The sequence below is a fragment of the Enterobacter sp. 01-M-03-SI-ECC genome (genome assembly GCF_047530215.1).
GTDB lineage: Bacteria > Pseudomonadota > Gammaproteobacteria > Enterobacterales > Enterobacteriaceae > Enterobacter > Enterobacter chengduensis.
In genome coordinates, this window is sequence record NZ_JBLKDA010000004.1 from 1 (window position 1) to 57671 (window position 57671).

Annotated in this window: 51 protein-coding genes and 1 pseudogene (1 of these 52 running past the window's edge); 25 read left to right on the plus strand and 27 right to left on the minus strand. The window is 58.3% G+C overall.

Annotation, left to right across the window (positions count from 1 at the left end; translation table 11 throughout):
• The first annotated feature begins 378 nt into the window (after positions 1 to 378).
• The 5 genes from ACMWKK_RS05095 (at position 379) to pheP (ending at position 6699) form a co-directional block, all read left to right on the plus strand.
• A complete protein-coding gene (locus ACMWKK_RS05095; protein WP_112781712.1) occupies positions 379 to 1209 on the plus strand; it encodes a CPBP family intramembrane glutamic endopeptidase in 831 nt (276 codons plus the stop codon).
• Between the two features lie 357 nt (positions 1210 to 1566).
• Entirely contained in the window at positions 1567 to 2583 is a 1017-nt protein-coding gene (locus tag ACMWKK_RS05100; RefSeq protein ID WP_045325548.1) for an iron ABC transporter substrate-binding protein, read from the plus strand.
• A 24-nt stretch (positions 2584 to 2607) separates the two neighbouring features.
• Positions 2608 to 4182, plus strand: a complete 1575-nt coding sequence (locus ACMWKK_RS05105) for an ABC transporter permease (RefSeq protein WP_181663683.1) — start codon at positions 2608 to 2610, stop codon at positions 4180 to 4182.
• Position 4183: 1 nt separating this feature from the next.
• A complete protein-coding gene (locus ACMWKK_RS05110) occupies positions 4184 to 5206 on the plus strand; it encodes an ABC transporter ATP-binding protein (RefSeq protein ID WP_112781714.1) in 1023 nt (340 codons plus the stop codon).
• A gap of 104 nt (positions 5207 to 5310) precedes the next feature.
• Positions 5311 to 6699, plus strand: coding sequence for a phenylalanine transporter (gene pheP, locus ACMWKK_RS05115; protein ID WP_112781715.1), 1389 nt, complete (start codon positions 5311 to 5313; stop codon positions 6697 to 6699).
• 123 nt (positions 6700 to 6822) lie between these two features.
• On the opposite strand, the gene ACMWKK_RS05120 is transcribed toward pheP, so the two are convergent.
• Together ACMWKK_RS05120 and ACMWKK_RS05125 are read right to left on the minus strand one after the other, a co-directional pair.
• On the minus strand, positions 6823 to 8064 hold the full coding sequence (locus ACMWKK_RS05120) for a mechanosensitive ion channel family protein (RefSeq protein ID WP_045325556.1): 1242 nt from the start codon (positions 8062 to 8064) through the stop codon (positions 6823 to 6825).
• 65 nt (positions 8065 to 8129) lie between these two features.
• Positions 8130 to 9566 carry an MFS transporter gene (locus ACMWKK_RS05125; protein ID WP_406542758.1) on the minus strand — a complete coding sequence of 479 codons (1437 nt, stop codon included), beginning with the start codon at positions 9564 to 9566 and terminating at the stop codon, positions 8130 to 8132.
• Positions 9567 to 9673: 107 nt separating this feature from the next.
• Here ACMWKK_RS05125 and ACMWKK_RS05130 point away from each other — a divergent pair, with 107 nt between their 5' ends.
• Together ACMWKK_RS05130 and ACMWKK_RS05135 are read left to right on the plus strand one after the other, a co-directional pair.
• Complete coding sequence (locus tag ACMWKK_RS05130) at positions 9674 to 10543, plus strand: helix-turn-helix transcriptional regulator (protein WP_112781717.1); 870 nt, start codon at positions 9674 to 9676, stop codon at positions 10541 to 10543.
• A gap of 139 nt (positions 10544 to 10682) precedes the next feature.
• On the plus strand, positions 10683 to 10970 hold the full coding sequence (locus ACMWKK_RS05135; protein WP_112781718.1) for a helix-turn-helix domain-containing protein: 288 nt from the start codon (positions 10683 to 10685) through the stop codon (positions 10968 to 10970).
• 36 nt (positions 10971 to 11006) lie between these two features.
• Here ACMWKK_RS05135 and nfsB read toward each other — a convergent pair whose 3' ends face one another.
• From nfsB to ACMWKK_RS05150, 3 genes are all read right to left on the minus strand, one after another.
• On the minus strand, positions 11007 to 11660 hold the full coding sequence (gene nfsB, locus ACMWKK_RS05140) for an oxygen-insensitive NAD(P)H nitroreductase (RefSeq protein ID WP_161656315.1): 654 nt from the start codon (positions 11658 to 11660) through the stop codon (positions 11007 to 11009).
• A gap of 120 nt (positions 11661 to 11780) precedes the next feature.
• Positions 11781 to 12149: an MmcQ/YjbR family DNA-binding protein gene (locus ACMWKK_RS05145; protein WP_112781720.1), complete on the minus strand. Its 369-nt coding sequence runs from the start codon at positions 12147 to 12149 to the stop codon at positions 11781 to 11783.
• On the minus strand, positions 12139 to 12729 hold the full coding sequence (locus ACMWKK_RS05150) for a TetR/AcrR family transcriptional regulator (protein ID WP_112781721.1): 591 nt from the start codon (positions 12727 to 12729) through the stop codon (positions 12139 to 12141). The genes ACMWKK_RS05145 and ACMWKK_RS05150 overlap by 11 nt, the downstream gene beginning before the upstream one ends.
• A 190-nt stretch (positions 12730 to 12919) precedes the next feature.
• On the opposite strand from ACMWKK_RS05150, the gene ACMWKK_RS05155 reads away from it, so the two are divergent.
• Positions 12920 to 14023, plus strand: coding sequence for an MBL fold metallo-hydrolase (locus ACMWKK_RS05155; RefSeq protein WP_112781722.1), 1104 nt, complete (start codon positions 12920 to 12922; stop codon positions 14021 to 14023).
• A gap of 32 nt (positions 14024 to 14055) precedes the next feature.
• A complete protein-coding gene (locus tag ACMWKK_RS05160; RefSeq protein WP_010428317.1) occupies positions 14056 to 14397 on the plus strand; it encodes a RamA family antibiotic efflux transcriptional regulator in 342 nt (113 codons plus the stop codon).
• Positions 14398 to 14451: 54 nt separating this feature from the next.
• Here ACMWKK_RS05160 and ACMWKK_RS05165 read toward each other — a convergent pair whose 3' ends face one another.
• Positions 14452 to 14700, minus strand: coding sequence for a DUF1158 domain-containing protein (locus tag ACMWKK_RS05165; RefSeq protein ID WP_013097677.1), 249 nt, complete (start codon positions 14698 to 14700; stop codon positions 14452 to 14454).
• Positions 14701 to 15178: 478 nt separating this feature from the next.
• Here ACMWKK_RS05165 and ACMWKK_RS05170 point away from each other — a divergent pair, with 478 nt between their 5' ends.
• The 3 genes from ACMWKK_RS05170 to ACMWKK_RS05180 all read left to right on the plus strand — a co-directional run bounded on the left by ACMWKK_RS05170 (position 15179) and on the right by ACMWKK_RS05180 (position 22231).
• Positions 15179 to 17887, plus strand: a complete 2709-nt coding sequence (locus ACMWKK_RS05170) for a cation-transporting P-type ATPase (RefSeq protein ID WP_112781723.1) — start codon at positions 15179 to 15181, stop codon at positions 17885 to 17887.
• A gap of 135 nt (positions 17888 to 18022) precedes the next feature.
• Entirely contained in the window at positions 18023 to 19087 is a 1065-nt protein-coding gene (locus tag ACMWKK_RS05175) for an efflux RND transporter periplasmic adaptor subunit (RefSeq protein ID WP_112781724.1), read from the plus strand.
• A 9-nt stretch (positions 19088 to 19096) separates the two neighbouring features.
• Complete coding sequence (locus ACMWKK_RS05180) at positions 19097 to 22231, plus strand: efflux RND transporter permease subunit (protein WP_112781725.1); 3135 nt, start codon at positions 19097 to 19099, stop codon at positions 22229 to 22231.
• On the opposite strand, the gene ACMWKK_RS05185 is transcribed toward ACMWKK_RS05180, so the two are convergent.
• On the minus strand, positions 22182 to 23303 hold the full coding sequence (locus ACMWKK_RS05185) for a YbdK family carboxylate-amine ligase (protein WP_112781726.1): 1122 nt from the start codon (positions 23301 to 23303) through the stop codon (positions 22182 to 22184). The two genes, ACMWKK_RS05180 and ACMWKK_RS05185, sit on opposite strands and share 50 nt — an antisense overlap.
• Before the next feature lie 106 nt (positions 23304 to 23409).
• Between ACMWKK_RS05185 and ACMWKK_RS05190 the strand changes: the two genes are divergently transcribed.
• Positions 23410 to 24300 (plus strand): oxidoreductase, encoded by an 891-nt coding sequence (locus tag ACMWKK_RS05190; protein ID WP_112781727.1) that lies wholly within the window; start codon positions 23410 to 23412, stop codon positions 24298 to 24300.
• Between the two features lie 76 nt (positions 24301 to 24376).
• On the opposite strand, the gene ACMWKK_RS05195 is transcribed toward ACMWKK_RS05190, so the two are convergent.
• From ACMWKK_RS05195 to ACMWKK_RS05215, 5 genes are all read right to left on the minus strand, one after another.
• Positions 24377 to 24802 carry a VOC family protein gene (locus ACMWKK_RS05195; protein ID WP_112781728.1) on the minus strand — a complete coding sequence of 142 codons (426 nt, stop codon included), beginning with the start codon at positions 24800 to 24802 and terminating at the stop codon, positions 24377 to 24379.
• Positions 24803 to 24805: 3 nt separating this feature from the next.
• Entirely contained in the window at positions 24806 to 25396 is a 591-nt protein-coding gene (locus ACMWKK_RS05200) for a hypothetical protein (RefSeq protein ID WP_112781729.1), read from the minus strand.
• Between the two features lie 191 nt (positions 25397 to 25587).
• Positions 25588 to 26208: a LysE family translocator gene (locus ACMWKK_RS05205; RefSeq protein WP_112781730.1), complete on the minus strand. Its 621-nt coding sequence runs from the start codon at positions 26206 to 26208 to the stop codon at positions 25588 to 25590.
• 170 nt (positions 26209 to 26378) lie between these two features.
• Positions 26379 to 26834 carry a hypothetical protein gene (locus tag ACMWKK_RS05210; RefSeq protein ID WP_112781731.1) on the minus strand — a complete coding sequence of 152 codons (456 nt, stop codon included), beginning with the start codon at positions 26832 to 26834 and terminating at the stop codon, positions 26379 to 26381.
• Positions 26835 to 27116: 282 nt separating this feature from the next.
• Positions 27117 to 27998, minus strand: a complete 882-nt coding sequence (locus ACMWKK_RS05215; protein WP_045325597.1) for a LysR family transcriptional regulator — start codon at positions 27996 to 27998, stop codon at positions 27117 to 27119.
• A 105-nt stretch (positions 27999 to 28103) separates the two neighbouring features.
• Here ACMWKK_RS05215 and budA point away from each other — a divergent pair, with 105 nt between their 5' ends.
• The 4 genes from budA (at position 28104) to ACMWKK_RS05235 (ending at position 31972) form a co-directional block, all read left to right on the plus strand.
• Entirely contained in the window at positions 28104 to 28883 is a 780-nt protein-coding gene (gene budA / locus ACMWKK_RS05220; RefSeq protein WP_112781732.1) for an acetolactate decarboxylase, read from the plus strand.
• Positions 28855 to 30576, plus strand: a complete 1722-nt coding sequence (gene alsS, locus ACMWKK_RS05225) for an acetolactate synthase AlsS (protein WP_201746445.1) — start codon at positions 28855 to 28857, stop codon at positions 30574 to 30576. Before budA ends, alsS begins: the two co-directional genes overlap by 29 nt.
• 20 nt (positions 30577 to 30596) lie before the next feature.
• Positions 30597 to 31367: a (S)-acetoin forming diacetyl reductase gene (locus ACMWKK_RS05230; RefSeq protein WP_045325603.1), complete on the plus strand. Its 771-nt coding sequence runs from the start codon at positions 30597 to 30599 to the stop codon at positions 31365 to 31367.
• A gap of 131 nt (positions 31368 to 31498) precedes the next feature.
• On the plus strand, positions 31499 to 31972 hold the full coding sequence (locus tag ACMWKK_RS05235) for a cold-shock protein (protein ID WP_045325604.1): 474 nt from the start codon (positions 31499 to 31501) through the stop codon (positions 31970 to 31972).
• Between the two features lie 52 nt (positions 31973 to 32024).
• Here ACMWKK_RS05235 and ACMWKK_RS05240 read toward each other — a convergent pair whose 3' ends face one another.
• From ACMWKK_RS05240 to betI, 13 genes are all read right to left on the minus strand, one after another.
• Positions 32025 to 32729 (minus strand): ABC transporter ATP-binding protein, encoded by a 705-nt coding sequence (locus ACMWKK_RS05240; protein ID WP_112781733.1) that lies wholly within the window; start codon positions 32727 to 32729, stop codon positions 32025 to 32027.
• Positions 32716 to 33552 carry an ABC transporter ATP-binding protein gene (locus tag ACMWKK_RS05245; protein ID WP_112781734.1) on the minus strand — a complete coding sequence of 279 codons (837 nt, stop codon included), beginning with the start codon at positions 33550 to 33552 and terminating at the stop codon, positions 32716 to 32718. The genes ACMWKK_RS05240 and ACMWKK_RS05245 overlap by 14 nt, the downstream gene beginning before the upstream one ends.
• Complete coding sequence (locus ACMWKK_RS05250) at positions 33545 to 34378, minus strand: ABC transporter permease (RefSeq protein WP_112781735.1); 834 nt, start codon at positions 34376 to 34378, stop codon at positions 33545 to 33547. The genes ACMWKK_RS05245 and ACMWKK_RS05250 overlap by 8 nt, the downstream gene beginning before the upstream one ends.
• A complete protein-coding gene (locus ACMWKK_RS05255) occupies positions 34378 to 35391 on the minus strand; it encodes an ABC transporter permease (RefSeq protein WP_045325611.1) in 1014 nt (337 codons plus the stop codon). The genes ACMWKK_RS05250 and ACMWKK_RS05255 overlap by 1 nt, the downstream gene beginning before the upstream one ends.
• A gap of 97 nt (positions 35392 to 35488) precedes the next feature.
• Positions 35489 to 37057, minus strand: coding sequence for an ABC transporter substrate-binding protein (locus tag ACMWKK_RS05260; protein WP_112781736.1), 1569 nt, complete (start codon positions 37055 to 37057; stop codon positions 35489 to 35491).
• Positions 37058 to 37331: 274 nt separating this feature from the next.
• Entirely contained in the window at positions 37332 to 39026 is a 1695-nt protein-coding gene (locus ACMWKK_RS05265) for a thiamine pyrophosphate-binding protein (RefSeq protein ID WP_045325614.1), read from the minus strand.
• Positions 39027 to 39059: 33 nt separating this feature from the next.
• Entirely contained in the window at positions 39060 to 39800 is a 741-nt protein-coding gene (locus ACMWKK_RS05270; protein WP_112781737.1) for an SDR family oxidoreductase, read from the minus strand.
• 275 nt (positions 39801 to 40075) lie between these two features.
• A complete protein-coding gene (locus ACMWKK_RS05275) occupies positions 40076 to 40723 on the minus strand; it encodes an anti-sigma factor domain-containing protein (protein ID WP_112781738.1) in 648 nt (215 codons plus the stop codon).
• Positions 40720 to 41274 (minus strand): RNA polymerase sigma factor, encoded by a 555-nt coding sequence (locus ACMWKK_RS05280; RefSeq protein WP_112781739.1) that lies wholly within the window; start codon positions 41272 to 41274, stop codon positions 40720 to 40722. The genes ACMWKK_RS05275 and ACMWKK_RS05280 overlap by 4 nt, the downstream gene beginning before the upstream one ends.
• 43 nt (positions 41275 to 41317) lie before the next feature.
• Entirely contained in the window at positions 41318 to 41881 is a 564-nt protein-coding gene (locus ACMWKK_RS05285; protein ID WP_045325624.1) for a fasciclin domain-containing protein, read from the minus strand.
• A gap of 150 nt (positions 41882 to 42031) precedes the next feature.
• Positions 42032 to 43696, minus strand: coding sequence for a choline dehydrogenase (betA, locus tag ACMWKK_RS05290; protein ID WP_045325626.1), 1665 nt, complete (start codon positions 43694 to 43696; stop codon positions 42032 to 42034).
• Between the two features lie 13 nt (positions 43697 to 43709).
• On the minus strand, positions 43710 to 45182 hold the full coding sequence (gene betB / locus ACMWKK_RS05295; protein WP_112781740.1) for a betaine-aldehyde dehydrogenase: 1473 nt from the start codon (positions 45180 to 45182) through the stop codon (positions 43710 to 43712).
• A 13-nt stretch (positions 45183 to 45195) separates the two neighbouring features.
• Entirely contained in the window at positions 45196 to 45783 is a 588-nt protein-coding gene (gene betI / locus ACMWKK_RS05300) for a transcriptional regulator BetI (RefSeq protein WP_406542759.1), read from the minus strand.
• A gap of 128 nt (positions 45784 to 45911) precedes the next feature.
• On the opposite strand from betI, the gene betT reads away from it, so the two are divergent.
• The 8 genes and pseudogenes from betT to ACMWKK_RS05340 form a co-directional block, all read left to right on the plus strand.
• Entirely contained in the window at positions 45912 to 47945 is a 2034-nt protein-coding gene (gene betT / locus ACMWKK_RS05305; protein ID WP_112781741.1) for a choline BCCT transporter BetT, read from the plus strand.
• A 678-nt stretch (positions 47946 to 48623) separates the two neighbouring features.
• Complete coding sequence (locus ACMWKK_RS05310; protein WP_045325634.1) at positions 48624 to 49004, plus strand: hypothetical protein; 381 nt, start codon at positions 48624 to 48626, stop codon at positions 49002 to 49004.
• A 31-nt stretch (positions 49005 to 49035) separates the two neighbouring features.
• Positions 49036 to 49632 (plus strand): hypothetical protein, encoded by a 597-nt coding sequence (locus ACMWKK_RS05315; protein WP_223239956.1) that lies wholly within the window; start codon positions 49036 to 49038, stop codon positions 49630 to 49632.
• 103 nt (positions 49633 to 49735) lie between these two features.
• Entirely contained in the window at positions 49736 to 50290 is a 555-nt protein-coding gene (locus tag ACMWKK_RS05320) for a fimbrial protein (RefSeq protein ID WP_045325636.1), read from the plus strand.
• Between the two features lie 57 nt (positions 50291 to 50347).
• A complete protein-coding gene (locus tag ACMWKK_RS05325; RefSeq protein ID WP_227658508.1) occupies positions 50348 to 51028 on the plus strand; it encodes a molecular chaperone in 681 nt (226 codons plus the stop codon).
• 171 nt (positions 51029 to 51199) lie between these two features.
• Positions 51200 to 53563 (plus strand): fimbria/pilus outer membrane usher protein, encoded by a 2364-nt coding sequence (locus tag ACMWKK_RS05330; protein WP_112781742.1) that lies wholly within the window; start codon positions 51200 to 51202, stop codon positions 53561 to 53563.
• 16 nt (positions 53564 to 53579) lie between these two features.
• Positions 53580 to 54620: a fimbrial protein gene (locus ACMWKK_RS05335; RefSeq protein ID WP_258526889.1), complete on the plus strand. Its 1041-nt coding sequence runs from the start codon at positions 53580 to 53582 to the stop codon at positions 54618 to 54620.
• Positions 54621 to 54644: 24 nt separating this feature from the next.
• Positions 54645 to 54743 (plus strand): annotated as a pseudogene (locus tag ACMWKK_RS05340) (metal ABC transporter permease); the annotation flags it as partial.
• A 21-nt stretch (positions 54744 to 54764) separates the two neighbouring features.
• On the opposite strand, the gene entD reads toward ACMWKK_RS05340, so the two are convergent.
• Positions 54765 to 55430 (minus strand): enterobactin synthase subunit EntD, encoded by a 666-nt coding sequence (gene entD / locus ACMWKK_RS05345; RefSeq protein ID WP_112781744.1) that lies wholly within the window; start codon positions 55428 to 55430, stop codon positions 54765 to 54767.
• A gap of 79 nt (positions 55431 to 55509) precedes the next feature.
• A protein-coding gene (locus tag ACMWKK_RS05350; RefSeq protein ID WP_048994842.1) for a TonB-dependent siderophore receptor crosses the window boundary here: on the minus strand, positions 55510 to 57671 show its 3' portion. The gene runs 88 nt beyond the window's last position; the window shows 2162 of its 2250 coding nt (coding positions 89-2250); the start codon falls outside the window, past its right edge; it ends in the stop codon at positions 55510 to 55512.

The following is a 57671-nucleotide window of genomic DNA, read 5'->3' on the forward strand; positions in this document are numbered from 1 at the left end:
GAAGTGGCAATGGCGTTCGCCAGCATTTAAATGGAGAGCCGGATGCGCTGAAAGGTGCACGTCCGGTTCGGGGAGGAGAGGCAGGGAAATAGTCCGACTACGCCCTGCCTCTTACTCTACTGGATGAGTCGTAACGAAATGCAGAAGCATATAACGACACGTAATGACACAAGTCCGGTGCGAGCGCGGAAAAACTAATGACTTTACAGTGTGTTAAATGATACTCTACGTTCTTCTAAGCCGTAGGTCGTAGGTTCGAATCCTACAGGGCGTGCCATTTCATTTCATTGAGTTACGCCTCCTTCACATCCTGTGGGTTCCGTTGTGGGACATATTTGGGACATCGACCCTAAAATTTCTCGGTCATGAAGGACATTTATGTGGTATCTACTCGCAACTTCGCTTGCCGCGCTTTCCCTTAATAAAAGCCTGGCTTATCTGATGCTTGGATTAACGGCATTTCTCGGCTGGAAACAGAGTATTCTCGACGCCCCGGCGCTGCTGGTGATTGCAACAATCGTTGTTGGCTGGTCTGTCGTTGAATGGCTGCGTCATAAAAATAATAACGCTATTTATCTGGTTGAAGGCCTGTGCGTGGCCATCGCCGTTGCCCTGGTTCTGCATGCGATCCCCGGCTTCCATAACCCGAAAGTGCTGGATGGGGTCGTCGTTGGGCCGCAAAGCAAACCGTTCAGTATGTACTTTAATATGGACAAGGCACTGGTGCCGTTCTTTTTAATTACGTGCATGCCAACGTTATTCGTAGCAACCCCCCTCTATAAAGCTGGCAGGGTCGGCTGGGGAATATTGGCTCTTGCCATACCCGCGCTGTTACTGCTGGCGGTTGCGTTAGGCGGGTTGAGAATTGAGTTGCATGCGCCAGAATGGTTCGCTCAATTTGCCCTTGCGAATATTTTCTTCGTCTCTTTGGCCGAGGAGGCCTTGTTCAGAGGCTATCTGCAGCAGCGCTTGTCCCGAATTGTTCATCCTGTTGTGGCGCTGCTGATTGCCGCAGTTATTTTTGGCCTAATGCATTATAGCGGCGGTTTACTCCTGATTATTTTTGCCAGCCTCTCCGGTATTATTTACGGCATCGCGTGGATGTGGAGCGGCAGGCTCTGGGTTGCAACGTTATTCCACTTTGGGCTGAACTGCGTGCATTTATTGTTCTTTACCTATCCGATGTATGCTCCTCACGCGGCTATGTGATTCATTTTAAAATAGTAGCCTTATCCATTTGGCTACTTACGGATAAGCAAAAAAAGCCCCGAAAGCTCGGGGCTTTTTTATATATACCGGGCGCACGAATAACAGATTTATCTTCGCGTCAAAATGAATAGAAGGCTAATGAGTTTCATTGCGGGTAGTCTTAAGGTTTTCTTAATCTAAATATCATCCCGAATTAAAATGTGGGTTTTTATCATTCTAAAATCTGCAATTAAGAAATTTTACACTTTTACGCGCAAACTTGATTGATACTAATTATCATTAGCGTTGTTGTATGCTTTAATCCTGTCCCACAATGCTGTGCGTCATTATTCCCGTTGCTCTGTTAAGGATATGTTCATGAATTCTCGCCTGCTGTCCTGCTTCTCGCTTGCCTTGTTGTCTTCATCCCTTTTCCTTTCCACACAATCAGTTGCCGCCGATAACAGCGAAGGTATCGTTGTCTATAACGCGCAGCATGAAAACCTGGTGAAGTCGTGGGTGGACGGTTTTACCAAAGAAACCGGCATCAAGGTGACTTTGCGTAATGGTGATGACAGCGAGCTGGGTAACCAGCTGGTTCAGGAAGGCAGCGCCTCGCCGGCCGACGTATTCCTGACGGAAAACTCGCCGTCAATGGTGCTGGTGGATAACGCCAACCTGTTTGCCCCGCTGGATGCAGCCACCCTGGAGCAGGTACCTGCAGAGTATCGTCCCGCTCACGGCCGCTGGATCGGGATTGCCGCCCGCAGTACCGTATTCGTCTACAACCCGGCAAAACTGAGCGAACAGCAGCTGCCTAAGTCGCTGATGGATCTGGCGAAGCCCGAGTGGAAAGGCCGCTGGGCGGCATCGCCGTCAGGCGCGGATTTCCAGGCCATCGTGAGCGCGATGCTGGCGCTGAAAGGCGAAAAGGCCACCCTGGAATGGCTCAAGGCGATGAAAGCCAACTTCGTTGCCTATAAAGGCAACAGCACCGTGATGAAAGCGGTCAATGCCGGTCAGATTGATGGCGGCGTGATCTATCACTACTACCGCTTTGTCGACCAGTCCAAAACCGGCGAAAACAGCAAAAACACCCAGCTCTACTACTTCAAACACCAGGATCCGGGCGCGTTTGTGAGCCTCTCTGGCGGCGGCGTGCTGGCCTCCAGCAAGCACAAAGCGCAGGCGCAGGCCTTCGTTAAATACATTACCGGTAAAGAAGGTCAGGAAAGCCTGCGCACTAACAATGCCTTTGAATATGCAGTGGGTGTGAACGCGGCCTCAAACCCGAAGCTGGTTCCGCTGAAGGATCTGGATGCCCCGAAAGTTGAACCTTCAACGCTCAACAGTAAAAAAGTTATCGAGCTGATGACGCAGGCCGGTCTGCTGTGATCCTGAGAGTGAAGTGAAGGTCTTATGTCTGGTCTAAGTCTCGACATCGGAAAAAACAGCGTGCAGGAGCCTGCCCGCAGGCGTCCTGCACTGCCGATGGTTGCGTTAGCTGTATTGTTTTCATTAATGGCGCTTCTGCCTCTGGGTTTTATCATTGCCATTGGCATTGAGACCGGCTGGGAAACCATCAAGACGCTGGTGTTCCGCCCGCGCGTGGCCGAGCTGCTCAGCAACACGCTGTGGCTAACGGCCTTAGCGGTTCCGCTCTGTATCATGACGGGCGTGGCAATCGCCTGGCTCACCGAGCGCACGCAGCTTGCCGGGCGGGGGATCTGGTCCGCGCTGGCGGTTGCGCCGCTGGCGATCCCCGCGTTTGTGCAAAGCTACGCCTGGGTGAGCGTGGTGCCGTCCATGCATGGCCTTTCCGCGGGCGTGTTCCTCTCCGTTCTGGCCTACTATCCGTTTATTTATATGCCGGTTGCGGCGGTGCTGCGTCGCCTTGACCCGACGCTGGAAGATGTCGCCGCCTCGCTCGGCACGCCTCCGTGGCGAGTCTTTTTCCGCGTGGTGCTGCCCCAGCTCAAGCTGGCTATCTGCGGCGGCGCGCTGCTGGTGGCGCTGCACCTGCTGGCGGAGTACGGCCTGTACGTGATGATCCGCTTTGATACCTTCACCACGGCCATTTATGACCAGTTCCAGTCTACCTTCAGCGGCCCGGCGGCGAACATGCTGGCGGGCGTGCTGGCCTTGTGCTGCCTGGCGATTTTAGTGCTGGAAGGGGTGACGCGCGGCAAAGCACGCTACGCGCGCATTGGCGCCGGGGCCGCGCGCGAGCAGAGGCGCTGGCCGCTGAAGCCTGCGGCTGCCGCGCTGGGCCAGCTGTTTTTCATTGTGCTGATCGTTCTGGCGCTGGGCGTGCCGTTGATTGTCCTGTGCCGCTGGATTTGGCTCGGCGGCGTGCAAAACTGGATGAATGCCGATCTCTGGCACTCGCTGCGCCAGACGCTGATGCTCGGCGTGGGCGGCGCACTCCTGACGACGGCGTGCGTGATCCCCATCGCGTGGCTCGGGATCCGCTATCCCCGCCGTATCTTCCGGATGCTGGAAGGGTGCATCTATATCACCAGTTCGCTGCCGGGGATTGTCACCGCGCTGGCGCTGGTCACGGTCACCATTCATTACGCCCGTCCGATTTACCAGACGGAAATTACCCTGTTCCTGGCCTACCTGCTGATGTTTATGCCCCGTGCGCTCATCAACCTGCGGGCGGGCATTGCGCAGGCGCCGGTTGAGCTGGAAAACGTGGCGCGCAGTCTGGGCAGCACGCCCGCAAAGGCGCTCTGGAGCGTCACGATGCGGCTGGCCGCGCCGGGTGCGGCTGCGGGGGCGGCGCTGGTTTTCCTCGGCGTCAGCAACGAGTTGACCGCCACGCTGCTGCTCTCGCCGCTGGGCACGCGCACCCTCTCCACCGGATTCTGGGCGCTGACCAGTGAAATTGACTATGTGGCCGCCGCGCCTTACGCGATGCTGATGATCCTGATTTCACTCCCGCTGACCGCCATTCTCTATATGCAGTCGAAAAAAATTGCAGGGCTATGACATGCTTGAATTAACCGCCATTTCTAAATCGTTTTCTGACGTGCAGGTGCTCGACAGCTTAAACCTGAGCGTTGCGCCGGGAAGCAGGACGGCGATTGTCGGGCCGTCCGGGTCGGGGAAAACCACGCTGCTGCGCATTCTTGCCGGGTTCGAAACGCCTGACGCGGGGCGCATTGTCATGCAGGGGAACACGCTGTTTGATGAAAACAATTTTGTTCCCGCCCACCTGCGCCGGATTGGCTTTGTGCCTCAGGAGGGCGCGCTGTTCCCGCATCTCAACGTGGCAGACAACATTGCCTGGGGGCTGGAAGGCTCCCGCCATGAGAAGCGCCAGCGCGTAGAGGCGCTAATGGAGATGGTCTCTCTGGACCGGCAGCTCGCAACGCACTGGCCCCATGAGATTTCCGGCGGACAGCAGCAGCGCGTGGCGCTTGCCCGTGCGCTGGCCCAGCGTCCTTCGCTGATGCTGCTTGATGAACCGTTCTCGGCGCTGGATACCGGCCTGCGCGCCATGACGCGTAAGGCAACGGCAGACCTGCTTGCCGACGCGGGCGTAGCCTCGATTCTGGTCACCCACGATCAGAACGAAGCGCTGTCGTTTGCCACGCAGGTGGCCGTCATGCGCGCCGGGCGCTTTACGCAGGTCGGTACGCCCTATGACGTATACACCCGTCCCGTTGACGAAGAGACGGCGCTGTTTCTTGGCGATGCCGTGATCCTGCCTGCCCGGCTGGGCGCCGGGTATGCCGTATGCGCGCTGGGTAACGTGCCAACGGATAACGCGCATGCGGCTGGAGAGGGCAAGGTGATGATGCGCCCTGAGCAACTACGCGTGACGGCATGTGCATCGCACGAAAGCCCGATTTCGATTCTTGATGTGGATTTTACCGGCCAGCTGTCGACGCTCACCCTGGGGCTACCCGGGCAGCAGCAGCCCGTGATCGTCAAGACCGTCAGCCAGCCAGGATGGAACCCGGGCACGGCGGTACGCATTGACGTTACGGGCACCGCGCGCGTTTTATGATTCTTACCACATCGTTATCCGGGGCACGGATGCCCCAATCCCTTGCTACCTCCAGCATGAAGTGTTAAAACGTGCCCCTTCTAAAAAAGAGACAGGGGTAGGACGTGAAAGACGCGTCATCCGCTTCAGGCCAGGCTAGTGCCGAAGCCACGTCGGATCAGAATCCGACGCTGCAACGTGGTTTGCAAAATCGACATATTCAGTTAATTGCCCTCGGCGGCGCCATCGGTACCGGGCTGTTCCTCGGCATCGGCCCCGCGATTCAGATGGCGGGCCCGGCGGTTCTGCTGGGCTACGCTATCGCCGGGATTATTGCCTTCCTGATCATGCGCCAGCTTGGCGAGATGGTCGTTGAAGAGCCGGTTTCAGGCTCCTTTGCGCACTTTGCCTATAAATACTGGGGCCCGTTTGCCGGCTTCCTCTCCGGCTGGAACTATTGGGTCATGTTCGTGCTGGTGGGGATGGCGGAGCTGACCGCCGCAGGCATCTATATGCAGTACTGGCTGCCGGATGTCCCGACGTGGATCTGGGCGGCGGCTTTCTTCATCATTATTAACGCGGTTAACCTCGTCAACGTGCGCCTGTACGGCGAAACCGAGTTCTGGTTTGCGCTGATCAAGGTGCTGGCGATTATTGGGATGATCGGTTTCGGCCTGTGGCTGCTGTTCTCCGGCCACGGCGGCGAGCGCGCTACGATCGACAACCTGTGGCAGCACGGCGGCTTCCTCGCTACCGGCTGGAAAGGACTTATCCTCTCCCTGGCCGTGATCATGTTCTCTTTCGGTGGATTAGAGCTGATTGGCATTACCGCCGCTGAGGCGCGCGACCCGCATAAAAGCATTCCAAAAGCGGTTAACCAGGTCGTGTACCGTATCCTGCTGTTCTACATCGGCTCGCTGGTGGTGCTGCTGGCGCTCTATCCGTGGGTAGAAGTGAAGTCCGACAGCAGCCCGTTCGTGATGATTTTCCACGATCTGAACAGCAACGTGGTCGCCTCTGCGCTCAACTTCGTCATTCTGGTGGCGTCGCTGTCGGTCTATAACAGTGGGGTTTACTCCAACAGCCGCATGCTGTTTGGCCTCTCCGTGCAGGGCAACGCGCCGAAGTTCCTCACCCGCGTCAGCCGCCGCGGCGTGCCGATCAATTCGCTGCTCCTTTCCGGGGCGATTACGTCTTTAGTCGTGCTGATCAACTACCTGTTGCCAAAAGCGGCGTTTGGCCTGCTGATGGCGCTGGTTGTCGCCACGCTGCTGCTGAACTGGATTATGATCTGCCTCGCACACCTGCGCTTTCGCGCCGCGATGCGCCGCAAGGGACGCGAGACACAGTTCAAAGCGCTGCTTTATCCTGCGGGGAACTACCTCTGTATCGCCTTCCTGGGGCTGATTCTGGTGCTGATGTGCACCATGGACGAGATGCGTCTTTCGGCGATGCTGCTGCCGGTGTGGGTGGTGTTCCTGTTTATTGCGTTTAAGCTCTCTCGCAAAAAGTAGCGTGTCTTTCTCCCTCTCCCGGTGGGCTGAGGGCACCAGACCGCGCCCGGTGGCGCTGCGCTTACCGGGCCTACAAAATCAGGGTAGGCCGGGTCAGGCGAAGCCGCCACCCGGCAACTCACCTCACCGAGGCTGAGGCGTCAACGAGCGAATATCGTTTCCGGTCGGTGACTGGTGAATACGCAGTCCAAATTCATCCACCACCGCGAAAATATGGTCGAAGATGTCGGCCTGAATCTCCTCATATTCCGCCCACACCACCGTGTTGGTGAAGGCATATATTTCAATCGGCAGACCGTTCGCGTCAGGCGCGAGCTGGCGCACCATCAGCGTCATATCTTTTCGAATGCGCGGGTGGTTGCGCAGATATTCGTTCAGGTAGGCGCGGAAGGTGCCAATATTGGTCATCTTGCGCAGGTTTAATACTGACTCCCCCTCGCCGTTCTGCTGGTTCCACAGGTTTATTTCCTCGTGTCGTGCGGCGAGATAGGGCTTCAGCAGTTTTGCCTGAATAAGTTTCTGCTGCTCCTGCTCGTCGAGAAAATGAATGCTGGTAGTATCAATGTTCAGGCTGCGCTTAATGCGACGCCCGCCGGAGGCCGACATCCCGCTCCAGTTGATAAAGGCGTCGGAAACCAGCGCCCACGTCGGAATGGTGGTAATCGTATTATCGAAATTGCGCACCTTAACGGTGGTCAGTCCAATGTCCGTCACCGTGCCGTTGGCACCGTATTTCGGCATCTCCAGCCAGTCGCCAAGCTTGAGCATGTCGTTGGCGGAAAGCTGAATGCCTGCGACAAGCCCCAGTATCGGGTCTTTGAATACCAGCATTAACACCGCCGCCATGGCGCCCAGACCGCTGATCAGAATCGCCGGGGACTGGCCGATCAGCAGGGAGATAATCAATATCCCCACCAGGATCGCGCTCACCAGCTTGATGCCCTGGAAAATCCCTTTCAGCGGCAGCTGAGACGCGGTGGCCATTTTCTGCGACAGATTAAAAATCACGTCCAGCAGCGAGAAGAAGGAGAGCAGGGCGTACACCATCACCCACAGCTTCGCGCAGGTGGTGAGTATTTCCGCCGCTTCGCTGCCTTTTTGCAGCCACAGTACCGCCTGGACGTTGACGATTATCCCCTGAAGGGTAAACGCCAGACGGTGAAATAATTTATTCTGGGTAATGATCTGCAGCCATAAATGGCTGCTGGCCTGCGCGCGCTTTTCGAAAGCGCGAAGCACCACTTTGTGGAGAATAAAATGAACGATGATGGCGGTAAGAAAAATAATACCAAAGATAATCACTAAAGAGGTGGTGTGATTAATTTCAATGCCTAACTCTTCAACCTGAGCAATTAATTCCTGCATAACGTCTCCTGTATTGTTGCAGCCCCATAATGGCGGCTGCGGATCTATTATGCAAATTCACTGGCCTATTTGGCGGTCTGACAGACTTTCGCGACAGTCAGGCACAGGCGATGGCGCATACGCAGCGTCGCCAGGGCCAGCACGACCATCATGACCGTTTCCACCGTCAGGAAGACGTTCACCGCCTGGGTGTAATCCCCGTGATGGTTTTGTAGCGCGTGCAGCAAAATGGCGCCAAAAATGGCCGGTCCAAGCCCCAGCGCGGCCTGCTGCAGCGTGCTGAGAATGGCGCTCGCGGCCCCCGCGTCGTCAGGCTTGATATCGCGCATCCCGATGCGGTAAAAGCTGTTGACGATCAGCGCCTGCCCATAGCCAACCAGCCCGGTGGCAGGTGCCAGCGTCAGGGCCGTATTTTGCACGCCCCAGTAGCGAAACGTGGCGATCAGCGCCAGCAGGCCGGCAATCTGGATCGCCAGCCCCGTCAGCAAAATGGTGCTGGTGCTGTAGCGAGCAATCAGCCGCGGCGCAAACCATGCTGAGATAAAATAGGTCACCCCGAGGGCGATAAAACTGTTCCCGGACTGCCAGGGCGCCATCCCCAGACCGGTTTGCATGGTCAGCGCCATACAGAACATAAACCCGGACCAGACGCTGAAAAAGAGCATAGCAATCAGCGTGCCAAAGCGGACGCTGCGAAGCGCAAGCAGGCGCGGCGGGATCAGCGGGTGGGCATTCTCGCGCTCTTTTTTACTCGCATTGAGCGCCATCAGCCAGGCCAGCGGGACGAGTGCGAGCAGCATCGCCTTCAGCGGCCAGGACCAGTGCCACTGCGGACCGAGCGCCATCGGGAACAGCAGGCAGCAAAGCATTATCGCCAGCAGCACGGTACCCGTCCAGTCGATGCGTGACGGCGTCTCGCGACGGGTTTCCGGCACGTAGCGGCGGCTCAGCGCCAGCACCGCCAGGCAGATCGGCACGTTAATAAAGAAGGCGTTACGCCAGCCCAGTCCGGCGATATCCGCCGACACCAGCCAGCCGCCGCCCATCTGGCCCACGATAAACGCGATCCCACCGATGCCGCCAAACAGGCTGATGGCCTTCGCGTGCGCCGTACCTTTCAGCGTCACGTGGAGCGTGGCAAGAATTTGCGGCACGATCAGGGCGGCTCCCGCGCCCTGTACGATGCGCGCGGCCAGCAGCTGCGCGATGTTCCCCGCCAAACCGCACAGCAGCGAGGCCAGGCCAAAGCTCGCCACGCCCCACATAAACAGGCGACGACGGCCAAGGTTATCTCCCAGCTTGCTGCCGAGCGCGAGGCAGACGGCGAAGGCTACGCCGTAGAGGGCGACAATCAGCTCCAGCTCGGTGGCGGTGGCGTGCAGCGAGTGGGTGATGGCGTCCAGCGCCACGTTGGTGATTGAGGTATCAATCATCGGCAGCATCTGGCCGGTAAGCAGCAGTATCAGGCCAGCGCGGCCCGGTGAAACAACTGACGTATTCATGGTAACTCCATTGCGTCATTCATCAGATGGTCGTAGCATCAACCATCTGATAAACGGGTACCAGTTCTTACTTATACTGGTACTGGCACTACCATGCAGGGGGAGTTATGGCCTTGATGTCTGAACCTGTTACCTCACGTCAGGATGACACGCGAAAGCAGCTGGGCGCATTTTTACGCGCCCGGCGTGAAAGCCTCGACCCGCAGCGACTCGGGCTGCCGCGCAGCGGTCGCCGCCGCACGCCGGGTCTGCGCCGGGAAGAGGTGGCGATGCTCGCTGACGTGGGTGTGACCTGGTACACCTGGCTTGAGCAGGGCAGGGACGTCAATCCGTCCAGCGCGGTGATGGCCGCGGTGGCAAAGGCGCTGCAATGTACCCCAACCGAGGCCCGGCACCTGTTCGTGCTGGCCGGGCTGCCGCCGGGTGAAGCGCCGCAGGCGGTCTGCTGCGAGGGGATCAGCGAAGGCACGCGCCGCCTGCTGGATACGCTGATGCCGAAACCCGCCAGCATCCAGAAACCGAATTTCGACATCGTGGCGTGGAACGACAGCTTCGGGCACCTGATGGGTGTGGATTTCAATGCAATCCCGCCGGAAGATCGCAACTGTATTTACCTGTTCCTCACCCATCCGGCGTGGCGCGCGCGCCTCGGCAGGCGCGACGACGTGCTGCCCATCTTTGTCTCCTATTTCCGCGCGGCGATGGCCGAACACCGGGGTGACCCGCTGTGGGAGGCCAAACTGGCGCGCTTCTTTGCGGTGTCCGAAGAGTTTAAAACCCTCTGGCACCAGCGCAACGACGTGCGCGGCGTGGAGAACCAGCTCAAGCTGTTTACCCATCCCGAGCTGGGGGATTTTACGCTGCAGCAGATGTACTGGTACTCCGCGCCGCGAAACGGCTCGCGGCTGCTGGTGTACCTCCCGGTGGATGACGCGGGGGAGCGGGCAATGGCATGGCTGGCGGCGCAGGGGAAATAGGTTTTCTGCGAGGGGCTTTCAGGTAATCAGCACGGATCCGGTAATGCCTGTTAAAAGCAGGTAAGGTTAGTCAGAAAACGTAAAAAAACACCCTCTGCTGAACTCCGACTGGCATTGAAACGACAACAGGAGATGTTGGATGAGCAAAAAGATTATTGACTGGGATGAACTCAGAGCGGAACTGTTAAGCAATTCAGAAGTGCAGGCTTCTTTTGATGCAGAAGAGCGCAAGGAACGCCTGCGAGCGATGCTGGCGCAATGGCGCGACCACGCTGGCCTGACCCGTGCCCAGGTGGCAGAGCGGATGGGGGTCAGTGCACCCACTGTATCAAGAATGGAAGCGAATATTACCCGGGCGAGCCTCGATACGTTAACGCGCTATGCACTGGTGTGTGGGATTAAGCATCCGCAGATTACGCTCTATTGATGGCTGGCACGCCAGGATCCAGCGTGCCAGTACTCTTTAGCACTCGGTCACAATCGTGCTCAGCGGCAGGCGAGACTTCGGCAGCGTGGCGTTGAAATCTTCTACGCTGTGATGCCCAACCGGTACCACCACCAGGCTGGTGAAGCCTTTCTCTTTCAGGCCAAACTCTTCGTCGAGAATGGCGGCGTCGAAACCTTCAATCGGTACCGCGTCCAGACCCATCGCGGCCACGCCCAGCAGGAAGTTACCGACGTTCAGGTAAACCTGCTTCGCCATCCACTGGTCGTCATCTTTCAGATCCACGCGGTGCATGTCGGCGAAATAGGTGCGGCCCTTGTGGTTCGCCGCTTTGGCTTCCGGCGTGTTGAAACGGCCATCGGCCTCTTCCTGAACGACAACGCGCTCCAGCCAGGCATCGTCCATTGCGGTTTTCGCACAGAACACCACCACGTGAGACGCATCCAGCATTTTGCGTTCGTTGAACACATAGGTGCCCGCGGCGGATTTCGCCACGCGCGCTTTCCCTTCCTCGGTGCTGGCAACAATGAAGTGCCACGGCTGGGAGTTGGTGCTGGACGGGCTGTACTGCAGCAGGGTTTTGATTTTTTCCGCTTCTTCTGCGGTCAGTTTTTTGCTTGCGTCGAACGCCTTGGTTGAGTGGCGTTTCAGGGCGACAGAAATGATATCCATAACAACTCCTGGTGATGAAATTCGCCCGCTCGCGGGCGCGAAAGGAGAGCAGATTACAGCGGGACGCGAAAAAAGATAAGTGCAATTCGAGCGTTTAATCTGTTCGTCCCAGACGAACAATCAGGCCGGGCGTATCCACTTCTGGTCTTTTTTCGGCAGCTTATCGACGACCAGATTCCAGGAATCATTAATGAGGTCGGCAACCAGTTCCGGCGTCATGTCGTCGGTGCCGTAAAGCGAAATCCAGTGCTTTTTATTCAGATGGTAACCCGGCTCAACGCCCCGGTAGATCTGCTGATTTAACAGGGACTTTTCCGGATCGGATTTGAGGCTAACGTGCGCCCGTCCGTGTGCGGTTGCCATCAGCATGAAAATTTTCCCGCCGACTTTGAAGACGTCGTACTCCGGGCCGAACGGCCAGCAGTGTTCGGTAAAAGGCATCTCCAGCGCGACGCGCTTCGCGTATTCCTGCAGGGATTTACTGTCCATCGCTCTCCTCCTGAGCCAGCCCGCGCCACATGGCCTCAAAACCCAGCGATTTAAAATCAACGGCACGGGAAGGATCGCGGGTGGCAAACTCCATGGTGGTTTCCGCCAGCGATAAGAACAGCGCATCGCCAAAGGTCTTAAATTCATCCGACATAAACACCGGGCGCACTGAACGACGACACAGTTCATGCAGCTCCGGGAACATCTCTTTCACCGCCTGTTCCGTTTCGGCGCTCAGCTTTTCACTGACGCCAATCTGGCGGATCGCCGCATGCGCAACCGGGTTACGAATGCCCCAGTCCACATAGCTGTTCCAGATATTGCGGGTATGTTCTTTAGGCAGCGTGATGGTGCGATCGAGGTTCGCCAGCATGGTCTGGCAGAGATCCTGCTTCAGGTGCAGATAGAGGGCATTCAGCAGATCGTCTTTCGTAGCAAAGTAGCGGAACAGAGTGCCTTCGGCGACGCCCGCCTTGCGGGCAATAAGCGCCGTTGAGGCGGCAATGCCTGACTGTGCAAACGCCGCCGTTGCGGCTTCCAGTAAGGCCTGTTTTTTATCTTCACTCTTCGGACGTGCCACTAAATTTTTCCTCCTGTCAATTATAAAAACCCTGATTGAAACACGTGCTTTGACACGCTGCAACGCGGAATGTCAAAGATCGAAAACGTCTTGACGACTTTATCATCATATCTATAATGAGTGCTTACTCACTCATAATCAAGTTTACCCTGCGCACACTGTCGGATGGGGCGCGTTTTCGGGTCAGGATATGAAAAAACCTCTCTTCATCTGCGTGGTGTTAATCATGATTATTGCTTCAGCCGCGAGTTTGCCGTTTGTTCTGAATGCCGGATTCGGCCAGCCGCCTCAGGGTGAACGGCTCACTGAAGTGGAGGCCTCCCCACAGTATCGCGAGGGGAAATTCCACAATACGCTGCCGACGCCTGGCTTTACCGGGCAACAAAATATGCTGGTGGCGTGGTGGCAATTTCTGACCCGTAAAACCGAAAACGCCCGCCCGGCTCAGCCGCTGCCGCTGGTGAAAACCGATCTGGCGAGCCTGCCGCGGGAGCAGGACATCCTGGTGTGGCTCGGCCACTCCTCGTGGTACCTGCAGCTCGCGGGCAAACGCATTCTGATCGATCCGGTCCTCGGTAACTATGCCGCGCCGTTCTCGTTTCTCAATAAAGCCTTTGCCGGCGAGTATCCGTGGCGCGCTGACAGCATGCCGGAGATCGACCTGCTGATTATCTCGCACGATCACTACGATCACCTGGATTACGCCACCATCAAGGCGCTGCTGCCGAAGGTGAAGCGCGTGGTGACGCCGCTTGGGGTAGGGTCACACCTGCGCTACTGGGGGATGAAGCCTGAAATTATTGACGAGCGCGACTGGAACCAGTCGGTATGCATCAGCGATGAATTGACCGTGCACGTGCTGCCGGCGCGCCACTTCTCCGGGCGCGGCATCAAGCGTGACCAGACCCTGTGGGGCAGCTTTATGTTCGTCACGCCAGCGCAGAAGGTTTACTACAGCGGGGATTCCGGCTATGGCCCGCACTTTAAGGCCATCGGCGAGCAGTTTGAGGGCGTGGACGTCGCCATCATGGAAAACGGCCAGTACGACCAGGACTGGAAGTACATCCACATGCTGCCGGAGGAAACGGCTCAGGCCTCGGCGGATCTGAACGCGAAAGCCGTGGTGCCCGGTCATAACGGACGCTTCGTGCTGGCGAAACACGCGTGGAACGATCCGCTGATCCAGCTGGCAAAAGCCAGCCAGGATAAAAATTATCGGTTGCTCACGCCGGAACTGGGCGAGCCCGTCCGGGTGAGTGATACCACGCAAACCTTTCGTGCGTGGTGGGAATAATGTTTAAGCGAGAAGCAGAGGGGGACAGCTGTATGACCATTTCCGCTCAAGTCATCGACACTATCGTCGAATGGATCGACGACAACCTGCACCAGCCATTGCGCATAGAAGAGATTGCCCGCCACGCGGGTTACTCGAAGTGGCACCTGCAGCGGTTGTTTATGCAGTACAAAGGGGAGAGTCTGGGGCGCTATATCCGTGAGCGGAAGCTGCTGCTGGCGGCACGCGATCTGCGTGAGTCCGACGCGCGGGTGTACGACATCTGCCTGCGTTACGGGTTTGACTCGCAGCAGACGTTTACCCGCATCTTTACCCGGACGTTCAACCAGCCGCCTGGCGCGTACCGCAAAGAGAACCATAGCCAGACACATTAACATGTCGCATCCAGGCCGGGTAAGGCGTAGCCGCCAGCCGGCTTTTTTGTGCGCTCACGACGCCAGTGAAAACCAGCGGCGCCAGACGAAACGCAGTACGAAGAATTCGATGGCGCCCAGCAGTAAAAACCACACGCAGAACAGGATGGTGTAGAGCTGGTTCAGATCGACCATGTGAAAGGTCTGAACCAGCTTCTGCGCCAGCACCAGGCCCAGCGATGGCGCGGGTAACAGCAGGCAGGAGAGCAGGGCCAGCAATAAAATGCCGCCTGCCGTAAGCAGCGATTCTAACGGGTGTTTCATCGTAATGTTAATCGTCAGTTAAAAATGTCATTGTCCGGCATCCTGTAACGTAAAGCAATATCAGCCACTCTGGCGTTGTTGAATAAAATAACGCTATTATTTTGCGAATAAAAAACAAAACGCGGTCAGATATTCATATTACTATCGCGTTATGTAAATAAACGTCTTTATCAGGAAAATAATTTTACAAATGTATAGGTGCTATAACCAATTAACGTAGCAATAACAATGGCCGCGATGACATATAACACCAGTCGGCGTCCGCGATAAATACCCCACATGGTTCCCCCTCGTTTAGTATTGGTTTAGAAATATTTTGTAAAAATCAGGTCGTCGAATTAGTTTTAATCAGTTTTGAATAACCGTGAAGTCATTATATTGCGGTAGATCAAATTTACCCGCAAGACTTTAAAATGAATTTATTTAAGCCAGAAAGGAATTCAGGCTTCTGTTCACCGGATATTGAAGGAAAAATACGATGACCGAAAAAAAACGCTCCCCAAACATGCCGCCTTCCGGCGGGTTGGCATACCAGCAGACCGTAGAGCAGGTGCTCGCTCACGCGCAGAGCCAGGCCAGCGGTCTCGATCGTGCAGAGGCGCTGGCGCGTCTGCAAAAAACAGGGCCAAACGCGCTGCCGGAGAAAAAAGGCAAACCTGCCTGGCTGCGTTTTTTAGCCCATTTTAATGATGTGTTGATTTATGTCCTGCTGGCCGCCGCCGTATTAACGGCAATAATGGGCCACTGGGTGGATACGCTGGTTATTTTAGGCGTAGCGGTAATCAATGCCTTAATTGGCCATATTCAGGAAAGCAACGCGGAAAAATCGCTGAAGAGTATTCGGAATATGCTCGCCAGCGAGGCGCGCGTTATTCGCAATGGCAACCATGAAACCATACCGACGACTGATATAGTCCCGGGCGATATTATTGTATTACGCGCCGGGGATCGTATTCCGGCGGATATGCGCTTAATCGAGGCGCATAATCTACGCGTGGAAGAGGCGATTCTGACCGGCGAATCCACCGTGGTGGATAAACACGTTAACCCGCTGAGCGGCGAATTACCGCTGGGCGATCGCACCAACATGGTCTTCTCCGGGACGACCGTGAGCGCGGGCGGCGGCGTCGGCGCGGTCACCGCGACCGGTCAGGAGACGGAACTCGGCCACATCAACCAGATGATGGCGGGCATTGAAAAACACCGCACGCCGCTGCTGGTGCAGATGGACAAGCTGGGTAAAGCGATCTTCGCGATTATTCTGGCGATGATGGCCGCGCTCTTTGTCTTCAGCCTGGCGTTCCGCGAGATCCCGATGGGCGAGCTGCTGCTCTCCCTGATTAGCCTGGCGGTGGCCTCCGTGCCGGAAGGTCTGCCTGCGATTATCTCCATCATCCTCTCCCTGGGCGTGCAGGCGATGGCGCGCAAGCGGGCGATTATCCGCAAGCTGCCGACGGTGGAAACGCTCGGCGCGATGACCGTGGTCTGCTCGGATAAAACCGGCACCCTGACGATGAACGAGATGACGGTTAAAGCCATCATCACCGCCGACGCCTGCTACCGCGTGGACGGCAACAGCTACGAGCCGGTAGGCAATATCTACCTGGAAGGCAGCGACGAGGCGGTCCACATCCAGCCGGGCACCGTGCTGGAGCAGTACCTGCGCACCATCGACCTGTGTAACGACAGCCAGCTGATTCAGGACGAGCGCGGCCTGTGGGGCATTACCGGCGGCCCGACCGAGGGCGCGCTGAAGGTGCTGGCGGCGAAGGCCAGCCTTGAGCCGGTCGTGAGCACGCTGGTCAATAAGATCCCGTTCGACTCGCAGTACAAGTACATGAGCACCCACTACCAGATTGGCGGTGAGGAGCAAATCCTGATCACCGGCGCGCCGGACGTCATTTTCGCCCTCTGCGCGCAGCAGCAGACCCGCCACGGTGCGGAGGCCTTCAACCGCGCGTACTGGGAAAGCGAGATGGAGCGCTATGCGCGTCAGGGGCTGCGCATGGTTGCCGCGGCGTTCAAGCCGGCTAACGGCGAGCAGGCGCTGACGCACGACGACCTGAGCCACGGCCTGATCTTCCTCGGCATCGCCGGGATGATGGATCCGCCGCGCCCGGAAGCGATTGACGCCATTAACGCCTGCCAGCAGGCCGGGATCCGCGTGAAGATGATCACCGGGGATCACCCGCAGACGGCGATGAGCATCGGCCAGATGCTGGGGATCAGCAACAGCGAGCAGGCGGTCACCGGCTACGAGCTGGAGAAGATGGACGACGCTACGCTGGCGGACGCGGCGGTGAAGTACGACATCTTTGCCCGTACCAGCCCGGAGCATAAGCTGCGCCTGGTGAAAGCGCTGCAGGACAAAGGTGAAATCGTCGGCATGACCGGTGACGGCGTGAACGATGCTCCGGCGCTGCGTCAGGCGGACGTCGGCATCGCCATGGGCATCAAGGGCACGGAAGTGACCAAAGAGGCGGCGGACATGGTCCTGACGGACGACAACTTCGCCACCATCGCCAGCGCGGTGAAGGAGGGGCGTCGCGTTTACGACAACCTGAAGAAGACGATTCTGTTCATCATGCCGACCAACCTGGCGCAGGGGCTGCTGATTGTGATTGCGCTGCTCGCCGGGAACATCATTCCGCTGACGCCGGTGCTGATTCTGTGGATGAACATGGCGACCTCCGCCACGCTCTCCTTCGGCCTGGCCTTTGAGGCCGCCGAGCGCAACATTATGCGTCGTCCGCCGCGTCAGACCGGGCAGCACGTGATGGATGCCTATGCCGTATGGCGCGTGGCCTTCGTCGGCACCATGATTGCCATCGCCGCCTTCGCGCTGGAAGCCTGGCTTGCCCCGCGCGGCCACAGCGCGGAGTTCATCCGCACCGTGCTGCTGCAGATGCTGGTCTGCGCCCAGTGGGTGTACATGATTAACTGCCGCAACACCGAAGGATTCTCCCTCAACCGCGGCCTGCTGGCGAACAAAGGGATCTGGCTGGTGACGGGCGTGCTGTTCCTGCTCCAGGCGGCGATTATCTACCTGCCGTTTATGCAGATGCTGTTCGGCACCGAAGCGCTGCCGCTGCGCTACTGGTTTGTGACCCTGGCGGTTGCAGGAGCGATGTTCTTCGTCGTCGAAATCGAGAAGCGACTGACCCGCAGGTTCCGTAAGGCTGCATAACGAAAACCTTGAAACCTTACCCCTCACCCTAACCCTCTCCCCAAACGGGAGAGGGGACTGCCCGGTGCGGATTTTTCCCTCTCCCCTTTGGGGAGAGGGCCGGGGTGAGGGGTGAAATCACGCTGAGGTACTCCCATGAAACTCCCGCTCCTGTTCGTTCTCCTCGTCTGCACGCTGCCACCCGCATTTGCCGCCGCCATTCCCGTACGCGTTGCCACCGTAGAGCAGACCGCCCACGCCGCCGAACGGCAGATCCCGGGCCGCATCGAAGCTATCCACACCGTTGAGCTGCGCGCGCGTACGGAGGGCGTCATTACCAAAATTCACTTCCGCGACGGGCAGTACGTGAAAAAAGGCGACGTGCTGTTCGAGCTGGACGACGCCGAGCCGCGCGCCGCCCTGCGCCTGGCGCAGGCCGAAGTGAAAAGCGCCGAAGCCACGCTGCGCCAGGCGCAGCAGCAGCTTTCCCGTTTTGAAAGCCTGGGCAGCAGCAACGCCATCAGTCGTCACGACGTGGACAATGCCCGCATGCAGCGGGACGTGGCAAGCGCCGCGCTGGAGCAGGCAAAAGCCCGGCTCGACACCCGCAGCGTGACCCTGACCTACACCCGCATCACCTCGCCGATTGACGGTCGCGTGGGGCACAGCCAGTTCCACGTCGGAAGCCTGGTGAATCCCGCCAGCGGCGTGCTGGTGGAGGTGGTGCAGCTTGACCCGATCCGCATCGCCTTTGCGCTGGAAGAGGGGGCGTTCGCCACCAAAGCCGGAGAGCATGCGGATATCCGCGCCATGAAGCAGGCCTGGCAGGCGCTGATCGACAGCAACGGCCAGCGCGTCAGCGGCGAGCTGACGTCGGTGGATAACCGCATCGACCCGCGCACCGCCAGCGTGATGCTGCGCGCCGAGTTTGCCAATCCGCGCCACCAGCTGCTGCCCGGCGGCAATGTGAACGTGTTTTTGCGCCCGGCAAGCGAGCAGCCGGTACTGATCCTGCCCGCCGCTGCCGTACAGCAGAACGGTGACGGATTCTTTGCCTGGATGGTCAATGCCGAGGGCAAAGCCGAAATGCGCCCGCTGAAGGTGGCCGGACAGATCGGGCAGCAGTTTCAGATTGCCTCCGGCGTAAAGCCCGGTGAGCGAGCGATTACTGACGGCGCGCAGCGCGTGCAGCCCGGCGCTGCCGTCCAGATACTGAATTAAGGAGCCATCATGCTGACGTTTTTCATCAAACGCCCGCGCTTCGCGATGGTGATTGCGCTGGTCATCACCCTGCTGGGAGCCATCGCGCTGAAGATTATCCCGGTAGAGCAGTATCCGCAGATCGCGCCGCCGGTGGTGAACGTCTCGGCCAGCTGGCCGGGCGCCAGCTCGGCCGACGTGGCGGAGGCTATCGCCACGCCGCTGGAGACCCAGCTGAACGGCGTGGACCACATGCTCTATATGGAGTCCACCAGCTCGGACGAAGGCTCCTATAGCCTGAACATCACCTTCGCGGCGGGCACCGATCCGGACCTCGCCGCCATCGACGTGCAAAACCGCGTGGCGCAGGCCGTGGCGCAGCTCCCGACCGAGGCGCAGCAAAACGGCGTGCAGGTGCGCAAGCGCGCCACCAACCTGATGATGGGCGTAAGCCTTTACTCACCGAATAAGACCCACACGCCGCTGTTCGTCAGCAACTACGCCAGCACCCAGGTGCGCGAGGCGCTGTCGCGTCTGCCGGGCGTCGGGCAGGTGCAGATGTTTGGCGCGCGCGATTACAGCATGCGCATCTGGCTGCGTCCGGACCGCATGAACGCCCTCAACGTCACTACCGATGACGTGGCGCAGGCGCTGCGCGAGCAGAACGTGCAGGGCGCGGCAGGCCAGGTCGGCACGCCGCCGGTGTTTAACGGCCAGCAGCAGACGTTGACCATCAACGGGCTGGGGCGCTTAAGCCAGGCCGAAGACTTTGCCGACATCATTATCCGCGCGGGCGAGATGGGCCAGCTGGTGCGCCTGAAGGACGTGGCGACAATCGAACTTGGCTCGCGCAGCTACAGCTCCGGCGCGCAGCTGAACGGGCACGACTCCGCCTACCTCGGCATCTACCCGACGCCGTCCGCCAACGCCCTGCGCGTGGCCGACGCGGTGCGCGCGGAGCTGGACCGCCTCTCAACGCGCTTCCCGGACGATCTGGCCTACGAGGTGAAATTCGACACTACCGCCTTTGTGGCCGCCACCATCAAAGAGATCGGCGTCTCGCTGGCGCTGACGATGCTGGCGGTGGTGGTTGTGGTGTCTCTGTTCCTGCAAAGCTGGCGCGCGACGCTGATTGTCACACTCGCCATTCCGGTGTCGCTGGTGGGCACCTTTGCGGTGCTCTATACGCTCGGCTACTCCGCCAACACCCTCAGCCTGTTCGCCATTATTCTGGCGCTCACCATGGTGGTGGATGACGCCATCGTGGTGGTGGAAAGCGTTGAAACGCTGATGGCGGAAGGGCAGAGCCGCACGGCGTCGACCGCGCTGGCCCTGCGCCAGATTGCCGGGCCGGTGATCGCGACGACGCTGGTGCTGCTGGCGGTGTTTGTGCCGGTGGCGCTGCTGCCGGGCATTGTCGGCGAGCTGTACCGCCAGTTCGCGGTGACGCTTTCCACGGCGGTCACGCTTTCAAGCCTGGTGGCGCTCACCCTGACGCCCGCCCTGTGCGCGATGCTGCTGCGTCCGCGCCCGGAGAAGCCTGCGGCCGTTTATCGCGCCTTTAACCGCGGGCTGGACGCCACGCGCAATCGCTATAGCCGGATCGTGAGCGTATTCACCCTGCGCCCGTGGCTGGCGCTGCTGGCTACCGCAGGCGCGGCGGCCGTGGTAGCGTTCAGCTTTACGTCAATGCCAAAAGGCTTCCTGCCGCAGGAGGACCAGGGCTACTTCTTCGCCAGCGTTCAGCTGCCGGAAGCGGCCTCGCTGGAGCGTACCGAAGCGGTAATGACCACCGCGCGCGCGCTGATCGCCAACAATCCGGCGGTGGAGGACGTGATACAGGTCTCCGGGTTTAACATCCTCAACGGCACCAGCGCGTCCAACGGCGGGTTTATCTCCATCATGCTCAAAGACTGGAGCGAGCGTCCGCCGCTGGACGAGGTGATGGGCACCCTGCAGCGTCAGCTGCTGGCCCTGCCGGAAGCTACCATCATGACCTTCGCGCCGCCGACGCTGCCGGGGCTTGGCAACGCCTCCGGCTTCGACCTGCGCATCCAGGCACAGGCGGGGCAAAGCCCGGCGGAGCTGGAGCGCGTCACGCGCGGGGTGCTGATGAAGGCCAACCAGCACCCGCAGCTGAGCCGCGTGTTCACCACCTGGAGCAGCAGCGTGCCGCAGCTGACCCTGACCGTTGACCGCGAGCGCGCTGCCCGCCTCGACGTGCCGGTGTCGCGCATCTTCAGCAGCCTGCAAACCGCCTTCGGCGGCACGCGCGCCGGGGATTTCAGCATTAACAACCGCGTCTACCACGTGGTGATGCAAAACGAGATGCAGTGGCGCGAGCGCGCCGAGCAAATCAGCGAGCTGTTCGTGCGCAGCAACAGCGGCGAGCGGGTGCGCCTGAGCAACCTCGTCACCATTACGCCGGGCGTTGGCGCGCCGTTCCTGCAGCAGTACAACCAGTTCCCGTCCGTGTCGGTGAGCGGCTCTGCCGCGCCTGGCGTGAGCAGCAGCACCGCGATGGCGGCGATGGCTGAGATTCTGGCGGAGAGCCTGCCTGCCGGGTACGACTACGCCTGGAGCGGCATGTCGTATCAGGAGCAGCAGACCGGCAACCAGGCGATGTGGATCGTGCTGGCGGCGGTGGTGATGGCGTGGCTGTTTCTCGTCGCCCAGTACGAGAGCTGGACGCTCCCGGCGAGCGTCATGCTTTCGGTGCTGTTTGCCATCGGCGGGGCGCTGGTCTGGCTGTGGACGGCGGGATACGCCAACGACGTGTACGTGCAGATTGGTCTGGTATTGCTGATCGCACTCGCGGCCAAAAACGCGATTCTCATCGTAGAGTTCGCCCGCGCGCGGCGCATGGACGGGATGACGATTGCCGATGCCGCGCGGGAAGGGGCGTCGCGCCGCTTCCGCGCGGTGATGATGACCGCCGTGTCGTTCATTATCGGCGTCCTGCCGATGATGCTGGCGACTGGCGCAGGCGCCCAGAGCCGACGGATTATCGGCACCACGGTGTTCAGCGGCATGCTGGTGGCGACCGTGGTAGGGATTGTGTTCATTCCCGCGCTGTTCGTGCTGTTCCAGCGCCTGCGCGAGTGGGGCCACGGCCTTACGGACTCGTCGCCCACAGCTCGCAGTGCTTCTGAACCAGAGAAATAAGCGAGCCGCCGTCGGCGATAAAGTCCCGCATGCGCTGCGCCTCGCTCTTGCCCTGCTTTAACAGCAGGGCAATTTCATTGATTGCGCTCGTCGCGCCGAGCTTCTCGGCCGACGGCGCAACCTGCTCCAGCAGCCAGGCGATATCTTCCGCCACGGTTTTGTGCTCGCCGGTATGCACGTCCGTCAGGATCCCCTCCAGCCCGTAGCGGCAGGCCTGAAAACGGTTAAAACGGTAGAGCAGAAAATCCCGTTCCTGATGCTTATAGGGCCGCGCGGTCAGCAGCCAGTGCGACGTCGCCTGGATCAGCCCGGCGATGTTAATCGCGTGGCCGAGCGTCAGCGGCGTATCCATCACCCGCACCTCCACGGTGCCAAAGTGCGGGCTGGGGCGGATGTCCCAGTGCAGATCCTTAATGCTGTCGATCATGCTGGTAGCGCTCAGGCGGCGGAACAGCCCCTCGAACTCCTGCCAGCTGTTGACCCACGGCATCAGGCCGTTATCCGGGAATCCGGAGAAGATGTTGAGCCGCGACGAGGCGAACTTTGTGTCCGTGCCCTGCATATAGGGCGACGCGGCGGCGAGAGCGATAAGGTGCGGCACGAAGCGCGACAGGCCGTGCGCCAGGTAAATGGCGTCGTCCCCGGTCCGGCAGCCGACGTGCACGTGCTGGCCAAAGACCGTTGCCTGCAAAATCAGGTAGCCAAAGCGCTCCAGCGTGACGTTATAGCGCTCGTCGTCGCACACCTCCTGTCGCTGCCACTTCTGGAACGGGTGCGTCCCGCCGCCGCAGATCTCGATATGCTGCTCCGCCGCCGCGCGCAGGATGCTCTGCTGCATCACCGAGAACTGCGCCGCCGCCTGGTCGATGGTCTGGCACACGCCGGTGGCGATTTCGAGCATGCTTTCGGTGATGTCGTGTTTGACCTCGCCGCCTTTGATGTCGTCCTTAACGGCGGCGATGAGTGCGGAGGAGTCCTGGCTCAGATCGTAGCCCGGCGGGTTAACCACCTGCAGTTCGAGTTCGATGCCGAGGGTAAACGGTTCAGAGGACTTGAAATCGGGTAAAGGCATGGCGCACTCCGTTGTCAGTTGTGTGTTGAGTATAGACAACGACGTGGCGCTCACTTTTCAGGGTGGTATAACTGTTAGCAGGCTTAGCGAAAAGGGGGAGTTAATCATGTCTGACAATCCAGTGATTGCGCTGATAGGTCCCGGTGCGATTGGGACCACCATTGCCGCGGTGCTGCATGACGCGGGCCGCACGCCGCTGCTGTGCGGACGTACCGCACATCCGGAATTACGCTTGCGTTATGACGAGGGCGAAACGGTGGTACCCGGTCCGGTATTAACCGATCCTGCCGTCATTACGCGTCCCGCCAATCTGGTTTTTATCGCGGTAAAAACGACGCAAAATGCCGACAGCGCCGGATGGCTGCGCGCCCTGTGCGATGAGAACACCGTGGTCTGCGCCCTGCAAAACGGCGTTGAGCAAAAAGCCCAGCTTGACCCATGGGTCAGCGGCGCGACGGTGCTGCCGTCGGTGGTGTGGTTCCCGGCACAGCGCGAGCCGGATGCCTCCGTCTGGCTGCGGGCGAAGCCGCGCCTGACGCTGCCGGACGTAACGCAGGCGCAGCGGGTAGTCGAGGCGCTTCGCGGTACGCGCTGTGACGTGGAACTCGCGACCGATTTCGCCACCGTCGCCTGGCGCAAGCTGCTGCAAAACGCGGTTGCGGGGCTGATGGTGCTCGCCAACCGCCGCGCAGGCATGTTCAGGCGCGAGGATATAAGCGAGCTTGCGCTGGCCTATCTGCGCGAGGGGATTGCCGTCGCCCGCGCCGAGGGGGCGAAGCTTGACGATGCGGTGGCCGATGAGATTCTGGCGAACTTCCAGCGCGCGCCAGTGGATTTGGGTACGTCGATTCTCGCTGACCGTCAGGCGGATCGCCCTATGGAGTGGGAGATTCGCAACGGCGTGATTCAGCGCTACGGGCGCAGGCACGGCATTGCGGTGCCCATCAGCGACGTGGTGGTGCCGCTGCTGGCGGCGGGAAGCGAGGGGCCGGGCTAACGGCGGCGGGCGTGCGATCCCATCTTTAGCTAGGTGCGGCTGACGCAGCGCGTGCCGGTGGGGCACAGATAAGGATTTATTCTTTGTCGACGAACCCATCAGCCTCGGGGGAGTAATGCTGATAAACGCATGCAAGCTTATGTCCGTCAGGATCGCGCAGATAGGCAATATAAAAGTTGGGCCCGTATGCGGGTCGTGTACCGGGTTCGCCTTCATTCGTTCCTCCCGCCAGGAGGCCCGTTGCATGGAACCGTCTGACAAGATCCGCGTTATCTGCACTGAATGCGAACATTGTCCCGTTTCCCGCCGTCGCGGGATGCCGGTCAAAAGGAGGACAAATACAGAAGCTGAACCCCTCACCAGGATTATGTTCATCCCCCCACATTGCCCAGCTTTCTGTCCAGGCTGGCAGACGTGAGTAACCCAGGACGTTAAAAATAGCGTCGTAAAAGCTCACGGATCGCTGAAAGTCATTGGTACCGATAGTGATATAAGCCAGCATCTTTTACTCCCGTCCTTCAATATTCGATTTAACCGCCTTCAGAGTCCTTTTACGGATCACGCCGCTGCCTGCGCGTATTAGGAGCCAGTAGGCCGACATTTTTAGCTGAGTGCGTCTGTCCGGACAGGAGATGAAGGTTTCCGTAGAGAGTTCATGCTGGCCAGGCGCCAGCGTCGTTAGCTTGTAGCGCAGCAACAGCTTCGCGCTGCCCGGCGCGGCTGGCGTCTGAAAAGCACTGGCATCCGGCACGTTTTCCAGACCGAAATCGGTACGCCAGAATTGTCCTCTTAAGCCATAACAGATTTCTGAAGCTGAATTTTGCAAAAGGGTAAAACTGTGCAATCCGAAGTTGTCGATGGCCGCTGACCGCTGACTGCGCAGTAACTTTTGCGGTAATTGACGCAAAGACATTAACCGCCGGATTACGGCATCTTCCCGGACGTCAAAATTTGCAATCAACGGCAGAATATTTTCAGGGTGGGCCGTGTGGATGACGGTCAGGTGTTTTTCATGAAACTGGAACTGGGGTAACAAGTCGGAAGCATCCTGCCAGTTAGCCAGCGCTTTGCGGGTAACGAATCCCAGGTTCAGCATCTCTCTTCCTTGTCATTCCCTTGCGTCCAGCCAGAATAACAGATGGCGCGCCGCCGGCAATTACCAGGAAAAGAGAGGGGGAAACGTTGCGGCGTCGTCATTCATTTCCGCCAGGTGTATTCGCCTTGACCTGCTCTCGATCATTTCCCCACAAACGCGCTCGTCCGCAAACTAAAACAGCCCGCCAAAAGCTACCTCGTACTGACAGCAAGCTTAGCGGCGAAACATAAAAATAAGCCTCCTGTTGCTCTGTCCATGACTTTAACAACGTGACTTTTTTTCAGTATGGCTGATGCAAAATGCGTGGATAGAATGAGCGTGGCTGACCACATCGTGCCAATTGCAACGTGGATGCTAACAAGGACAAAAGTCCATATTAAAGGTGAGTGGCCGGTAGGGATAAACTGAGGCAAAAAAGAGACATAGAAAATGCCCATTTTGGGATTAAGAACATTGCCAAGCATTCCTCTAATAAACCAGTTCCCCTGAGCACTATTGTTCCCGCCGGTGTGACTAAAAGAGGACCGGGGGCGGATCAGCAGCTGTAAGCCCAGCCAGGACAGGTAGGCGGCCCCACACACTTTAAGCACGGTGTAAGCCATTTCTGAAACAGCCAGTAGCGCTCCAAGACCTAAGGCGACCAGCGCGCCCCATATGAAACAGCCAGCATCAATGCCAAGAGCAGCCTGAAAAGCTTTTTTGCCGCCCTCAGCACAAGAGGTACGAAGAATCAGTGCTGTATCAAGACCGGGAGTAAGGGTAAGTAACAGTGCTGCAAAGGAGAATGCGAGGAGGGAATCGTGAACAGTCATTTTGTTTGTCCGAAAGAGCAGATGCTAATCGTTTAACGCCACGCAATCAATCTACCAAATATCGCTTTTTAACCGTCCGCTCCTCGCGCTTAACTGACGATCAATAAACGACATTGTTCTTTGCTCTAGGTCGACATCCTGCTCAGAACCCCGGCCTCCCATCACCCGCCTCAGTGCGCCGTTATATAAGGCTCCTTCACAAACTCCGCCAGCAGCCAGACCATATCATGCAGCAGCCCGGTGAGTTCTTTCGCCACGCTCGCAGGTAATGTCCCGCCCATTACCGCCAGCGTTAACGCCACGGCATAGTCAACTTGTAGCGTCGTCTCCTGCCAGCAGTCGGGCACGCAGGAGGTGATTTTTTCACCTGCGATCAACTGTTCAACCAGATACGGCGGAAGCTCCGAGTCACAGCATTCCCGCAGTCGCTTCAGCGCAGCCAGCAATCGCTTGCAAAGCGTGGAAAACGTCACGGCATCGTCCGTTTCTACCAGCACGCTCACGCAGGCGGCACAAGCATCGGCCAGTTCAAAGAGATTCGCAGAATCGCAAATGGATGTATTAATAAGATGATGAACAGCACTTTCCTCAGAAAGCGCGTATGAAAAAACAGGGTTAGTCGCCATTTAGCATCCTCTTTGTGCAAAAAATGTCATGTTATGCTAACGGGTTCCTACGCCCGGTTACGGATGTGCCGCAACGCGGGCACTTTACGACCGTGAAGAAGGGATGAAAAGAGATGCCTGTGAATTACATAAGGTTGCTTGCAGGTTTGCGAGGCGGCTTCCAGAAGGGCATTGCCGGGTGGCAGCTACGCCTTACCCGGCCTACAAAACCGCCAACCAACCTGCCCGCGACACGAACCGTAGGCGCGCGCAAGCGCAGCGCCGCCGGGCACAGCCGCACCGCTACTCCTCACTCATCATCGTCAAAAATCGCTTCACCGTCCGCGAGCGCTCAAACCGCCGCCAGCAAAGCGCGATATCGGTGTAAAGCTCCGGTGAACTCAGCGTGTGATAGGTGACGTTCGGCGGAGAAATGGCCGCCATGGATTTTGGTACCAGCGCGAAGCCGCCGCCGGCGGAAACCATGCTCAGGGAGGAGGAAAGCTGCGACGACTGCAGCGCGTGCTGCACGTCAATCCCGGCCCGTTCGCAGCAGCCGTGAACACGTTCGTACAGGCCCGGCGCGACCTCCTGCGGGAACAGCACCACGGGCGTATCACGCAACTGCTCTAACGCCAACGCATCGCACGCCGCCAGCGGATGATCGCGATGCAGCGCCACCACCATCGGCTCCCGGTCGAGGATTTTTAACTCGAATGCCTTGCTGCTCTCGCACGGCAGGCGCACGAAGGCGATATCCAGCTCGCCCTCCGCCAGCATCGTTGTCAGCGACGACATATTGGCTTCCACCTGGTGAACCTGCACCGCCATGTTCTGCACCTGAAACTGGCGAATCAGCGCGAAAATTTTGGGATGGAAAGCGTCGGAGCTGGTGATGCCTATCGACAGGTTGCCGTTCAGCCCGCGCGCGATGCCGCGGGCCTTTTCCAGCGCGGCATCGCTCAGCGCCAGAATTTTGCAGGCATCTTCATAGAAGGCTTCTCCCGCTTCGGTCAGCTCCACGCCCCGCGTCAGGCGTCTGAACAGCGGGGTACCCACTTCCTCTTCGAGCCGTTTGATCTGCTGACTCAGAGGAGGCTGTGAAATACCCAGCGCTTCGGCCGCCCTGGTGAAGTGTCGCTCCCGTGCAACCGCAACAAAATACCGCAGATAACGAAGTTCCATATCTAAAACGTCTCAAACCAGCATGGTTTCTATATTGGAACTCTCTGCTGAATCGGGTCAACATTTATTTAACCTTTCTAAATAAAGTTGAAGAGGACGAGCACGATGATGCATTCATCTGCCTGCGACTGTGAGGCCAGCTTGTGCGAGACCCTGCGCGGGTTCTCCGCCCAGCATCCTGACAGCGTGATCTATCAGACATCGCTAATGAGCGCCCTGCTAAGCGGCGTGTACGAGGGGGAAACCACCATCGCCGATCTGCTGGCACACGGTGATTTTGGTCTGGGCACCTTCAACGAGCTGGACGGCGAAATGATTGCCTTCAGCAGCCAGGTGTACCAGCTGCGCGCCGACGGCAGCGCCCGGGCCGCGAAGCCGGAGCAGAAAACGCCGTTTGCGGTGATGACCTGGTTCCAGCCGCAGTACCGTAAAACCTTCGATGCGCCGGTCAGCCGTCAGCAGATCCACGACGCGATCGACCAGCAGATCCCCTCCGATAACCTGTTCTGCGCGCTGCGTATCGACGGCACTTTCCGCCACGCCCATACCCGCACCGTACCGCGCCAGACGCCGCCGTACCGCGCGATGACCGACGTGCTGGACGACCAGCCGGTGTTCCGCTTTAACCAGCGCGAAGGGGTGCTGGTAGGGTTCCGCACGCCGCAGCATATGCAGGGCATTAACGTGGCCGGCTATCACGAGCATTTCATCACCGACGACCGTCAGGGCGGGGGACATCTGCTCGACTACCAGCTGGAGAGCGGCGTGCTCACCTTCGGTGAAATTCACAAGCTGATGATTGACCTGCCCGCCGACAGCGCGTTCTTACAGGCCAACCTTCACCCCAGCAATCTGGATGCCGCGATCCGTTCCGTCGAAAACTAACAGGAGAACTACCGTGAACAGTGAGAAACAGTCGCGTCAGTGGGCGCACGGCGCCGATATGGTTGTCGGCCAGCTGGAAGCGCAGGGCGTGAAGCAGGTGTTCGGCATCCCGGGTGCGAAAATCGACAAGGTTTTTGACTCCCTGCTGGACTCCTCCATCGACATTATTCCGGTGCGTCACGAAGCGAACGCGGCGTTTATGGCGGCCGCGGTAGGGCGATTGACCGGCAAAGCCGGGGTGGCGCTGGTCACCTCCGGTCCGGGCTGTTCCAACCTGATCACCGGCATCGCCACCGCCAACAGCGAGGGCGACCCGGTGGTGGCGCTGGGCGGGGCGGTCAAACGCGCGGATAAAGCGAAGCTGGTTCACCAGAGCATGGACACCGTCGCCATGTTCAGTCCGGTGACAAAATACGCCGTGGAGGTCAGCTCGCCGGACGCGATTGCCGAGGTGGTATCGAACGCGTTTCGCGCCGCCGAGCACGGCAGGCCCGGGGGGGCATTCGTCAGCCTGCCGCAGGATATCGTCGACCAGCCTGCGACGGGGGCGATTTTGCCCGCCAGCGGCGCGGCGCGGATGGGCCCGGCACCCGAGTCAGCGATTAACGACGTAGCGAAGCTTATCGAAAAGGCCGAAAACCCGGTCATTTTACTCGGCCTGATGGCCAGCCAGCCCGCGAACAGCGCCGCGCTGCGCAAGCTGCTGGAGAAAAGCCGCATTCCGGTGACCAGCACCTATCAGGCCGCCGGGGCGGTGAACCAGGAGCACTTCACCCGCTTCGCCGGACGCGTCGGTCTGTTCAATAACCAGGCGGGCGACCGGCTGCTGCATCTGGCGGATCTGATTATCTGCATCGGCTACAGCCCGGTGGAATACGAGCCGTCCATGTGGAACAGCGGCGACGCGACGCTGGTGCACATTGACGTGCTGCCTGCCTATGAAGAGCGCAACTACGTGCCGGATCTCGAGCTGGTGGGGGACATCGCCGAAACGCTGAACCTGCTTGCAAACCGCATCGAGCATAAGCTGGCGCTGAGCCCGCGGGCCTCTGAAATCCTGGTCGATCGCCAGCATCAGCGGGATCTGCTCGATCGCCGCGGCGCCTCGCTCAACCAGTTTGCCCTGCACCCGCTGCGCATCGTGCGCGCCATGCAGGACATCGTCAATAACGACGTCACCCTGACCGTGGATATGGGCAGCTTCCACATCTGGATCGCCCGCTACCTCTACAGCTTCCGGGCGCGTCAGGTGATGATCTCCAACGGCCAGCAGACCATGGGCGTCGCGCTGCCGTGGGCGATTGGTGCCTGGCTGGTCAATCCGGGCCGCAAGGTGGTGTCGGTCTCCGGTGACGGCGGCTTCCTGCAGTCGAGCATGGAGCTGGAAACCGCGGTGCGCCTCAACGCCAACGTGCTGCACATCATCTGGGTGGATAACGGCTACAACATGGTGGCGATTCAGGAAGAGAAAAAATACCAGCGCCTATCCGGCGTGGAGTTCGGCCCGGTTGATTTTAAAGTCTATGCCGACGCCTTCGGCGCGAAAGGCTTTGCCGTGGAGAGCGCCGAGGCGCTGGAACCGACGCTGCGCGCGGCGATGGATGTGGACGGGCCTGCCGTGGTGGCGATCCCCGTCGACTACAGCGATAACCCGCTGCTGATGGGCCAGCTCCATCTCAGCCAGATTTTGTGACTTAACATAAGGACAGAGAAATGCAAAAAGTTGCTCTCGTAACCGGCTCAGGCCAGGGGATTGGTAAAGCGATCGCGCTTCGTCTGGTGAAAGATGGCTTTGCCGTCGCCATCGCCGACTATAACGCGGAGACGGCCAGAGCCGTCGCCGATGAAATCATCCGCAACGGCGGCAAGGCCGTCGCCGTGAAGGTCGATGTCTCTGACCGCGAGCAGGTGTTTGCGGCTGTTGAGAAGGCCCGCACCGCGCTGGGCGGCTTTAACGTGATCGTGAACAACGCCGGGGTCGCGCCGTCCACGCCGATCGAATCCATCACGCCGGAGATTGTCGACAAGGTCTACAACATCAACGTGAAAGGGGTGATCTGGGGCATTCAGGCCGCGATCGACGCGTTTCGCAAAGAGGGGCACGGCGGCAAGATCATCAACGCCTGCTCCCAGGCGGGCCACACCGGCAACCCGGAACTGGCGGTGTACAGCTCCAGCAAGTTCGCGGTGCGCGGCTTAACCCAGACCGCAGCGCGAGACCTTGCCCCGCTGGGGATCACCGTTAACGCCTACTGCCCGGGCATCGTTAAAACGCCGATGTGGGCGGAGATCGACCGTCAGGTTTCCGAGGCGGCGGGTAAACCGCTCGGCTACGGGACCGAAACCTTCGCCAAACGCATTACGCTTGGCCGCCTGTCCGAGCCGGAAGATGTCGCCGCCTGCGTTTCATACCTCGCCGGACCGGATTCCGACTACATGACCGGCCAGTCTCTGCTCATCGATGGTGGGATGGTGTTCAACTAAATTCTAATAAGCTCTGACATGAGTTTTCCCCTGCCCCCGTGCAGGGGCTTTTTTTTGTCTCCTCCGCCATTGTGCATTACACTGCGCGCTGCAAAACTTTAGTCATTACGATCTGACAGGCGGTAACAGCGATGAACGGTACAATCACAACGTGGTTTAAAGATAAAGGCTTTGGATTTATCAAAGATGAAAACGGCGACAACCGCTATTTTCACGTGATTAAGGTCGCGAACCCCGATCTGATTAAAAAAGATGCCGCGGTGACCTTTGAGCCGACCACCAACAACAAAGGCCTTTCCGCCTATGCGGTGAAGGTGATCCCCGAAAGCAAGCACCTCTATATTGCAGGCGAGCGCGTGAAGCTCACCTCGATTAAATCCTTCGTGGTGTTTACCGAAGAAGAACCGGTCGATACCAAAATCGACAAAGAGAACGCCGTGCTGTCGGTGGGGCTGCTGATGAACAGCATCAAGCCAAAATCTGACAAAAAGCCGGGCGAAATGCGCACGGTTAAGAAGCTGGCGATCACCACCTTCCAGAATACGACGCTGATCTTCACCGAAGATGAGATCGACATTGATGCCACGGTGAAGCTGCTGAAGTGATTTTTTGCCGGGTGGCGGCTTCGCCTTACCCGGCCTACGAAATCCGCGCGGTTTACCCCATCCTGTGCTCACCCCGCACCATCGCCTCACGATCGAACACCTTCTGAATCTCCCCGTGCGCCATAAACGCCGCCCGGTCGGACATATGGGCAATCACGTCCGCATCGTGGCTCACCAGCAGATAGGTCATCTCGTGCTCGGCCTTCAGGCGGTTGAGCAGGTTCAGGATCTCCGCCTGCACGGACATATCCAGCGCCGAGGTCGGTTCATCCAGCAGCAGAAGCTGAGGGCGCAGCAGCAGCGCCCGGGCAATCGCCACGCGCTGGCGCTGGCCGCCGGAAAGCTGGTGCGGGTAGCGCCTGCCCGCGTCGGCGGAAAGCCCCACCTGCTGCAGCGCATCCGCTACCTTTTCGGCAACCTGCGTTTCGCCGTGAATGCTTAACGGCTCCGACAGCGTGCGCGCAACGGTGTGGTTCGAATGTAGCGACGCCCACGGGTCCTGAAACACCATCTGCACGTTGCGGCGCAGCGCGCCTTCAAAACGCCGTCCGGGGCGTAACGCTTCCCCCAGTATCGAAATCGTGCCGTTCCACTCGCGCTGCAGCCCCGCCAGCACGCGCAGCAGGGTCGATTTGCCGCAGCCGGATTCACCCATCAGGCTGAAGGTTTCGCCTTTCTCAATGGCAAAGCTGGCGGCTGAGACCGCCGTTTTTTCCCCGAAGGTGACCTGAACCCGGTTAACCTCAACGAGCGCCATCGTTGGCCTCCTTCCACGGCTGCGAACGGTCGAGCGTTGGCAGCATCTGTCCATAGGTACTGGCGTCTGGACGACAGGTCCACAGGGTGCGCGTGTACGGATGCGTCGCCTGCGGGAGCTGGCTCGCCGCCATCTCATCAACTTTCTCTCCCTGATACATTACCAGCACGCGGTCGCAGTGTGCCGCCACCAGCGGCAGATCGTGGCTGATTAACAGCATCGCCATCTGACGTTCTTCACACTGCTCCACCAGCAGTTCGAGGATCTGGTTGCGCAGGCGGGCGTCCAGCGCGGAGGTCGGTTCGTCGGCAATCAGCACCTGCGGGTTGTTGACGAGCGCCATCGCGATCATCACCCGCTGGCCCATGCCCCCGGAGAGTTCGCCGGGATAACGCTGGAGGACATGTTCGCTCAGCCCGACGGCGCGGATGACGTCATGAACGCGCGCCAGACGTTCCGCGCGGGGCAGGCGCTGATGCAGGGTAAGCGCCTCATCTAGCTGGGCGGCGACGTTTTTCGCCGGATTAAGCGCGTAGCGCGGATCCTGCAGGACCATCGCGATCCCGTTGCCGCGCAGCGTCTGCCAGCGGCGGGCGTTCAGGGTCAGCAGGTCGTTGCCGAGCACGTGGAGTCGTTTTGCGCTCACGACGCCGGGTTTACGCACCAGCCCCATCAGGGCGCGGGCGGACATCGACTTGCCCGAGCCGGATTCCCCGACCAGCGCCAGCCGCTCGTTGCCAAGCGTAAAGCTCAGGTTGTTGACCACGCGCGCGGCGGGGTAGTCGATATTCAGCGCATCGACGATAACGCGGGGTTCAGTCATGATGTGGCTCCAGTACGTCGCGCAGGCCATCGCCCAGCAGGTTAAAGGCCAGGCTGGCAAACAGAATGGCTCCGCCCGGAATAGCGGCAATCCACCACTGGTCGAAAATCACCTGCATGCCGTCGGCGATCATCGCCCCCCATTCGGCCATGGGGGGACGGGCGCCAAGGCCGAGGAAGCCGAGACCGGCGGCGGCCAGAATAATCCCCGCCAGATCCAGCGCCAGCCGCACAATCGCGGAGGGCAGGCACAGGGGCAGAATATGGCCGACCAGCAGGCGCGGGCCGCGAATGCCCATCATCTCGGCGGCGGCCAGATAATCGCTGTGGCGCAGGCGCTGAATCTCGCTCCGCGCCTGCCGCGCGTAGGCGGGCCAGGTGGTTAAGGCCAGCGCCAGCGCGCCGTTGACCAGCCCCGGGCCGAGCATCGCCACAAACGCGAAGGCGAGGATCAGGCGCGGCATCGACATCACCACGTCGGTAAAGCGCATCAGGATGCGCTCCAGCCAGCCGCCGTAGTAGCCGGACAAAATCCCCACCAGCAGCCCGGCGGGCAGGGTAATTACGGTGACTAAGGCCACCAGCCCGAGCGCCGGACGGGTGCCGTAAATCAGTCGCGAGAGCAGATCGCGCCCGTAGCTGTCGGTGCCCAGCCAGTGCTGGCCGTTCGGGGCCTGCAGGCGCGCGGCGGCGTCCTGCCAGTTCGGGTCATGCGGCGCGAGCCACGGCGCGAACAGGGCGATCCCCCCCAGCAGCGCGATGGCAACCAGCCCGCACAGCGCGGCGGGGGAGCGGCGCAGGCGGCGTAAGAAGAGATAAAACGGCATCAGCGCACCCTCGGGTCGGTCGCCCGCACGAGCAGATCGGTAAGGTTATTGATCAGCACAAAGCAGACGCCAATCAGCAGCGTGCCGCCCATGACGGCGGTGGTGTCGCCGGCGAACAGAGCGGTGGTGAGGTAGCGCCCGATCCCCGGCCAGGAGAAGACGGTTTCGGTCAGCACCGCGCCCTCCAGCATGCTGGTGTAGGCGAGGGCGATCACCGTCAGCAGGGTGCCGCGAATGTTCGGCAGCACGTGGCGCAGCAGGATTGTCATCTCCCCGGCCCCCTTGGCGCGGGCAAGCAGGATGTACTCTTTGTTCATTTCGCTCAGGCAGGCGGAGCGCGTCAGCCGGGTGATGCTTGCCAGCGAGTAATAGGCCAGCAGCAGCACCGGCAGCACCAGGTGGCTGACGGCGTTGCGGAACGCCTCGCGATCGCCGGAAAGCCAGGTATCCACCAGCGCAAAGCCGGTGCGCGGCTCGACGGTAAACTGCCAGACATCGTCCAGCCTGCCGGGGCCCGCGCTCCACTGTAGCTTCGCGTAGAACAGGGCCAGCATCAGCAGGCCGAGCCAGAAAATCGGCACCGAGTTGCCGAGCAGGGTGAGCGTTCTGATCGCTAAATCGAGCGGCGAACCGGCGTAGCGGGCGCACAGCACGCCTGCCATCACGCCGAGCACGGCGCCGATGATTAAGGCCAGCGTCGCCAGCTCCAGCGTGGCGGGGAAGGCGTGCAGCAGGTCATGCAGCACCGGCTGCCCGGTGGCGCTGGCGGTGCCTAAATCGCCGTGGGCAAGATTTTGCAGGTAGTGCCAGAACTGCACGGGCAGGGGCCGGTCCAGCCCAAGCTGGTGGCGAACCTGATCGTAGGTGGACTGGCTGGCGTGATCCCCGACGATCTGCAGCACGCGATCGACCGGCGAAAACGCCGAGAGCGCAAACGTGACGAGCAGCAGCCCGAAGAGCGTGAGCAGGAGGGTCAGCAGTCCCTGCAACACGCGGGTGGAAAGATGTGGCATGGGATATCTCTTCATGCCGGGTGGCGGCTTCGCCTTACCCGGCCTACAAAACCGAGAACACAGGCCGGGTAAGCGTAGCGCCACCCGGCAACAAGGGCTACTTCGTGACGCGGTCGTACCAGACCATATCCGCGTTCAGCCCCTGCTGATACCCCTTCACGTTATCGCGCACCACGATCTGGGTTTTGCCCTGATCGACGAACACGTACGGCGAGCTCTGCTGCAGCTGTTCCTGCATCTTCTTGTACAGGTCCAGACGCTTCGCCGGATCCGGCTCGGCGACCGCCGCCAGCGTGGCCTTGTTCAGCTCCGGAATTTTCCAGCCGTTCAGACCGGCCACGGTGCTGGATTTACCGTCGTTCCACGCGAAGGCGCTGGCGTTAGAGTGCGCATCGAAGTAGTCCGGGATCCACAGCCGAATTGCCGCCTGATGCTGCTTTGCGCGAACGCGGGCATAAACCTGGCTCCCGGCGGCAGGCAGCAGATCCACCTTCACGCCGCCCTGAGCAAAGCTCGCCTGCATCGACTGGGCGATGGTGATAAACGGCGGCTTGTTCTCCACGTCCAGCGTAAAGTGTGCGTCCTTAATGCCCGCTTTGGCGAGAATGGCTTTCGCTTTTTCCGGGTCAAACTTAAATGGATTGTCCTCCAGCGCGCCCGGCAGCCCCACCGGCAGGAAGCTCTGATGAACAAAGTACTGGCCTTTCAGCAGGTTTTTGGTGATGCCGTCATAATCGACCAGCCAGCGCGAGGCCTCCCAGAACGCCGGGTTGCTCAGCAGCGGGTTGGCGCTGTTGCCGGTGTTAAACACCAGGTAATTTTGCTCGGCGGACGGAATGCTCAGCACCTTCACGCCCGGCTTGCCGTCCAGGGCGCTAATCTGATCTGCACCCAGATCGCGCGCCACGTCCGCATCACCCTGCTGGATCAGCAGGCGGCGCGATGCCGGATCGGGGACGTTTTTAATGATGATGCTTTTCAGCTTCGGCGCGCCGCCGGGGGCTGACTCGTTGGCTTCCAGCACGATGGCCTGATGCGGCTGATAGACGCGCATTTTGAACGCACCGCTGCCTGCCGAGTGCATTTTCAGCCAGGCGTTGCCGAAGTCGTTATCCTTCACGTTTGCAGCGACCTGCTTTTCATCGACGATGGAGGCAATCGGCGTGGAAAGGATATTCAGCGCCACCGACGGGCTAACGTCCGCCGTCCAGTGCAGCTGAAGGGTATGGTCGTCCACCTTTTTCAGCTGGCTGGCGATGTTGCTCGCGTCCCAGCCCAGCACGTTAAGGATAAAAGCCGGGGATTTGTTCAGCGTTACGGCGCGGGTATAAGAAAAAATCACGTCTTCCGGGCGCAGCGGGTTGCCGGAGGCGAATTTGGCATCGGGCTTAAGCTTGATGGTCAGGGTTTTTGCTGCCGCGTCCGCTTCCCAGCTTTCCGCCAGAATCGGGGTGATTTTTTCCGGATTATCGCGGTCCGGCTGTACCAGGCGCTGATACAGGCTCGGCACGGTCTGGATGCTGGAAAGCTCGTTAGCTTCCGCCGGGTCGAGGCTTACGATGTCATCAAGCCCCTGGGCAACCACCAGCGTGTTGGGTGGAGTAGCGGCGTGGGCTGCGCCTGAGAGCGCGGCCAGCACCAGTAACGGCAACAGTTTTTTCGTCATAGCGATCCCTGAGAAGAATATATTGTGATTGTTTTATGCTCCGCTACGTTAGGGCGACTGTGGCATTCCACAAAGTCGAAATTCAGCTTTGCTTATGCCATCCGGGAATATCGCATGCGCTCGTGCTATTAAAATGCGCGTCTTTTCGCCCGCTATAACGAACGGCTTTTTATTTTTGGCGGCGGAGAATTTCGACCGCTAAGGGCGGCAGATAAGGCGGCTTGAGGCGTTTCGGTTATAAGTTTTTTATGTAGGGTACAGCGTATATGCGCGGCTAATCCGCGGAAATTGCGATTTCAATCAAATTGGTTTTTCCTGACTGCAGCCCGCGCGTTACCGCTTCGGCGATATCTGCCGCCTCGGTCACCCGGCAGGAGGGGACGCCCATGGCGGTGGCAAGAGACTGAAAATCGATATGCGGGTTCACCAGGTCCATCCCGATAAAACGCCCCAGCCGCGTTGAACTGTAGTCAGCCTGGCTCTTCATAAAGTTTTTCAGGATGTTGTACTCCCTGTTATTCATGACGATAAAGGTGACCGGCAGGTTCTCGTGTGCCGCCGTCCAGAGCGCCTGCGGCGAGTACAGCGAGGCGCCGTCACCTATCAGGCATACCACCGGCTCCCGTCCGCGCCCCAGCGAGTGCCCCACTGAGGCGGGCATCCCCCAGCCCAGTCCGCCGCCGCGCATAAAGTAGTAGCGCTGATGCTGCTGGTCAGAGATGAACCGGCGGACGTGTCTGGCAGTCGCTATCGCCTCATCAACGATGGTAGTACCCGCGGGAATGGAACGGATAACTTCCCAGGCCGCGACCATCGGCGAAAGGGTTGGGCGTAGCCGCTCGGCGGCCAGACGTTCTTCCTGCTGCAGCCACTCCTTCTCGCGCTCGTCGCGGGCCGCAACCAGCAGCCGCTGGTGGGACAGACTGCTGGCGATCAGGCGCTGCTCAAGCTTCGGCAACAGTTCGTGCAGGGACAGTTTGATATCCCCCATCACTGAAAGCCGAGTGGCATACGTGCGGCCAAGCTCGTGCATATCTGCCGAGAGCTGATACACCGCGCAGGTCGCCGGAATGGCCTCGCCTTCGCTGTATAAAATGGTGATCAGGCTTCTGCCGCCGATGATAAACACGGCATCGTAGGCATTAATGATGCTGGCAATTTCGCTGGCGGTGGTGGGCATATTGCCCCGCCAGAGCGCGTGCTGGGTGGGGAAGGGTAAATTCAGCGGCCAGGAGGAGCCGTAGACGTGGGCGCTGAGCGCTTCCGCCAGCTGGACAATCTCCTGCGTCGAGCCGCTGGAGTGGACTTCATCTCCCGCCACAATCATGATCCTGCCTGGCGCGATCTCGCTGAGCGCCTCAGCCAGTTCGTCCAGCGAGCCCGCGACGGTGTGGTAGTTCACTCTGGACGCCGTCTGAATTCCGGCGTCGCTCAGTTCCTCCATGACGTTCATTGGAAGAGAAAGCAGAACCGGGCCGGCCGGAGGATAGCTGGCAGCGTGAAACGCGCGGCGCACCAGCACCGGGAGCTGGTCGGCGCTGGTGACCTCCTGCGCCCATTTCATGACCGGGGAACCAATGGAGACAATGTCATCGTACAGAAGCGGGTCGCGAACGTAGTGCCGCGTATCCTGCTGCCCGACGGTTACCACCAGCGGGGTTTTCATGATCCGCGAGTTAATGAGATTCCCCATGCCGTGCCCCAGGCCGCTGGCGGTGTGCAGGTTGATAAAACCCGTTTTACCGGAGGCTTTCGCATAGCCGTCGGCAATGGCGACCACGCTGCTCTCCTGAAGTGCAAGAATATAGTGAATATTTTCATGGCGAAGCAGGGCATCAATGAGCGGCAGTTCGGTTGTGCCGGGGTTGCCAAAAATATATTCCACGCCTTCACTCTCCAGCACTTCAAGGAGAATATCGGCGCCCGTTCGCATATTGAGATCTGATAAGGACGTTAATGATTTAATCATAATGACACCTCATTCAGTATTATTTAACGCAGGCTAAAATTCTTCCTGAGTCGGACGAACAACAATTTCATTAATATCAACGTCGCCAGGCTGTTCAATGGCAAATAAAACCGCGCGGGCAATCGCATCAGCCGGAATAGCCTGCTTATAAAATTCATGGAGAAATTTTTTACTCTCTACGTCAGAGCTGCCGAATTGAAGTTCGCTTTCGACGGCACCGGGCGAAATAAGCGTCGTGCGGATGGTTTTTCCCGCCTCCTGACGCAGGCCTTCGCTCAGCGCGCGAACGGCGAATTTTGTGGCGCTATACACCACGCCGCCAGGGGCCAGTACCTTGATGCCCGCAACGGAGGCCACGTTAATAAAATGCCCGCTGCCCTGACGCTGGAACACCGGTAATGCCGCCGCGATGCCGTACAGCACGCCTTTCAGATTGGTATCAATCATCTTGTCCCATTCGTCGGTTTTCAGCTCGCAAAGGGGGGCGATAGCCATAAAGCCCGCGTTGTTGATCAGCACATCCACGCGCTGGTATGCGGCAACGGCGGCATCAATGGCGCGCTGAACCTCTTCCTGACGGGTCACATCCGCCTGCACGGCAATGGCCTTTCCCCCTTGCTGAATTATTTGATCCACCAGGGCATTAATTCTGTCGAGACGGCGCGCCACCAGCACCAGCGAAAATGCGTTATTCGCTAAATGGAGGGCAATGGCCTGACCAATACCGCTGCTGGCACCGGTGATGACAATAACGTTGTTTCGACTATTATTCATGATCTTATCTCGCTGTTGAGTGATGCAAAAAAATAAAATGCAGATAAGCGTTGATGAATAATGACAAATTCATTAACGCGGTTTTTTGATATATTGTGTATCGGGAATAAAATGATGTTCGTTTAAAACTTAATGGAGCGCGGAAGAGTCTGTCAATGTCGTTTTTTAATAATTAAATTAATTGCAGACCTAATATTTAATTCTTATATGTAACCGAGAAGAGTATAAAAAAGAAATAGAGTGACCCTGCAGGCCCTGCGAACAGGGCCTGAGGATTATATTTTTCCACTGTAAAGCACCGGGCCTGTTGGCAGGCCAGTGGGGGATCCGCCCTCTGGTTCAAGGCTTATCGCTATCGTGGCGTCAGGAGGAAGCGTTGTGTTCCTGAGGGCCACCGTCGTTGGGATATCGCTATGCAGCAGCCCCAGCGAGACAGGGGCCTGTCCGGTCGGGATCAGCCAAAGCTGCAGGCTGTGCTGCGCCGGGACGGCGGCGGGGCCGAGAGGTGCAATACTCAGCTGCTGACGGCGGCTGTCCGCACTCACTACCCACTGCCCGCGCTGTTGGGCATCGTTGAGCACCATCAGCGGTGCGAGCGCTGGCGTGCGGGTGGAGTACCACGTCACGACGCTAAAGGCGGCAAGGCCGGCGGCCACCATCCAGCCGAGGTAAGGTCGCCAGTTGCGCACCGGCCGGTTGGACGGCAGTTCGAGGGCAATTTTTTTCCACACCGACTCAGGAGGCGTGATGGGGACGAGGTGGCTATCGAGCGTGCTGAACATCTCCTGCCAGTACGCTACGCGCGCAGCCAGCGCGGGTTCCGCGGCAATCCTTTTCTGGAACTGCAGCCGCGCGCCTCCCCGCAGGGTGCCGAGGGCATATTCTGCTGCCAGCATGTCGTCGCGTTTTTCTGCGTCATTCATAGCCCCACACACTCCCGAAGATGATCCATTGCGCGACGTATCCAGCTTTTCACTGAGCCTACGGGCTGCTGGAGCCAGTCGGCAATATCGCTGTGAGACATCCCCTGATAGTAGGCGAGCGTAATGCTCTGGCGCTGCTCGCTGCTCAAATGTTCGAGACAGTGCCTGAGCCGTTCTGCCTGTGCATCGTCGTGCCAGCTGTTCTGCTCATCGTTCTCGCCCGGGAGAAGCGCTTCGTTATACTCCGTCTCGCGCTCGGCGGCCCGGGTTTGCCCGCTGCGCAGCCAGTCTATACAGCGGTTGCGAACAATGTGCGTAAGCCAGGTCATTGGAGAACTCAGGGCGGCATTATAGGTTTCGGCTTTACTCCAGACGGTGAGAAAACAGTCGTGAAGGATCTCTTCCGCCCATGCCCGGTCACGTAGCATGCGCAGCGCGACGGCAAACAGATGCGGCGAGGTGAGTCGGTAGAGTTGTTCAAATGCACGGCGATCGCCGTTAGCGACCGCCTGCATTAATTTTTGCTGCTGTTCAGCCAGCGCGTTATCCATGTTTTCCCCGGAAGGCAGCGTCACACTTCCGAAGTATAGACAACTACTTAGGCATCAGAACGGTATCGATCACATCGATCACGCCATTTTTTTGATGAACGTCGTAGGTGCTGATGTTTGCCACGTTGCCTTTGGCATCCTTAAGCTGAATATTGTGCAGGCCGTTGCTCATGATCCACAGCGGCTGACCGTTAACGGTCTTCAGCTCCGCGCGGCCGCCACCCTGTTTAATCTTCTGCTCCAGCGCTTTCATATCGTAATTACCGGCGACCACGTGGTAGGTCAGGATGCTGGTGAGCAGGGCTTTGTTTTCGGGTTTGACCAGGTTATCGACGGTGCCGGCGGGCAATTTTGCAAACGCCGCATTGGTCGGCGCAAACACGGTGAACGGTCCTTTGCTCTGCAGGGTATCCACCAGTCCGGCGGCTTTGACTGCCGCTACCAGGGTGGTGTGATCTTTCGAGTTCACGGCGTTTTCAACAATATTTTTGCTCGGGAACATAGCCGCTCCGCCCACCATCACGGTGTCTGACGTCATGGCTGCTGATGCGCCTGCACAGAAGAGTAAAGCGCTGGTTACGAAGGCAACACGGGTTAGCTTTTTCATCATCATTCCTCGGATTGGGGAGCAAAGGAGTTGCTCACATACCCATATACGAGGGCTGGGGGGAAACTGGATGCAGGGAAATAAAAATAAATTCAGGAGACGTTTATTCCCTCTCCCCAATGGGGAGAGGGTTAGGGTGAGGGGCAACCCTCAGCGGCGAACCGGCGCGCCGTTCGCCACGTAATACGCCGCCGTGCTCTTCGCCAGCGGTTCCCGCCCGCGAATCGCATCGGCAATTTTCTCGCCGATCATAATGGTGGTGGCGTTCAGGTTGCCGGTGATGATCTGCGGCATGATCGACGCATCCACCACGCGCAGCCCTTCCAGTCCGTGAACGCGGCCTTCGCCGTCAACCACCGCCATCTCGTCATAGCCCATCTTGCAGGTGCCGCACGGATGGAACGCGGTTTCGGCGTGGTTACGCACGAACTCGTCCAGCTGCTCGTCGGTCTGGCAGTCAATACCCGGACTGATTTCACGGCCGCGGTACTTGTCCAGCGCGGGCTGGTGCATGATCTCGCGGGTGATGCGGATCGCGTCGCGGAACTCCTGCCAGTCCTGCTCGTGGGACATATAGTTGAACAGGATCGCCGGATGCTGGTGCGGATCGCGGGACTTGATGCGCACGTGTCCGCGGCTCGGCGAGCGCATAGAGCCAACGTGGCACTGGAAGCCGTGCTCTTTCACCGCGTTCGAGCCGTTGTAGTTAATCGCGACCGGCAGGAAGTGGTACTGAATGTTCGGCCATTCGAACTCCTCGCGGCTGCGGATAAACCCGCCCGCCTCGAAGTGGTTGCTCGCGCCCACGCCGGTGCCGCCAAACAGCCACTCGGCGCCAATCTTCGGCTGGTTCCACCACTGCAGGGCAGGGTAGAGGGAGACCGGCTCTTTGCACTCGTACTGGAGGTACATCTCCAGGTGATCCTGCAGGTTTTCACCCACGCCGGGCAGGTCGTGCACCAGCGGGATATCGAACTGCTTCAGCAGCTCTGCGTTGCCCACGCCGGAGCGCTGAAGGATCTGCGGGGAGGCAATGGCCCCGGCGCACAGCAGCACCTCTTTATTCGCCGTCGCTTTCGACGGAATGGTGCTTTCCCCTTCCAGCCACTCGACGCCCACCGCGCGCTTGCCGTCAAAGATAATGTGGTCGGTCATGGCGTGGGTGCGGATGGTCAGGTTCGGGCGTTGCTTTGCCTGGTCCAGATAGCCGCGCGCGGTGCTGGCGCGTCGGCCCTGCGGCGTGACCGTGCGGTCCATCGGGCCGAAGCCTTCCTGCTGATAGCCGTTGAGATCCTCCGTGCGCGGGTAGCCCGCCTGCACGCCCGCTTCCACCATCGCCTCAAACAGCGGGTTCACGCCCGGCTTAGAGGTGGTGACGCTCACCGGACCGTCGCCGCCGTGGTAGTCGTTCGGCCCCACGTCGCGCGTCTCGGCCTTGCGGTAGTAGGGCAGGCAGTTGAGGTAGCTCCAGTGCTCCAGGCCATCTTCTTTCGCCCAGTTATCCAGATCCATGGCGTTGCCGCGGATGTAGCACATGCCGTTGATCAGCGACGAGCCGCCCAGCCCTTTACCGCGCCCGCACTCCATGCGGCGGTTGTTCATGAACGGCTCAGGCTCGGTTTCGTACGCCCAGTTGTAGCGCTTGCCCTGCAGCGGGAACGCCAGCGCGGCAGGCATCTGGGTGCGGAAGTCAAAGCGGTAATCCGGCCCGCCCGCCTCAAGCAGCAGCACGGTGGTATTCGGATCTTCGGTCAGTCGCGTTGCCAGCACGTTGCCGGCAGAGCCGGCGCCGATAATGATGTAGTCAAATTGCAAATAAACCTCCCGGTTAAAATATGGACTGGAATTTACCCATCTCAACCTGGATGGACTTCACCTGGGTGTAGCTCTGCAGCGTCATCACGCCGTTCTCGCGGCCAATGCCGGAGTGTTTGTAGCCGCCCACCGGCATCTCTGCGGCGGATTCACCCCAGGTGTTGATCCAGCAGATGCCCGCTTCGAGCTGATGAATGGCGCCGTGGGCGCGGTTCAGATCGGCGGTGACGATCCCCGCCGCCAGCCCGTAGTCGGTGTCGTTGGCGCGGCGAATGGCCTCTTCATCGGTTTCATAGGTGAGGATGGACATCACCGGGCCGAAGATCTCCTCGCGCACGATGGTCATCTCGTCGGTGCAGTCGGTGAACACGGTCGGGGCCACCCACGCGCCGTTGTCGAACGCTTCGCCCTTCAGCACGTCTCCGCCGCACAGCACGCGCGCGCCTTCTTCTTTACCTTTGGCGATGTAGCGCAGCACGCTGTCGCGGTGCGGGAAGCTGACCATCGGCCCGAAGTTGGTTTTCACATCGAACAGATCCCCCGCGCGGATGCGGCCCACGCGCTCAACGATTTTCTGCTCAAACGCGGCCTTAAACTTCGCAGGCACGAACACGCGGGTGCCGTTAGTGCACACCTGGCCGGAGCTGAAGAAGTTCGCCATCATGGCGATGTCCGCCGCGAGATCGAGATCCGCGTCGTCAAAAATAATCAGCGGCGATTTGCCGCCCAGCTCCATCGTCACCTCTTTCAGGGACGAGGCCGCCGAGTTCGCCATCACCTTTTTGCCGCTGGCGACGCCGCCGGTGAAGGAGACTTTGGCGATGCCCGGATGCTCGGTCAGGTACTGACCGGTCTCCGCGCCCACGCCCGGCAGGACGTTAAACACACCGTCCGGCAGACCCGCTTCGGTATAGATTTCGGCAAGCTTGAGGGCGGTGAGCGGCGTCACTTCGCTCGGCTTGAAGATCATCGCGTTGCCCGCCGCCAGCGCCGGGGCCGATTTCCACAGGGCAATCTGGATCGGGTAGTTCCACGCGCCGATGCCCGCCACCACGCCCAGCGGCTCGCGGCGGGTGTAGACGAACGAGGTCTCACGCAGGGGGATCTGGCTGCCTTCCAGCGCCGGGATCAGCCCTGCGTAGTACTCCAGCACGTCCGCGCCGGTGACGATATCCACGGTCGAGGTTTCGGAATACGCTTTGCCGGTGTCGAGGGTTTCCAGCTTTGCCAGATCGTCGTTGCGCTCGCGCAGGATGTCCACGGCGCGACGCAGGATGCGCGAGCGCTCCATGGCGGTCATCGCCGCCCAGATTTTTTGCCCGCGCTGTGCGCTTTCTACGGCGCGGTCGACGTCTTCGCGCCCGGCGGCCTGCACGCTCGCCAGGACTTCACCGTTGGCCGGGTTGATGGTCTCGAAGGTGCGACCGCTGGTGGCGGATGTATAACCACCATTGATATAAAGCTGCTGTTCTGCCATTCGGGACATAAATTCTCCTCGGTTATTCGGTCGGTAAATGCTGGCTGATAAAGTGGCTGGTCAGCGATTGCGCCAGGGTCTTATCCAGCGGCTTGCCGCTCAGTGCAGCGCGCAGCCACAGTCCGTCGATCAGCGCCGCCAGCCCGTAGCCCGCCTCCTGGGCCTGCTCGCGCGGCAGCGCGCGGCGGAATTCGTACACCAGATTCGACAGCAGGCGACGGCTGCTCACCTGCTGCAGGCGGTAGAGCATCGGCTGGTGCATGCTGCTCGCCCAGAAGGCCAGCCAGGCCTTCATCGCCGCGCTGCTGACCTGGGTTTCATCAAAGTTGCCGCCGACAATCGCCTGCAGTCGCTGCTCCGCGCTGCCGTCCGGCAGGGCGTGCAGGCGGCTTAATACCGCGTCGCGAAGCTGGCCGGTGATGTCGCGCATGGTCGCTTCCAGCAGGCCATTTTTGTCTTTGAAATAGTGACTGATGATCCCGGTGGAAACGCCCGCCCGACGGGCTATCTGCGCGATCATCGCGTCATGCATTCCCACTTCATTTATTGCTTCCAGCGTGGCGTTAATTAGCTGCCTGCGCCGGATCGGCTGCATCCCCACTTTGGGCATTGTTGCCACTCCATTCATCAGCTTTGGTAATACATTAAAGCGGTTTTTGATTGGACGTTCAATATAAAATGTGTCTTAATTGTTGCGGATTTGGATTTTAATAGTTACAAAAACAGTGGGGATACTGGATGACAGACCTTTCACAAGACAGAGAAAAAGACAAAATCAACCCGGTCGTTTTTTATACTTCCGCCGGGCTGATTTTGTTGTTTTCCCTGACGACCATCTTCTTTCGCGATTTTTCCGCCGAGTGGATTGGGCGCACCCTGAACTGGGTGTCGAAGACCTTCGGCTGGTACTACCTGCTGGCCGCGACGCTTTATATCGTCTTCGTGGTCTGCATTGCCTGCTCGCGCTTCGGTTCGGTGAAGCTCGGGCCGGAGCAGTCCAAGCCCGAGTTCAGCCTGCTGAGCTGGGCCGCGATGCTGTTTGCCGCGGGCATCGGCATCGACCTGATGTTCTTCTCCGTGGCCGAACCGGTTACGCAGTATATGCAGCCGCCGGAAGGGGCAGGGCAGACGATGGAGGCCGCGCGCCAGGCGATGGTCTGGACGCTGTTCCACTACGGCCTGACGGGCTGGTCGATGTACGCCCTGATGGGGATGGCGCTCGGATACTTTAGCTATCGTTATAATTTGCCCCTCACCATTCGCTCCGCGCTGTACCCGATCTTCGGTAAAAAAATCAACGGACCGATTGGCCACAGCGTCGATATCGCGGCGGTGATCGGCACCATCTTCGGCATCGCGACGACGCTCGGCATCGGCGTGGTGCAGCTTAACTACGGGCTGAGCGTGCTGTTTGATATTCCGGATTCGATAGCGGCGAAGGCGGCGCTGATTGCGCTGTCGGTGATTATCGCCACCATTTCGGTGACGTCGGGCGTCGATAAGGGCATCCGCGTGCTCTCCGAGCTGAACGTTGCGCTGGCGCTGGGGCTGATCCTGTTCGTGCTGTTTATGGGCGACACCTCGTTCCTGCTCAACGCCTTAGTGCTCAACGTGGGCGACTACGTGAACCGCTTTATGGGCATGACGCTGAACAGCTTCGCCTTCGACCGCCCGGTCGAGTGGATGAACAACTGGACGCTGTTCTTCTGGGCGTGGTGGGTAGCGTGGTCGCCGTTTGTCGGCCTGTTCCTGGCGCGTATTTCGCGTGGCCGCACCATCCGCCAGTTCGTGATGGGCACGCTGATTATCCCGTTCACCTTTACCCTGCTATGGCTGTCGGTGTTTGGCAACAGCGCGCTGCACGAGATCATCCACGGCAATGCGGGTTTTGCGCAGGAAGCGATGGCGCACCCGGAGCGCGGTTTCTACAGCCTGCTGGCGCAGTACCCGGCGTTTACCTTTAGCGCCTCCGTGGCGACCATCACCGGCCTGCTGTTTTACGTCACCTCGGCGGATTCCGGCGCGCTGGTGCTGGGCAACTTTACCTCGAAGCTCAAGGATATCAACAGCGATGCCCCGAACTGGCTGCGCATCTTCTGGTCCGTGGCCATCGGCCTGCTGACGCTCGGCATGCTGATGACCAACGGCATTTCGGCGCTGCAGAACACGACGGTGATCATGGGCCTGCCGTTCAGCTTCGTCATCTTCTTCGTGATGGCGGGGCTGTATAAATCGCTTAAGGTAGAAGACTACCGCCGCGTCAGCGCCAGCCGCGACACCGCCCCGCGCCCGATGGGCGCGCAGGACAGGCTGAGCTGGAAGAAACGTCTCTCGCGCCTGATGAACTACCCGGGCACGCGCTACACCAAGCAGATGATGGAGACGGTCTGCTTCCCGGCGATGGAGGAAGTGGCGCAGGAGCTGAAGCTGCGCGGAGCCTACGTGGAGCTGAAAAACCTGCCGCCGGAGGAGGGCGAGACCCTGGGGCACCTGGATCTGCTGGTGCACATGGGCGACGAGCAGAACTTTGTCTACCAGATCTGGCCGCAGCAGTATTCCGTACCCGGGTTTACCTACCGGGCGCGCAGCGGGAAATCGACCTACTACCGGCTGGAAACCTTCCTGCTGGAAGGCAGCCAGGGGAATGATTTGATGGACTACAGCAAGGAGCAGGTGATTACGGACATTCTGGACCAGTATGAACGGCACCTGAACTTTATCCACCTGCACAGGGAAGCGCCGGGGAATAGCGTGATGTTCCCGGACACGTAAGTAACGCTGTCTATAAACGCGCACGATAAGGCAAGTGTCTACTGACACTTGCCTTTTTTTTCCCTTAAGTTTGCCGGGAGCACTCATCAGGGGAAGGGGAGAAGGAATGCGTCGGAATAATGTTAATTTTCACCAAAAAAATTGATCTGAATGCGCTTTTCCTAAAGTCATTTGATTTTAAAGAGATTTTCTTATTTTTCACGCGAGCGGCTGTTAGGCATTCGTAAAGAAACTTCAGATTTTGTAGTAAGCGTTTTACTAAAACTCAAAGTTTTGTCATGAATAATCTTAAATTAACCCTATTAAGAAAAGGTTTAATTCCCTTTCTTTACTCTACTAACTTATTGATTTGATTTATTGAATGCTTATTGTTTGGTTTTTTGTTCTATTTTGTTAAAAATAATGGATGAATATGCTTGTGTAATGATTATGTTAAAAATTAGTGTTTAGATTATACATTTTTTTATCAAAAGGAATTATATACTTAATTATGTTTTTTATGCAGTTTAATGTTTTATAAAAATTTTAACTAATGTCTTTTTATCTTGATAAAGTTGTCTCATTGTCACATTTTCTTCATTCGAATACCATTTTCTACAAATCAGGCGAACGCTGATTTACCCGGAGCGAAGGAGGAGATGTCACAGAAATGAGAACGATAATCCCTAAGGAGTGGTTGTGCCTTTTGTCTCTGACGAACTTCTGTATGGATACACCATTTTCCAGCATCTGGAATACAGGCCAGCAACGCGCACGCTAATTAATATCAAGAATGGCCGAATCAAAAGATTTGGCACGACAAAAGCCAGATTGTTTGAGTATTTATTGTCAGGAATGGATGAAGGAATTGTCTACGATAATGACATCATCATACATGTTTTTGAGGATCATGGGTTGCGGTGCTCCAGATCTTATCTGCTGTCCATGATTAAAAAAATTCAAAATGCGTTTAATACCGTCGGCTTTGAGCGGTATCCCTTTGCAAGGGTCGATGGAAAAGCTTATGTAATCGATCGCTCTTGTTTAGAACGCATATATGTTGTCAAAACTTCATCTTAATCATGTTATGTGAATAAAAAAGGAATGAACGTTGACGACGCTACTGGTGTTTACTCGGAATTTTGCAATGAGGCAGGCCATTCAGGGTTTATCCTCAGCGGACAGAGCGGTATTCTTTTTTGATAACCGCCTTGAGTTTATTGTCTGTGCAACAATCCTGGATAAGCCTTGCATATTGATTGATGCAATAGATGAAACAACAGATAACATAGGGTGGTTATATTCTCGGCTCGCGGCCAGAGGGTTATCGCGGCGAACCTATTTTATTTCGCCAGAAGAAAATACAGGCAATAGCTATTTAAAACTCTTCTGGCTAGTTACAACGATTAAAGAGTTGAAGGCGCTTTGCGATCGTGCAGCGAAACTTCCGACAACGGAAAAATCGTGGGAAATAGCCGATGTTATTTACGACAGGTTATCGGAAAAGCTATCGGCAGAACATCTGGACTTTCTGATGACGCTGTACGATGCGTCGACCGGTGAATATCGTTGCAATGACCGTGATGACATAAATAAAAACTATTATTTAAGAAAGCGACTGGCACTAGGAAGCAGTTCAGAGATGAAGCAACTCATCGTCATTTTAACCACTCAGGCTTATCACCATCCTTGTTTAAAATCAGCCTGACTGGGCATTAAATAATATATTAACTGGTTTAGCGGACTTATTCCGCTGTTCCTGTATTGACATGACGTCAATACAGATAATGTTCAATCCTAAGGATAAAGCTATGCAAACTAAAATTACCCGTGTAATTCGGAATGTGCTGACGGCCGCAGCCGTGAGCGGAATCACCTTTGCCGCGCAGGCGGCCGATGGAAAAATTAATTTCACCGGCACAATCCTTGATTCAGCCTGTACAATTGATACCAATACGGCGAATCAGACCGTTAACCTTGGAAAAATCCCCAAAAGCTCGTTTAGCGCGGCTGGATCTGTTGCTGCCGCAACCCGCTTTAGCATTGTGCTGAACAATTGCCCCGCGGCCGTTACCTCTGCCTCCATTAAGTTTGATGGTACTGCGGACAGCTCTGACACCAGTATTCTTGCGCTGAACAGCGATCAGACGGCGAAAGGCGTAGGCGTTGCGTTTTATGAAGAGGACGGCATTACCGCGATCCCTCTGGCTACCCAGTCGAAGAGCATCACGCTTGACACCAGCGCAGGTGAAGATGCCGCAAACAGCAATAAGATGACCTTCGTGGCGAAATATAAGGCAACGCAGGCTGCCGTGGTGGCGGGTACGGCAAACGCGACGTCAGATTTTACCATTACCTATCAGTAATATCCTGGGCGTACCTGAGGTGCGCCCCGTTGTCTCTTGCTGAAATATCGGGAACGTATGATGAGTCAACTTATTCGAACAATTGTATTATTAAGCGCTTGCCTGATTTTTCTGCCGGTTCAGGCCAGCATAACCGTCGGGGGAACGCGCTTAATTTATAACGGAAATGACAATGAAGCCTCACTTCCTGTGAGCAACAGCCGAGATGCTGTTCCCTATTTAATTCAGTCATGGGTTGAGTTAGGTGAAAACGCGAAGGAGAAGGTTCCTTTTATCGTTACGCCGCCCTTGTTCCGCCTCGACGGCGGGCATGAAAATACGCTGCGGATCATTTATACCGGTGAAAAAAAACTGCCTGATAATCACGAATCTGTTTTTTGGCTAAACGTTAAGTCTATTCCCTCAATGACCCGGTCAGATGAAAATCGGCTGCTTATTGCCGTTAAAACGCGCATGAAGATTTTCTATCGCCCTGCGGCGCTGGCATCAGAAAAAGCCGGTGAAGCATGGACGAAATTAACATTTGAGCCGCGCGGTGAACGCCTGGTGATTAATAATCCCACGCCGTTCTACGTTTCTCTTTATTCGTTAACTATTGGCAATAAAACGATTGCGCAGCCGCCCATGATTTCACCCTTTAGTTCAGAAACGGTGGCTGGCAGTGGAAAACAGGTGGCCTGGAAAGCCATAAATGATTTTGGTGGCGTAACAGCAGAAAAGCGCCAGATGCTGAAATAAAAAATATTAACAATACGCATGTCACTCGCGCAGGTAAGCAAAGTGAATACTGTTCCTTTTTCTCGATATGGTTTTTTCTCTGGCTCGTGGCCTGACCGCGTAAGTCGACTCTCGACGATAGCGCTTTTTATTTCGGGCGTTTTTCCCGCAGCCGCAGGCGAACTCTATTTCATGGCCGATGCGCTTGAAAAAACACACTCGACTTCTCAGGGCATCGATCTGGGCCGCTTCGAGCGGGGAGAGCAGTTACCCGGCACCTACAGGGTGGAAATATGGCTTAATGAAAATTACATCCGAACGGAGAATATCTCTTTTGTATCTATTAACGGCGTCGGGCTGGCACCGGAGCTTAACCGTGGCGTGCTGGAATCGCTCGGAGTCAGGGTGAAGGCATTTCCTGAACTATCCATGCTGCCTGCCGAGGCGATCATTACCGACCCCGGCGCATTTATACCGGATGCCTCCAGCCGGCTGGATTTTGACAGGCAGAGACTGGACATCTCTATCCCTCAGTCGGCGCTTAACGCGCGGGCACGCGGCACCGTTGACCCGTCGCGCTGGAACCAGGGCATTTCTGCACTGCTGGTAAATTACAGCATTAACGGCTCGCGCAGCTGGAGCAGGGACGGTGAGACGCAGGATCAGCTTTACACTAACCTGCAAAGCGGTATTAATGCAGGGCCGTGGCGCCTGCGTAATTACAGCACCCTGACGAAGAACAACGGAAAACAGTCGTTTTCGTCGTTGAATACGACCCTGAGCCGTGACGTCCAGTTTTTGAGAGGGCAATTTCAGGTGGGGGAAACCAGCACCCCCGGCGACGTGTTTGACAGCGTGATGTTTCGCGGCGCGCAAATTTTTTCCGATGACACCATGCTGCCGGAGAGCATGCGCGGCTTCGCCCCTATCATTCGGGGAATTGCCCGCACCAACGCCACGGTTACCGTGAAGCAAAACGGCTACACGGTTTATCAAACCTACGTGGCGCCCGGCAGCTTTGTCATTCGCGATCTCTATCCTACGTCAGCGAGCGGCGATCTGGACATTGTCGTCACCGAAGCCGACGGCAGCGTCCAGCATTTCGTGCAGCCTTTCTCCGCGGTTCCCGTCATGCTGCGGGAAGGCCGCATGAAGTATGCACTGAGCACAGGGGAGTTTCGAACCACCAGGCATGGCGCGCATACGCCCACATTCGGCCTGGGCACGCTGGCCTATGGCCTCTCCAACCATCTTACGCTTTACGGCGGTGTTCTGGGGGCAGGTAACTATACCTCCGGCGTGCTCGGTTCCGGCCTCAGCTTTGGCGATATAGGCTCACTGTCGGCGGACGTTACCCTTGCCGATAGCCAGATCGTTGAGGAGAAAAATCGCCGCAGCCGGGGGCAGTCCTATCGGGTGCAGTATTCAAAAACGGTGGCCACGACCGACACCACCGTGACGCTCGCCAGCTATCGCTACTCCACGCAAGGGTTTTATACCTTTCAGGAAGTGAATGAATTTAGCAGCCAGCGCTACAACAAGCGAAGCCGACTGCAGCTCAACCTCAGTCAGTCGCTGCAAAGCTGGGGGAACTTTTATATTTCAGCATACCAGCAGGACTACTGGAGCAGGCAGGGCTATGAGCGCAACGTCAGCACCGGCTTTAACACCAGTATTCGCGATATCAATTACTCGCTCGGCTACACCTATAGCGAAACGCCGGGCAAAGACCGTAAGGACCAGATTCTCGCCTTTAACCTTCAGGTGCCGCTGAGCAAATGGCTGCCGCAAAGCTGGGCCAGCTATAGCGTGAATATGCAAAAGAACGGCCCCGAAACGCACCAGGTGGGTCTGAGCGGCACCGCCCTTGCCGATAATAACCTGAGCTACCTGGTTCAGCAGGGCTATACCTCGTCTGGCGGGGAATCGAGAAGCGCCCTGAGTGGAACCTATAAAGGCGGCTACGGCACCGTAAGCGCAGGTTACAACTACAGCCGACAGAACAGCCAGCTGAACTTTGGCCTGCAGGGGGGGATTGTCGGCCACGAGCATGGCGTGACGTTCTCTCAGCCGCTGGGGGATACCGTTGTGCTGCTGGAAGCGCAGGGCGCGTCCGGCGTGAGCGTGCGCAATAATCCTGGCGTTAAAACGGACTGGCGTGGATATGCGGTAGTGCCCTATGCCAGCGCCTATCAGGAAAACCGGATTGCGATAGACACCGGTTCGCTGGGGCCGGACGTGGATGTGGCCGAATCCGTCGTTAACGTTGTACCTACGCGCGGTGCCGTGGTGCGCGCGACGTTCAAGGCGAGAACGGGATTCCGGGCACTGATAACGCTGCTGTACCAGAACTCGCCGGTGCCCTTTGGAGCCATGGTAAAGCTCAACGGAAGCGATGCGATGAGCATTGTCGGGAGCGACGGAGAGGTCTATATGAGCGGCCTGAACGACGGTGACAGTATAACCGTACAGTGGGGAGCGAAAACCTGCCGCGCCAAAATAAACGTGAACGCCTTGCCGGGTAAAATTCAGCGTACCACTGCGGCGTGTCGTTAAATTTCTCATTGCGTTAATGCGCGTGATGACTTTGCGAGAGAAGGCCCACGCCTCGCCTGAAATAAAGGAACATATTATGCCCACTGTATTTAAAATCGCGACGGCAGCCGTGGGGTGCGCTGTCTCTCTGAATGCCTTTGCGCTGTGTTCTGCAAACGACGTAGCGGTCAACTTCGATCACAATATTGTCGTTCAGCGGGATGCGCCCGTTGGAACGGTATTAGCAACGATAGTCACCAGTAACCCCATAACATGTGATCCTCAGGGTCAGCAAATTGGATACGATGGCTCGTGGTTTATTCAGCTCTCCGGGGCAAATGCGGATTACGGCGCCTCGCCGCTGGTAAACGTGCGGGCGACTGAGGTCCCCGGCATCGGCATCCGGTGGAAGAACTTTTCCAGCACCACGCAAAGCAGCGAGTTTGTCACCAGAATGAGCCTCAATAATCCGAGCTGGCGGCGAGGGATCCTCCAGAATGGCGTATCAACGTTCACGGATACCTTTGAGCTGATCAAAACCAGCGCCACCCCGGCGACGGGCTCTATACCCGCTCTGACGCTCAATACTGAATACAGTACACCGAGGAGCAATAACATTATGCGCCTTCCGCTTTTTAAATATATTTTTTCGCCGATGAATATCAGCACCGCATCCTGTCAGATTGAAGATAAAAATTTGAATATTAATATGGGGATTGCGTTATTACCGAAGTTTAACGGCGTCGGTAGCACCCAGAATCCGGTGACATTTTCCATACCGCTTATCTGTAGTGAGCAGACCGCAGTGAATGTGACGCTGGATAACGTCAGCCCGCTTGCCGATGCCGCTAACGGCGTGTTGGGCTTAAACAGCAGTTCGACGGCTACAGGTCTGGGCATTCAGCTGAAATATAATGATTCGCCCGTGCAGTTCGGCAAGCTTATTAAATACGGCACGACGACTTCGCCAGGGGAAGTTGTCAATATTCCCTTTAAGGCCGCGTATTACATGACCTCAGCAAATGCGCAATCGGGTTCGGTGAGCGCCACGGCGTCGTTTACCATGACCTATCGTTAGCGCTTTATTTGAAATGGCCTCGCATCCGGTCTGTTCTGCGCGGCCCCCACTGAATACCTGAAAGATAACAGCCGAATCAAGCAGGATACGTTTATGGGGAACATTTTTTCCGGCAGGTTCGGTACCCGCTGGTGGCGATCGGCGTTAAGGCACGCCGACCGGAGAGCGTGGCAGCAGGGTGATCGCCTGTTCGCCGTGCTGTTGCCAGTAAAGGGTGAAGACGGTGCCTTTGGCATAGCCCGCGCGTTGACGGGTCAAGGCCAGCGTAAGTGACTTATCGTCGAGCTGTGTGACGCGAGCGCTGTCAAAACCCATCCATGACCGCACCTGCGGAAAGAGGGCCTTGAACAGGCTCTCCTTAGCGCTGAATGCCAGCGTCAACGCCAGCGCAAAGGGGTACCCCGAGCGCGTCAGGCACATCGCTTCCTGCTCGTCAATGATGCCGTCCTGGATTTCGCGGGCTTCACGGTCTGGAAGAACGGCTTCGCAATCAATACCCACCAGTGCATCTGGATGATGGACGACAACCGCCATCGCCCGCGTGCCGCTGTGGGTGATACTTCCTGAAAATCCCTCCGGCCAGAGCGGTTCACCGCTGGGGCCGATACCGGGCACGGTATGATCGGGCAAGGCATGCGCGGCGGCGATGCGGCCTGCAAGATGCTCAGCTTTGCGCTTGCGTCCGGCGTTTGAAAGCTCAGCGTGGTGAGGGAGCCAGAGGAGATCGGCATCGGTGAAGGTGGTGGGGGCGAAGGTGACATGGTGGACGGTGTGGCCGGCGAGAATGAACGTGGTGTGGGTGGTGTGCATGTTTTCCCTTCAGAATTGTGCAGCTGATGCCCTCACCCCGACCCTCTCCCACAGGGAGAGGGGGAAGTGACTGCCTGTATCAGAATCTTGTGTTGACGCTCATATACCACGTGCGGCCCGGCTCATTATACGTATACGCCCCTGCACCATACATATACGCCCCGGTGGTAGCATTTCCGGTCGTCTGGGCATTACCCGCGCGCCACTGGCGCTTGTCGAAGACGTTGTCCACGCCGCCGGTCAGGCTGACGTTTTTGGTCATGTCCCAGGTCGCGCTCAGGCCAACGATGCTGTACGGGCTGACTTCGTCTTTTTCAGACCCGGTCACAGGCTGACCTTTGTAGTTGTATTTCTTCGGCTGCTGCTTGCCGTACCAGGTAAAGGTCGACTGGAGCGACACGTCCTGATGCACCTGCCAGCTCAGGGTCGAGTTCAGCGTATACTCCGGAATGATCGACAGGCGGTCGCCGGTCTCCTTGTTCTTGCTCTGCAGCATGTAGGTGATGTTATTGGTCCAGTTAATCGTGTCGCTGACCGGCACGTTCAGGGAGCCTTCCAGCCCTTCCACCACCGCCTTCGGCACGTTTTCCCACTGGTAGATATCCGTCTGCACCTTACCGGAAGAGGTGTGGCCAATCGGCGCGTAGCCCGCTTCAATCTTGTCGCGGTAGTCGTTGCGGAACCAGGTCACGCCCGCCAGCCAGCCGTCGCGCTTCCACTCCAGACCAATCTCTTTGTTGATGCTGGTTTCCGCCTTCAGGTCGTCGTTGCCCATCATGTAGCAGCCCACGCCGTCGGAGCTTGCGTAGCAGCCCTGGCCTTTGCTGTAGAGCAGGTAGTTCGGGTTGGTCTGGTAGAGGCTCGGCGCTTTGTAGGCGCGCGCGATCCCCATCTTCAGCGTGAAGTCATCACCCAGGCCCTGCGACAGGTTCAGGGACGGGCTCCAGTTGTTGCCGACGATGGTGTGGTGGTCGAAGCGCAGCGCCGGGGTCAGCATGGTGCTGTCGGTCAGCTCCATGTTGTTCTCGGCGAACAGGGAGAAGATCTCCGCCGACGTATACGGGCTGCGGTCGTTGCTCATGCCCGGAATGGTGCCGCCCTGCTGGGTTTGCGTGAAGGAGGTCGAGTCCTTCATGCGCTGCTGGTTCCATTCGGTGCCCAGGGTCAGATTCTGGTTAACGACGAAATCAATCGGCAGGTTGATTTCGCTGTGCAGCATCACGTCGGCCAGGTCGGTGTCGGTGAATTTATTGCTGTTGAACAGGCCTTCCAGACCGCCCGCCAGCCCTTCGCCCAGACGCGAGTTGCGGGTGTGCTCGTACTGCGCCCAGCTGCTGGTGGTGATGCCGTTATCCCAGCCGCCGTTCCAGGTCACCGCGAAGTTCTGACGATAAATACGGTTGGTCTCTTTGCCGTAGTTTTTCTTCACCAGACCGCTGGAGCTGTTGTCGTTGTTGGTGTTCTGGGTATCACCGGCGTAGAGGTTATTCTGACGGCTGTAGCCGGCCTCAAACTCCAGAGACTGCATTGGCGCGAAGTCCCAGCGCACCACGCCGTTGATGTCTTTATTCTCCACACCCTCACGGCCCGCCGGCAGCGTGTCGGCGTAGGCTCCGGTACGATCGGACTGATGGCCCTGGTTGATGTCCCAGGCGTCGGCCTGGGTTTTGTCCAGATTGCCGAACATGCGGAAGCTGAAGTCGCCGCCCAGCGGGCCGCTCAGGCTGAAGTTGGTGCGTTTGGTTGAACCTTCGTCCTTGTGTTCCGGCGCGTTCAGGTAGGTGTTCCAGGAACCGTGCCACTGGTCGTCGAATTTTTTGGTGATGATGTTGACCACGCCGCCTGCCGCACCGTTGCCGTAACGCGCTGCTGCCGGGCCGCGGATCACTTCGATACGTTCGATCATCTCTGGCGGCACCCAGCCGGTATCGCCGCGGGTGTCGCGCTCGCCGCGCCAGCCCAGACGGATGGAGTTACGGCTGGTGACCGGCTTGCCGTCGATCAGGATCAGCGTGTTTTCCGGCCCCATGCCGCGGATATCAATCTGACGGTTATTCCCGCGCTGGCCGCTGGTGGAGTTCCCGGTCAGGTTAACGCCCGGCATGGTGCGGATGATTTCAGCCACGTCGCGCGCGGGCGGGTTTTTACGGATCTCATCGGCGGTGATGGTTGATACGCCCGGCGCCTGCAGATTCTGCTCGGCGGCGGTAATCACCATCGTGTCTTCGTGCTGCGCAGAGG

Coding starts and splice junctions, on each gene's coding strand:
- ACMWKK_RS05105 (WP_181663683.1), top strand. CDS start 2,608: ATGTCTGGTCTAAGTCTCGACATCGGAAAAAACAGCGTGCAGGAGCCT.
- betI (WP_406542759.1), bottom strand. CDS start 45,783: ATGCCCAAAGTGGGGATGCAGCCGATCCGGCGCAGGCAGCTAATTAAC.
- ACMWKK_RS05185 (WP_112781726.1), bottom strand. CDS start 23,303: ATGCCTTTACCCGATTTCAAGTCCTCTGAACCGTTTACCCTCGGCATC.
- ACMWKK_RS05275 (WP_112781738.1), bottom strand. CDS start 40,723: ATGAATGACGCAGAAAAACGCGACGACATGCTGGCAGCAGAATATGCC.
- entD (WP_112781744.1), bottom strand. CDS start 55,430: ATGCACACCACCCACACCACGTTCATTCTCGCCGGCCACACCGTCCAC.
- ACMWKK_RS05255 (WP_045325611.1), bottom strand. CDS start 35,391: ATGCCACATCTTTCCACCCGCGTGTTGCAGGGACTGCTGACCCTCCTG.
- ACMWKK_RS05095 (WP_112781712.1), top strand. CDS start 379: ATGTGGTATCTACTCGCAACTTCGCTTGCCGCGCTTTCCCTTAATAAA.
- ACMWKK_RS05320 (WP_045325636.1), top strand. CDS start 49,736: ATGCAAACTAAAATTACCCGTGTAATTCGGAATGTGCTGACGGCCGCA.
- ACMWKK_RS05100 (WP_045325548.1), top strand. CDS start 1,567: ATGAATTCTCGCCTGCTGTCCTGCTTCTCGCTTGCCTTGTTGTCTTCA.
- ACMWKK_RS05205 (WP_112781730.1), bottom strand. CDS start 26,208: ATGACTGTTCACGATTCCCTCCTCGCATTCTCCTTTGCAGCACTGTTA.
- ACMWKK_RS05145 (WP_112781720.1), bottom strand. CDS start 12,149: ATGGACAGTAAATCCCTGCAGGAATACGCGAAGCGCGTCGCGCTGGAG.
- ACMWKK_RS05250 (WP_112781735.1), bottom strand. CDS start 34,378: ATGCCGTTTTATCTCTTCTTACGCCGCCTGCGCCGCTCCCCCGCCGCG.
- betB (WP_112781740.1), bottom strand. CDS start 45,182: ATGTCCCGAATGGCAGAACAGCAGCTTTATATCAATGGTGGTTATACA.
- ACMWKK_RS05160 (WP_010428317.1), top strand. CDS start 14,056: ATGACCATTTCCGCTCAAGTCATCGACACTATCGTCGAATGGATCGAC.
- ACMWKK_RS05170 (WP_112781723.1), top strand. CDS start 15,179: ATGACCGAAAAAAAACGCTCCCCAAACATGCCGCCTTCCGGCGGGTTG.
- ACMWKK_RS05175 (WP_112781724.1), top strand. CDS start 18,023: ATGAAACTCCCGCTCCTGTTCGTTCTCCTCGTCTGCACGCTGCCACCC.
- ACMWKK_RS05195 (WP_112781728.1), bottom strand. CDS start 24,802: ATGCTGGCTTATATCACTATCGGTACCAATGACTTTCAGCGATCCGTG.
- ACMWKK_RS05285 (WP_045325624.1), bottom strand. CDS start 41,881: ATGAAAAAGCTAACCCGTGTTGCCTTCGTAACCAGCGCTTTACTCTTC.
- ACMWKK_RS05325 (WP_227658508.1), top strand. CDS start 50,348: ATGATGAGTCAACTTATTCGAACAATTGTATTATTAAGCGCTTGCCTG.
- ACMWKK_RS05120 (WP_045325556.1), bottom strand. CDS start 8,064: ATGCAGGAATTAATTGCTCAGGTTGAAGAGTTAGGCATTGAAATTAAT.
- ACMWKK_RS05280 (WP_112781739.1), bottom strand. CDS start 41,274: ATGGATAACGCGCTGGCTGAACAGCAGCAAAAATTAATGCAGGCGGTC.
- ACMWKK_RS05125 (WP_406542758.1), bottom strand. CDS start 9,566: ATGAATACGTCAGTTGTTTCACCGGGCCGCGCTGGCCTGATACTGCTG.
- ACMWKK_RS05330 (WP_112781742.1), top strand. CDS start 51,200: ATGGCCGATGCGCTTGAAAAAACACACTCGACTTCTCAGGGCATCGAT.
- ACMWKK_RS05235 (WP_045325604.1), top strand. CDS start 31,499: ATGAACGGTACAATCACAACGTGGTTTAAAGATAAAGGCTTTGGATTT.
- ACMWKK_RS05210 (WP_112781731.1), bottom strand. CDS start 26,834: ATGGCGACTAACCCTGTTTTTTCATACGCGCTTTCTGAGGAAAGTGCT.
- ACMWKK_RS05215 (WP_045325597.1), bottom strand. CDS start 27,998: ATGGAACTTCGTTATCTGCGGTATTTTGTTGCGGTTGCACGGGAGCGA.
- ACMWKK_RS05110 (WP_112781714.1), top strand. CDS start 4,184: ATGCTTGAATTAACCGCCATTTCTAAATCGTTTTCTGACGTGCAGGTG.
- ACMWKK_RS05135 (WP_112781718.1), top strand. CDS start 10,683: ATGAGCAAAAAGATTATTGACTGGGATGAACTCAGAGCGGAACTGTTA.
- ACMWKK_RS05245 (WP_112781734.1), bottom strand. CDS start 33,552: ATGACTGAACCCCGCGTTATCGTCGATGCGCTGAATATCGACTACCCC.
- ACMWKK_RS05165 (WP_013097677.1), bottom strand. CDS start 14,700: ATGAAACACCCGTTAGAATCGCTGCTTACGGCAGGCGGCATTTTATTG.
- budA (WP_112781732.1), top strand. CDS start 28,104: ATGATGCATTCATCTGCCTGCGACTGTGAGGCCAGCTTGTGCGAGACC.
- ACMWKK_RS05190 (WP_112781727.1), top strand. CDS start 23,410: ATGTCTGACAATCCAGTGATTGCGCTGATAGGTCCCGGTGCGATTGGG.
- ACMWKK_RS05230 (WP_045325603.1), top strand. CDS start 30,597: ATGCAAAAAGTTGCTCTCGTAACCGGCTCAGGCCAGGGGATTGGTAAA.
- ACMWKK_RS05155 (WP_112781722.1), top strand. CDS start 12,920: ATGAAAAAACCTCTCTTCATCTGCGTGGTGTTAATCATGATTATTGCT.
- ACMWKK_RS05335 (WP_258526889.1), top strand. CDS start 53,580: ATGCGCGTGATGACTTTGCGAGAGAAGGCCCACGCCTCGCCTGAAATA.
- ACMWKK_RS05265 (WP_045325614.1), bottom strand. CDS start 39,026: ATGATTAAATCATTAACGTCCTTATCAGATCTCAATATGCGAACGGGC.
- ACMWKK_RS05130 (WP_112781717.1), top strand. CDS start 9,674: ATGGCCTTGATGTCTGAACCTGTTACCTCACGTCAGGATGACACGCGA.
- betT (WP_112781741.1), top strand. CDS start 45,912: ATGACAGACCTTTCACAAGACAGAGAAAAAGACAAAATCAACCCGGTC.
- ACMWKK_RS05270 (WP_112781737.1), bottom strand. CDS start 39,800: ATGAATAATAGTCGAAACAACGTTATTGTCATCACCGGTGCCAGCAGC.
- ACMWKK_RS05260 (WP_112781736.1), bottom strand. CDS start 37,057: ATGACGAAAAAACTGTTGCCGTTACTGGTGCTGGCCGCGCTCTCAGGC.
- ACMWKK_RS05200 (WP_112781729.1), bottom strand. CDS start 25,396: ATGCTGAACCTGGGATTCGTTACCCGCAAAGCGCTGGCTAACTGGCAG.
- nfsB (WP_161656315.1), bottom strand. CDS start 11,660: ATGGATATCATTTCTGTCGCCCTGAAACGCCACTCAACCAAGGCGTTC.
- ACMWKK_RS05240 (WP_112781733.1), bottom strand. CDS start 32,729: ATGGCGCTCGTTGAGGTTAACCGGGTTCAGGTCACCTTCGGGGAAAAA.
- alsS (WP_201746445.1), top strand. CDS start 28,855: ATGCCGCGATCCGTTCCGTCGAAAACTAACAGGAGAACTACCGTGAAC.
- ACMWKK_RS05180 (WP_112781725.1), top strand. CDS start 19,097: ATGCTGACGTTTTTCATCAAACGCCCGCGCTTCGCGATGGTGATTGCG.